Source organism: Bacillus sp. FSL W7-1360, assembly GCF_038592975.1.
GTDB lineage: Bacteria > Bacillota > Bacilli > Bacillales > Bacillaceae_D > Shouchella > Shouchella lonarensis.
Genome location: NZ_CP151950.1, coordinates 2,472,053 through 2,529,723, shown reverse-complemented (window position 1 = coordinate 2,529,723; position 57,671 = coordinate 2,472,053). Strand labels below are relative to the sequence as shown.

General features: G+C 43.4%; 61 protein-coding genes (2 of these 61 running past the window's edge). 9 read left to right on the top strand and 52 right to left on the bottom strand.

What is annotated here, in order from left to right; all coding sequences use genetic code 11:
* The 4 genes from essC to NSQ26_RS13060 form a co-directional block, all read right to left on the bottom strand.
* A protein-coding gene (gene essC, locus NSQ26_RS13075) for a type VII secretion protein EssC (RefSeq protein WP_499718466.1) crosses the window boundary here: on the bottom strand, positions 1-3,233 show its 5' portion. 1,237 nt of this gene lie to the left of the window's left edge; 3,233 of the gene's 4,470 nt are visible here — the first part of the coding sequence; the start codon lies at positions 3,231-3,233; its stop codon lies beyond the left edge, outside the window.
* Positions 3,233-4,552 (bottom strand): type VII secretion protein EssB, encoded by a 1,320-nt coding sequence (essB, locus tag NSQ26_RS13070; protein WP_499718465.1) that lies wholly within the window; start codon positions 4,550-4,552, stop codon positions 3,233-3,235. Before essB ends, essC begins: the two co-directional genes overlap by 1 nt.
* Positions 4,553-4,581: 29 nt before the next feature.
* Positions 4,582-4,821 (bottom strand): ESX secretion system protein YukD, encoded by a 240-nt coding sequence (gene yukD, locus NSQ26_RS13065; protein WP_090774729.1) that lies wholly within the window; start codon positions 4,819-4,821, stop codon positions 4,582-4,584.
* Positions 4,822-4,902: 81 nt separating this feature from the next.
* Positions 4,903-5,193: a WXG100 family type VII secretion target gene (locus NSQ26_RS13060; protein ID WP_090774728.1), complete on the bottom strand. Its 291-nt coding sequence runs from the start codon at positions 5,191-5,193 to the stop codon at positions 4,903-4,905.
* Between the two features lie 362 nt (positions 5,194-5,555).
* Here NSQ26_RS13060 and esaA point away from each other — a divergent pair, with 362 nt between their 5' ends.
* Both esaA and NSQ26_RS13050 read left to right on the top strand, forming a co-directional pair.
* Positions 5,556-8,537, top strand: coding sequence for a type VII secretion protein EsaA (esaA, locus tag NSQ26_RS13055; RefSeq protein ID WP_499718464.1), 2,982 nt, complete (start codon positions 5,556-5,558; stop codon positions 8,535-8,537).
* Positions 8,527-8,997, top strand: a complete 471-nt coding sequence (locus NSQ26_RS13050) for a type VII secretion EssA family protein (protein ID WP_499718463.1) — start codon at positions 8,527-8,529, stop codon at positions 8,995-8,997. Before esaA ends, NSQ26_RS13050 begins: the two co-directional genes overlap by 11 nt.
* A 117-nt stretch (positions 8,998-9,114) precedes the next feature.
* Here NSQ26_RS13050 and NSQ26_RS13045 read toward each other — a convergent pair whose 3' ends face one another.
* On the bottom strand, positions 9,115-10,539 hold the full coding sequence (locus NSQ26_RS13045; RefSeq protein WP_499718462.1) for a hypothetical protein: 1,425 nt from the start codon (positions 10,537-10,539) through the stop codon (positions 9,115-9,117).
* Positions 10,540-10,727: 188 nt separating this feature from the next.
* Between NSQ26_RS13045 and NSQ26_RS13040 the strand changes: the two genes are divergently transcribed.
* From NSQ26_RS13040 to galE, 3 genes are read left to right on the top strand one after another with little or no spacing between them, the layout of a single operon-like run.
* The gene (locus NSQ26_RS13040; RefSeq protein WP_499718461.1) at positions 10,728-11,648 is read left to right on the top strand and encodes an LCP family glycopolymer transferase; all 921 of its coding nucleotides are present in this window, start codon (positions 10,728-10,730) and stop codon (positions 11,646-11,648) included.
* Between the two features lie 11 nt (positions 11,649-11,659).
* Positions 11,660-12,148: a tetratricopeptide repeat protein gene (locus NSQ26_RS13035; protein WP_499718460.1), complete on the top strand. Its 489-nt coding sequence runs from the start codon at positions 11,660-11,662 to the stop codon at positions 12,146-12,148.
* Positions 12,149-12,203: 55 nt separating this feature from the next.
* Positions 12,204-13,208, top strand: coding sequence for a UDP-glucose 4-epimerase GalE (gene galE, locus NSQ26_RS13030; protein ID WP_499718459.1), 1,005 nt, complete (start codon positions 12,204-12,206; stop codon positions 13,206-13,208).
* Between the two features lie 52 nt (positions 13,209-13,260).
* Here galE and NSQ26_RS13025 read toward each other — a convergent pair whose 3' ends face one another.
* Positions 13,261-15,717, bottom strand: coding sequence for an alpha-amylase family glycosyl hydrolase (locus NSQ26_RS13025; protein ID WP_499718458.1), 2,457 nt, complete (start codon positions 15,715-15,717; stop codon positions 13,261-13,263).
* 162 nt (positions 15,718-15,879) lie between these two features.
* Positions 15,880-16,317 (bottom strand): 3-hydroxyacyl-ACP dehydratase FabZ, encoded by a 438-nt coding sequence (gene fabZ / locus NSQ26_RS13020; RefSeq protein WP_090774720.1) that lies wholly within the window; start codon positions 16,315-16,317, stop codon positions 15,880-15,882.
* A 102-nt stretch (positions 16,318-16,419) separates the two neighbouring features.
* On the opposite strand from fabZ, the gene NSQ26_RS13015 reads away from it, so the two are divergent.
* On the top strand, positions 16,420-17,187 hold the full coding sequence (locus NSQ26_RS13015) for an alpha/beta hydrolase (RefSeq protein ID WP_499718457.1): 768 nt from the start codon (positions 16,420-16,422) through the stop codon (positions 17,185-17,187).
* A 27-nt stretch (positions 17,188-17,214) separates the two neighbouring features.
* Here NSQ26_RS13015 and NSQ26_RS13010 read toward each other — a convergent pair whose 3' ends face one another.
* The 29 genes from NSQ26_RS13010 to NSQ26_RS12870 all read right to left on the bottom strand — a co-directional run bounded on the left by NSQ26_RS13010 (position 17,215) and on the right by NSQ26_RS12870 (position 43,200).
* A complete protein-coding gene (locus tag NSQ26_RS13010) occupies positions 17,215-18,297 on the bottom strand; it encodes a Ger(x)C family spore germination protein (protein ID WP_499718456.1) in 1,083 nt (360 codons plus the stop codon).
* Positions 18,287-19,396 (bottom strand): GerAB/ArcD/ProY family transporter, encoded by a 1,110-nt coding sequence (locus NSQ26_RS13005; RefSeq protein WP_499718455.1) that lies wholly within the window; start codon positions 19,394-19,396, stop codon positions 18,287-18,289. Before NSQ26_RS13005 ends, NSQ26_RS13010 begins: the two co-directional genes overlap by 11 nt.
* 39 nt (positions 19,397-19,435) lie before the next feature.
* Positions 19,436-20,875: a spore germination protein gene (locus NSQ26_RS13000; protein WP_499718454.1), complete on the bottom strand. Its 1,440-nt coding sequence runs from the start codon at positions 20,873-20,875 to the stop codon at positions 19,436-19,438.
* Positions 20,876-21,083: 208 nt separating this feature from the next.
* Positions 21,084-21,416 (bottom strand): DNA-directed RNA polymerase subunit beta, encoded by a 333-nt coding sequence (locus tag NSQ26_RS12995; RefSeq protein WP_499718453.1) that lies wholly within the window; start codon positions 21,414-21,416, stop codon positions 21,084-21,086.
* 53 nt (positions 21,417-21,469) lie between these two features.
* Positions 21,470-22,474 (bottom strand): rod shape-determining protein, encoded by a 1,005-nt coding sequence (locus NSQ26_RS12990; protein ID WP_499718452.1) that lies wholly within the window; start codon positions 22,472-22,474, stop codon positions 21,470-21,472.
* A 164-nt stretch (positions 22,475-22,638) separates the two neighbouring features.
* Positions 22,639-22,926, bottom strand: a complete 288-nt coding sequence (gene spoIIID / locus NSQ26_RS12985; RefSeq protein WP_090774714.1) for a sporulation transcriptional regulator SpoIIID — start codon at positions 22,924-22,926, stop codon at positions 22,639-22,641.
* 180 nt (positions 22,927-23,106) lie between these two features.
* A complete protein-coding gene (gene spoIIQ / locus NSQ26_RS12980) occupies positions 23,107-23,919 on the bottom strand; it encodes a stage II sporulation protein SpoIIQ (protein WP_499718451.1) in 813 nt (270 codons plus the stop codon).
* A gap of 142 nt (positions 23,920-24,061) precedes the next feature.
* Complete coding sequence (gene spoIID, locus NSQ26_RS12975; RefSeq protein WP_499718450.1) at positions 24,062-25,105, bottom strand: stage II sporulation protein D; 1,044 nt, start codon at positions 25,103-25,105, stop codon at positions 24,062-24,064.
* Positions 25,106-25,256: 151 nt separating this feature from the next.
* On the bottom strand, positions 25,257-26,555 hold the full coding sequence (murA, locus tag NSQ26_RS12970; protein ID WP_499718449.1) for a UDP-N-acetylglucosamine 1-carboxyvinyltransferase: 1,299 nt from the start codon (positions 26,553-26,555) through the stop codon (positions 25,257-25,259).
* A gap of 42 nt (positions 26,556-26,597) precedes the next feature.
* The gene (locus NSQ26_RS12965) at positions 26,598-27,359 is read right to left on the bottom strand and encodes a YwmB family TATA-box binding protein (protein ID WP_499718448.1); all 762 of its coding nucleotides are present in this window, start codon (positions 27,357-27,359) and stop codon (positions 26,598-26,600) included.
* Between the two features lie 79 nt (positions 27,360-27,438).
* The gene (locus NSQ26_RS12960; protein ID WP_090774709.1) at positions 27,439-27,675 is read right to left on the bottom strand and encodes a DUF1146 family protein; all 237 of its coding nucleotides are present in this window, start codon (positions 27,673-27,675) and stop codon (positions 27,439-27,441) included.
* A gap of 236 nt (positions 27,676-27,911) precedes the next feature.
* Positions 27,912-28,316, bottom strand: a complete 405-nt coding sequence (locus NSQ26_RS12955) for a F0F1 ATP synthase subunit epsilon (protein ID WP_090774708.1) — start codon at positions 28,314-28,316, stop codon at positions 27,912-27,914.
* Positions 28,317-28,365: 49 nt separating this feature from the next.
* The gene (gene atpD, locus NSQ26_RS12950; protein ID WP_499718447.1) at positions 28,366-29,778 is read right to left on the bottom strand and encodes a F0F1 ATP synthase subunit beta; all 1,413 of its coding nucleotides are present in this window, start codon (positions 29,776-29,778) and stop codon (positions 28,366-28,368) included.
* A gap of 34 nt (positions 29,779-29,812) precedes the next feature.
* Positions 29,813-30,679, bottom strand: a complete 867-nt coding sequence (gene atpG, locus NSQ26_RS12945) for an ATP synthase F1 subunit gamma (RefSeq protein ID WP_090774706.1) — start codon at positions 30,677-30,679, stop codon at positions 29,813-29,815.
* An 84-nt stretch (positions 30,680-30,763) separates the two neighbouring features.
* Complete coding sequence (gene atpA / locus NSQ26_RS12940) at positions 30,764-32,278, bottom strand: F0F1 ATP synthase subunit alpha (protein WP_090774705.1); 1,515 nt, start codon at positions 32,276-32,278, stop codon at positions 30,764-30,766.
* A 31-nt stretch (positions 32,279-32,309) separates the two neighbouring features.
* Entirely contained in the window at positions 32,310-32,855 is a 546-nt protein-coding gene (locus NSQ26_RS12935) for a F0F1 ATP synthase subunit delta (RefSeq protein ID WP_499718446.1), read from the bottom strand.
* Positions 32,852-33,343, bottom strand: coding sequence for a F0F1 ATP synthase subunit B (gene atpF, locus NSQ26_RS12930; RefSeq protein ID WP_499718445.1), 492 nt, complete (start codon positions 33,341-33,343; stop codon positions 32,852-32,854). Before atpF ends, NSQ26_RS12935 begins: the two co-directional genes overlap by 4 nt.
* A gap of 112 nt (positions 33,344-33,455) precedes the next feature.
* Complete coding sequence (gene atpE, locus NSQ26_RS12925; protein ID WP_499718444.1) at positions 33,456-33,671, bottom strand: F0F1 ATP synthase subunit C; 216 nt, start codon at positions 33,669-33,671, stop codon at positions 33,456-33,458.
* A gap of 87 nt (positions 33,672-33,758) precedes the next feature.
* Positions 33,759-34,472: a F0F1 ATP synthase subunit A gene (gene atpB, locus NSQ26_RS12920; RefSeq protein WP_499718443.1), complete on the bottom strand. Its 714-nt coding sequence runs from the start codon at positions 34,470-34,472 to the stop codon at positions 33,759-33,761.
* Positions 34,473-34,476: 4 nt separating this feature from the next.
* Positions 34,477-34,881, bottom strand: coding sequence for an ATP synthase subunit I (locus NSQ26_RS12915; RefSeq protein ID WP_499718442.1), 405 nt, complete (start codon positions 34,879-34,881; stop codon positions 34,477-34,479).
* 1 nt (position 34,882) lies between these two features.
* Positions 34,883-35,080: an AtpZ/AtpI family protein gene (locus NSQ26_RS12910; RefSeq protein ID WP_499718441.1), complete on the bottom strand. Its 198-nt coding sequence runs from the start codon at positions 35,078-35,080 to the stop codon at positions 34,883-34,885.
* Positions 35,081-35,311: 231 nt separating this feature from the next.
* Positions 35,312-37,597, bottom strand: coding sequence for a S8 family serine peptidase (locus NSQ26_RS12905; RefSeq protein ID WP_499718440.1), 2,286 nt, complete (start codon positions 37,595-37,597; stop codon positions 35,312-35,314).
* Between the two features lie 274 nt (positions 37,598-37,871).
* Positions 37,872-38,501: a uracil phosphoribosyltransferase gene (upp, locus tag NSQ26_RS12900; protein ID WP_499718439.1), complete on the bottom strand. Its 630-nt coding sequence runs from the start codon at positions 38,499-38,501 to the stop codon at positions 37,872-37,874.
* Positions 38,502-38,621: 120 nt separating this feature from the next.
* Positions 38,622-39,878: a serine hydroxymethyltransferase gene (gene glyA, locus NSQ26_RS12895; protein WP_499718438.1), complete on the bottom strand. Its 1,257-nt coding sequence runs from the start codon at positions 39,876-39,878 to the stop codon at positions 38,622-38,624.
* Between the two features lie 82 nt (positions 39,879-39,960).
* Complete coding sequence (locus tag NSQ26_RS12890) at positions 39,961-40,500, bottom strand: TIGR01440 family protein (RefSeq protein WP_499718437.1); 540 nt, start codon at positions 40,498-40,500, stop codon at positions 39,961-39,963.
* Positions 40,497-40,946 (bottom strand): ribose 5-phosphate isomerase B, encoded by a 450-nt coding sequence (gene rpiB, locus NSQ26_RS12885; RefSeq protein WP_499718436.1) that lies wholly within the window; start codon positions 40,944-40,946, stop codon positions 40,497-40,499. The genes NSQ26_RS12890 and rpiB overlap by 4 nt, the downstream gene beginning before the upstream one ends.
* Before the next feature lie 123 nt (positions 40,947-41,069).
* Positions 41,070-41,438 carry a hypothetical protein gene (locus NSQ26_RS12880; protein WP_499718435.1) on the bottom strand — a complete coding sequence of 123 codons (369 nt, stop codon included), beginning with the start codon at positions 41,436-41,438 and terminating at the stop codon, positions 41,070-41,072.
* Between the two features lie 20 nt (positions 41,439-41,458).
* Positions 41,459-42,745 carry a helix-turn-helix domain-containing protein gene (locus tag NSQ26_RS12875; protein WP_499718434.1) on the bottom strand — a complete coding sequence of 429 codons (1,287 nt, stop codon included), beginning with the start codon at positions 42,743-42,745 and terminating at the stop codon, positions 41,459-41,461.
* Positions 42,746-42,957: 212 nt separating this feature from the next.
* Entirely contained in the window at positions 42,958-43,200 is a 243-nt protein-coding gene (locus NSQ26_RS12870; protein ID WP_090774693.1) for a LuxR C-terminal-related transcriptional regulator, read from the bottom strand.
* Between the two features lie 364 nt (positions 43,201-43,564).
* On the opposite strand from NSQ26_RS12870, the gene NSQ26_RS12865 reads away from it, so the two are divergent.
* Positions 43,565-44,353 (top strand): potassium channel family protein, encoded by a 789-nt coding sequence (locus tag NSQ26_RS12865; protein ID WP_499718433.1) that lies wholly within the window; start codon positions 43,565-43,567, stop codon positions 44,351-44,353.
* A gap of 16 nt (positions 44,354-44,369) precedes the next feature.
* On the opposite strand, the gene NSQ26_RS12860 is transcribed toward NSQ26_RS12865, so the two are convergent.
* The gene (locus NSQ26_RS12860; protein WP_499718432.1) at positions 44,370-45,248 is read right to left on the bottom strand and encodes a DUF421 domain-containing protein; all 879 of its coding nucleotides are present in this window, start codon (positions 45,246-45,248) and stop codon (positions 44,370-44,372) included.
* 93 nt (positions 45,249-45,341) lie between these two features.
* Between NSQ26_RS12860 and NSQ26_RS12855 the strand changes: the two genes are divergently transcribed.
* The gene (locus tag NSQ26_RS12855; RefSeq protein ID WP_176763758.1) at positions 45,342-45,701 is read left to right on the top strand and encodes a DUF4363 family protein; all 360 of its coding nucleotides are present in this window, start codon (positions 45,342-45,344) and stop codon (positions 45,699-45,701) included.
* A gap of 37 nt (positions 45,702-45,738) precedes the next feature.
* On the opposite strand, the gene NSQ26_RS12850 is transcribed toward NSQ26_RS12855, so the two are convergent.
* From NSQ26_RS12850 to prfA, 7 genes are all read right to left on the bottom strand, one after another.
* Entirely contained in the window at positions 45,739-46,182 is a 444-nt protein-coding gene (locus NSQ26_RS12850; protein ID WP_499718431.1) for a low molecular weight protein arginine phosphatase, read from the bottom strand.
* A 63-nt stretch (positions 46,183-46,245) separates the two neighbouring features.
* A complete protein-coding gene (locus tag NSQ26_RS12845) occupies positions 46,246-46,776 on the bottom strand; it encodes a manganese efflux pump MntP (protein WP_499720073.1) in 531 nt (176 codons plus the stop codon).
* Positions 46,777-46,851: 75 nt separating this feature from the next.
* Complete coding sequence (locus tag NSQ26_RS12840) at positions 46,852-47,889, bottom strand: L-threonylcarbamoyladenylate synthase (RefSeq protein WP_499718430.1); 1,038 nt, start codon at positions 47,887-47,889, stop codon at positions 46,852-46,854.
* Positions 47,890-48,134: 245 nt separating this feature from the next.
* A complete protein-coding gene (locus NSQ26_RS12835; RefSeq protein ID WP_090774688.1) occupies positions 48,135-48,584 on the bottom strand; it encodes a hypothetical protein in 450 nt (149 codons plus the stop codon).
* 60 nt (positions 48,585-48,644) lie between these two features.
* Positions 48,645-49,271 carry a stage II sporulation protein R gene (gene spoIIR, locus NSQ26_RS12830; RefSeq protein WP_499718429.1) on the bottom strand — a complete coding sequence of 209 codons (627 nt, stop codon included), beginning with the start codon at positions 49,269-49,271 and terminating at the stop codon, positions 48,645-48,647.
* 73 nt (positions 49,272-49,344) lie between these two features.
* On the bottom strand, positions 49,345-50,193 hold the full coding sequence (gene prmC / locus NSQ26_RS12825; RefSeq protein WP_499718428.1) for a peptide chain release factor N(5)-glutamine methyltransferase: 849 nt from the start codon (positions 50,191-50,193) through the stop codon (positions 49,345-49,347).
* The gene (gene prfA, locus NSQ26_RS12820) at positions 50,190-51,263 is read right to left on the bottom strand and encodes a peptide chain release factor 1 (protein ID WP_090774685.1); all 1,074 of its coding nucleotides are present in this window, start codon (positions 51,261-51,263) and stop codon (positions 50,190-50,192) included. The genes prmC and prfA overlap by 4 nt, the downstream gene beginning before the upstream one ends.
* A 140-nt stretch (positions 51,264-51,403) precedes the next feature.
* Here prfA and NSQ26_RS12815 point away from each other — a divergent pair, with 140 nt between their 5' ends.
* The gene (locus NSQ26_RS12815) at positions 51,404-52,723 is read left to right on the top strand and encodes an FAD-dependent oxidoreductase (RefSeq protein ID WP_499718427.1); all 1,320 of its coding nucleotides are present in this window, start codon (positions 51,404-51,406) and stop codon (positions 52,721-52,723) included.
* A 48-nt stretch (positions 52,724-52,771) separates the two neighbouring features.
* On the opposite strand, the gene NSQ26_RS12810 is transcribed toward NSQ26_RS12815, so the two are convergent.
* The 8 genes from NSQ26_RS12810 to murA (NSQ26_RS12775) all read right to left on the bottom strand — a co-directional run.
* A complete protein-coding gene (locus NSQ26_RS12810) occupies positions 52,772-52,894 on the bottom strand; it encodes a hypothetical protein (protein ID WP_499718426.1) in 123 nt (40 codons plus the stop codon).
* Positions 52,895-52,905: 11 nt separating this feature from the next.
* On the bottom strand, positions 52,906-53,112 hold the full coding sequence (locus NSQ26_RS12805) for a hypothetical protein (RefSeq protein ID WP_499718425.1): 207 nt from the start codon (positions 53,110-53,112) through the stop codon (positions 52,906-52,908).
* A gap of 65 nt (positions 53,113-53,177) precedes the next feature.
* Positions 53,178-53,762, bottom strand: a complete 585-nt coding sequence (locus NSQ26_RS12800) for a thymidine kinase (RefSeq protein ID WP_090774682.1) — start codon at positions 53,760-53,762, stop codon at positions 53,178-53,180.
* An 86-nt stretch (positions 53,763-53,848) separates the two neighbouring features.
* Positions 53,849-54,091, bottom strand: a complete 243-nt coding sequence (locus NSQ26_RS12795) for a type B 50S ribosomal protein L31 (protein ID WP_090774681.1) — start codon at positions 54,089-54,091, stop codon at positions 53,849-53,851.
* Between the two features lie 61 nt (positions 54,092-54,152).
* A complete protein-coding gene (locus tag NSQ26_RS12790) occupies positions 54,153-54,644 on the bottom strand; it encodes a PH domain-containing protein (protein ID WP_499718424.1) in 492 nt (163 codons plus the stop codon).
* Positions 54,645-54,646: 2 nt separating this feature from the next.
* A complete protein-coding gene (gene rho / locus NSQ26_RS12785) occupies positions 54,647-55,924 on the bottom strand; it encodes a transcription termination factor Rho (RefSeq protein ID WP_499718423.1) in 1,278 nt (425 codons plus the stop codon).
* A gap of 278 nt (positions 55,925-56,202) precedes the next feature.
* Positions 56,203-57,171 (bottom strand): class II fructose-bisphosphatase, encoded by a 969-nt coding sequence (gene glpX / locus NSQ26_RS12780; protein WP_090774678.1) that lies wholly within the window; start codon positions 57,169-57,171, stop codon positions 56,203-56,205.
* Between the two features lie 31 nt (positions 57,172-57,202).
* Positions 57,203-57,671, bottom strand: partial view of a UDP-N-acetylglucosamine 1-carboxyvinyltransferase gene (gene murA / locus NSQ26_RS12775; protein WP_499718422.1) — the 3' end only. It continues 821 nt past the right edge of the window; the window shows 469 of its 1,290 coding nt (coding positions 822-1,290); its start codon lies beyond the right edge, outside the window; the stop codon is at positions 57,203-57,205.

Sequence of the window (57,671 nt, the reverse complement as noted above, 5' to 3'; positions counted from 1 at the left end):
CGTTCCATTTCTTGGCCAATGTAGTCAATGAGCTTTTCTAGCTTACGTCCTTCGTCTACTTTGATGTAATCACCCGTATGACGGAGTTGGCGTAATGGCAAGAGAGCGCCGTTCCCAAAGTCGAGTACATAATAGTTCGCTTGCTCGGGTGAGCGTTTCTCGGCAAAGGCGAGTAGGAGCGTCAGGAGCGTCATCGACTTGCCATAACCGCTCGCGCCGAAGATCATTAAGTTGCCACTTTTCCCCCAGTCGTAACAGATCGGGAATTGGCGTTGATTCTCAGGGTCATCCGCGAGGGCAAACGGGAAGGCGTCCATCTCTTCTGTTGCGCTTGTCCAATCATAGACAAGTCGCTCTTCTAGTGGATCGAGCCACGGACTTTTCGCTGGCGTAATCGCCAGTTGTTCGGTTGTTGTCGCAATTTCTTCGACAACGGCTTCAATTTCACTCTTATTTTCTTGGTCGTGTTCTTCTTCTACCCCTATGCGCGAGGCCAGTTGGAGGCCAAGGTCTGTCACATAAGCGACCTCTTCTTCGCCGTCATGGGCAGAGCGTAAGTATTGGGCCCCGCTCCATGCGCTTTGGAACAAGTCGTATTGCTCGTTACTACCAATTTGTAAGTAACCGCGACCGGTTTCTTTAATCGACGCAGCGTCGTCGTTTTTCAAGATTTCTCTTGAATCACCTGGTGTTTGGACTTTCAAGGCGATCTTGAAACGGGAGTTACTCCAAATTTGTCCGTCAACGACGCCACTTGGTTTTTGTGTCGCAAGAAGAAGGTGCACGCCAAGAGAACGCCCGATACGCGCTGCCGAGACGAGTTCTTTAATGAATTCTGGTTCCTCATTTTTTAGCTCAGCAAACTCATCGGAAATGATGAACAGGTGTGGCATCGGCTCTTTGGCCGTGCCGTCTTTATACAGTTTCGTATACGCGTTAATGTGGTTGACGGTATATTCGTCAAACAAGCGTTGGCGCTTTTTCAATTCTGACCGAATCGAGGCCAGGGCACGCAAGCTAAAGTTTTCGCTTTCGGCAATGTTTGTAATGACACCGAGTAAGTGCGGCATGCCTTTAAATGGTTGCGCCATTCCGCCCCCTTTGTAGTCGATGAGAAGGAAGGCAACTTCATGCGGGTGATAATTGACCGCTAAAGATAAAATGTACGTTTGTAAAAACTCCGATTTACCTGACCCTGTCGTCCCGGCGAGCAATCCGTGTGGCCCGTGCATTTTTTCGTGGGCATCGAGTTCAATCAGTTCGTCTTTTGCTTTAAAGCCAATCGGTGCGGCAAGCGTCTTTGTGCTGTCATTTGTTTGCCAGCGGTTTTTGATCGCCAAATCTTTCGCTTGGACCGCGCCTGGGAACATTTCCATAAAGGAGACCATGTTCGGAATCGAGCGCGTCATCCCTTGTTGGTGATGTAAAGACGCAAGCATCCGCGCATAATTTTCATTTGACGTTGGTTCGTAAGCGTCAAACTGGAAGCGTTTGTGAATCGAGATGTTCCGTAGGAGGACGATCTCACCTTCGTTACGGTTGACAGCTTTCACAATCGTATGCACATGCTCACTTAAGTTTTGCGCGACATCGGTCAGGAAAATGACGGTGCAGCCAAGCTGCTTATCTTTTCCTTCCAAATACTCCATAATGCCGTGTTCGGCGATCAATGAACGGTTGGCGACAAAGAACACAAGATGCGGAAGAAACCTTTTTCCATCTTGTTTCCGCTCGCGTGCTTCTTTTTGTTCTAAATCTCGTTCACGAAGCACATGATACAGCGGATTTAAGATGTGGTCGCATGCCTTCTCGTCGTAAATGAAGCCTTTTGCTTCTGAACCAGGCAATTGGAAGTGCGGTAACCACCGCATCCACGCCCATTTCTCGCGTTGGTCTTCATTCAATATCGCTACAAAACGTAAGTCATGATAACTGTGGGCAAAAGCAAGTTGGCCAATGAGTTGTGAGACTTCACGCTCGACGATCGACGGTTTCCCGACGAATCCAAGTGCACCACGGGCAATGCTAAGACGGAGCGGAGCGTCCTCGACGTTTGAATACTTCTCACGTAGTTTGTCAAAGTCATCCATGAGGGCATCTCGATCGCGATTCGAGAGCTCATCGCTCGGTTGGTTTAACTCGAAGCTAGCGGGGACAGACGAGCGCCCGACGCGAATGTCGAGAAAGTCATCATTGTCAATCGTTCGCTCCCAAATACGGCTACTCACCCGCCGCGTTTTGTTCTTCATTTGTTCAAATGTTGGCAAGTGATACAACAGCGCGTGCTTTTGTTCATCAACCAATGATTGCAGCTCATCGCGTTTCACTTCTAAATAGCGGGTGTACACGCGCTGGCGCTTTTCTTCTTTTTTCTTCCGTTTTTTCTTCTCGCGGAAAAACATTGTTGTTGCAACAAAAGCCATGACCGTCATAATTGGAACAGACATGAACAACATCCATGTCCGTTGGAGCGTCACCGCAAGCGTCACCATAATCGCGATAATCGCCACAGGTGGCAATAAAATCATCCATAGCGGTCTTCCTGGATCATCCACTTCCTCCGATGGCATCGAGAATTCCACTTTATCGGTTGGTTGTTCGTAAACCATCCGAGGCGTCCGGCGATATGTTGGGTATTGTTGTTGCATGAGCGACGTTGGTGTTTCTACTTGTGCCAACGTCGTTTCATACGCCTCATAACTTTCAATCACTAAAATGTCGCCATCGATTATTTTTAAAAGGGTGTTTCCAAAAAGCAATTCATCGCCGTCTACAATTGGGACCGACGTAGACACTTTTGCCCCATTCACATATGGGGCTTCGGTGCCTGCTTTCGGATAAAGCGTCCACTCCTTTTTCTCCCGCAGCAATGTAACATCCATTTGCAGGTGTGCCGGTAACACAACATTCGCCGTAGCGTCATTTGAGATCGTTACGACATTCGTATGCCCAGTGTCATATTTTTTCTTACTGAGTGCTTCCCCTATATATAGGAAGGAACACGGTTGATTGTCTATGTCTAATTCGTATGATTCCCCTGAAGAGAGGGTGTGCAACACCGCTCCCTCGCATACGATCACACAACGTCCTTCCTCGATTTGTGCACGTATTTCTTTTTTCAAGAAAGAGACTCTGACATTTGCCTGTTCGCCAGGACCGATAGAAGTGGGCAGTCCATCCACCGTGGTTCTTTGCACATACTGGTCATAAAAGACCCACAACGTCGCGGACATTATTCGTCACCTCCATCCTTTTCCTTGTCTTTCTCTTTGTCATCTTCACCTTCTTGTTTATCCTGTTCTTCTTGATCTTTTTCTTCTACTTTTGTTTCTTCCACTTCCTCAGAAGCAGCAGGTTCTGCCCGCGGTTGGCGCTTTTCCTCTTCTTCTGCCAATTCCTTCATTTTGTCCATATAATCGTCAATGTCAGCTTCGACTTCTTTAATTAAGTCTTCGCGTTCTTTTCCTGACAGGTTTTTATCATTTTTAATTTCTTCACGACGCTTAATTTGGGCATACGCAATCAAGACTTCATCCCCAAGCCCACGGGCAATATCAACAGCCTCTTCATTTTCGCCACGACCAACGGCAATCCAGTAATCAAAATAAGGCTCCGCTGCCTGCAAAACAAGGACATTTGTAAGGGTTTCTCTCTGTTTGTCTTTTAGCTGTTCTGTCGCCACATAAGACTGTGCGAGCTGAAATTTTACGACACGCGGCATTTTACTTGGGGCATACGGTTCAAGGATATCAATGACTTCACTAAAATTATCATTTAAATAAGCAGTATGACTAGCCGTAAAGGCTTCTTGACGTGGCTGTAAAAAGGCGAGGACGTAAACAATATAGACGATTGCTGGCACAAGCGCAACACCAAGTCCGATACCCGTCCATTTTTGTATTGTCCATTTTGTTTTCGGCACTTTATGTAGTAGCTTTTCTTGTTGTTCGTGCTCCTGAATCCAGCGACTAACAAGCTCACGTAAACCTTCTAACGTTGTTTGTTCGAGTAAAGATGTTGCTTTCGTTGGTAATTTTAGTGTGTCATGGTGATTCATATATTCCTTAAAGCGATGATTCCCATCTAAAAGCACGAGCAGTGTTGTACGTAGTTCAAGCAATACTCTCTCGTTGTCTTTTTCATAAGGGGGGATACTATCTTTCACACCATAATGGATAAATGTCACGTCTAGTCCATCACTAACAAGCAAGTTTTCGGGGCAGACAATGAGCTGTAGTTTGTCATGATCGTGTTCGATCACTTTTTGGATTAAGGCGTGAGCAATGAAGAGTTTCGCACTTTCTTCTTTATTTTTAAGAGCACCAAACGATTTTAATGGGATGACTGGCTTTATTTTAATGACAAAATCGTCTTCACTTTGTTTGATTTCTCTTGTAGTGAGTAGGTCACATCCATCTAATACTTTCGCTTCAAGCGTATCATTTAACTTTATCTCTTCATTTTGAAATGTAATGGTATAATGATTGTTTTCGTCTTTCTCTAACTGCATCCCGACTTGTTCTTCTAAATAAAGCTGTTTTTTCTCGCTCATTTCCTCATCTCCTCTCTCTAAACAATGATTTATAGTATCACTAAGCGATCACCATTTGTAACGCCATGTGCTGCCAAGATTTGATCTCCCCCAAGCATGTTTGCTTTGTTTTCAATACGGATAAAGTCACCTTCTCGACGCGGCTGTTTGATTTTTTCAATCTCCCATACAATGTCAATAAACTTACGCGCGGTGTATTGATCCGATAAACGTAAATCAATTTCCTTTTCTATATAATGACGCAAATCTACCGTTACTTTTATGTACATCAAAAAACCCCTTTCCAAAAGAAAGAGCGCAAATCACAATCCACAATAATATGAATCGCGATTGCGCTCCGTTGACATTACTTAGTATCCAATGCGGCTACGGATTTCTTGGTCTGTTGTTTCTACAACATTGGCAATATCATCTGTTTGTGCGCTGAGCTCTTCATATAATTGGATGAGCTCTTCTACGTGCTTACGCTTATCTTGCCATTGCGCTGCAAAACCTTGAAATGCTTCACCTTCCCACGTAGAACCTAACTTGTCGATACGCGCATCGCCTCTTTGTAGTAGATCTTGATAAGATGATGCGTCTGTACGTGTTTCATTTGCCTCTGTACGTAGTTCTTCTGGAGTCATACGAATTTGTGCCATGAGAGAATTTCCTCCTAAAAATCATATTTTTTTATCTTACACACTACTATTCTAAATGTGAAATTACAGCGCTGTCAATAGTTTTTTGAAGAAACTTGGGAAATTGGGGTAAATAATGCCAATCACCATCATTTTTTATGGATTAAGAGACATTATTTCTCATTCCTATCCATTATTCTACACGATTTTCTGTGATGTTGAAACTAAAAAGGACACATATTTTTTCACCTGTTCACACGTTCCTACAAAATTAATGATTCTCACCAGTCATTTTTTCTGTTATTATTGTGATAAAATCGGTTACATAGAGTCGAATACGATCGACACATATGTAAACTTGTCAAAAGGAGGCTACATAAACTGTGAAAAACAAGAAAGGCTTGATTACGTTACTCATTGCCATTGCGGTCATCGCTGCAACACCGCTCGTCTTTTTTAACTACATCGGTTCTGAGCCCATGTTCCAACCGAAAAACACGACTGATCAAATCGCGATTGTCAATGAAGATGACGGTTACCAAAAGGCGCTTGGTGACGATATTATTACGTTAGGTCAAGACTTAGTCCAAACGATTCAAGATAAGGAATCTGGGTATGAGTGGCCTGTCGTCAGTCGACTTGCCGCACAATCGGGAATCGACAACAAGGAATACGATGCAGTCATTTTCATCCCGTCCTCATTCTCGCGTGACATTATGTCATTTAAAGAGGCAATACCAAGTATCACAAATGTTCGTTACGAAATGTCGCCTCACTTAAATGCGAAAAACCAAGAACGTGTGCAGAAAGAATTAGAAGCCGCGCAACAAACGTTAAACGGTCAAGTCACCGCGATGTATTGGCGCTATGTGAGCGAAGAAATACACGGGGTTCAAACGAATTTTGATGAAGTGCTAGATAAAGAGGTTAATTTCTTAAATGAAATGCACGCCTTTTATGCCCCGAGCTCTAAAGAACTTGGACAAGAAATCGACCGCCAACGCGAGAGACTTGGACAACTATTTTCTTACTCTAAAGACGCAACCGGGATTGCGGGAAATTCCCATAGCACATTGTCAGAAGGTGAAAAAGCGTTTGAAACACTTACTAAAAATATTGACACTTACCTCACTTACCAACAAGATTTGACGACTTCCTTACTCGCTACTGATCAAGCAAATGAACAGTTAATCAGTGATTCGTCTACTACGTTCCAAACATTATTGCAAGATGGCGAGAGACGTGTGAGAGAAGGACAAACCCCTTTCCAACCGCAATTAGAGAATAAGGGGGAGAATGTTTATGCCTTCTTAAATCAGTTTCATAATGGAATGGGTACATTAAATCAACAAATGTATGGCTTTGACAGGAATATGAACACATCTTTCCACACATTAAATAATGAGATTGAGCGCCTGCCAAACACATATGAGCAAGTAATCCAATCTTATAATAAAGGAAATAATTGGGGCGTATTTATTTCTACACTCAAGTCCACCTTGGCGATGCGTAACGAGGTATTGAGCCAACACACGCTCCCATATGATCCTGGCCATTTGACGATGCCTTTACACCCTTTAGAACCTCTAGAGCCAGACATGCTTAAAGATGTACTCGAACATGTACAGTACATTAGAGCGTCCCTTGTGGAACTTGAACCAGAAAAGGGTGATGTGAATCCCGATCCAACGCCTGACCCACCGGAGGAGTCAGACGATCATAACGCAGACAAACAGGAAACACCTGAAGAAGCATCCAGTAAAGATGATCAAGAAAATGTCCCTAGTCACACCGACAATTCCGCATACGATACTTGGAAGCTGACAATTGAACGTACAGATCAATTAAAAAAGGAATTGGAAGAAGACGTACAAAAAGATATCAACGACAATCGTGAGCTCGTCTCACAATACATGGGGTACCTTGAGGATTTGCATGAGTTGGTAGAATCACTACAAGGTAAAACAAAGGAACTTCCTGAGACATTCCTTAAGAAAGTCCAACAACGTGAAGAAAGAATCCTATCATCTCCACCAGCAAGTGACTTCCAATTTTCATTTGTTGATCCGATTGAAAACCGTGATCCAAATGCACTCATGGATTACTACAATCTTTTAGGACAACTAGAATTAGCCAGTCAGTTACATCGCGCTAGTGGAACGGTTGATCAAGACATACGCGATAAGGCACTGAAAGATTTTGCTCGTACAGCGCAATTAAAAGCAGGCCTGCAAGACTCCGAAAACAACGTGAAGTCGTTCATGTCCTTAACTGAGGATATTAACAACTTCCAGACATTTTCCGTAGATGCACGTGGCGAAATGGACACACTTCTTCAAGACACGAATACCATTCTCACCAACCTTAGTGCAGAAATAAAAGAAGAACAACAACTTGTTTTATCATTAGCAAATGAAACACGGGAATCTGCCAACAATACGTTAGAGCAGATGAGAAGCAGCCGTCAGCCAATTGAAATTGAACCGGGTCCAGTAGAAGGACTGGATGGCAGTCTTGTGCAAATTAGTCATCAAACCTCTCTCAGTGAAATTGAGCAACTCGGTCAAGCGGTCTCCTCTCTAAGCGAACACCAAGATAACTTAATCGGGTCAACTGAAGACATGTTTACACAAGTGGCAACCGTGCAAAACAAATCAGATGACTTAAATGACCGCTGGAAAAATAGCGTGGGTACGACACAGCTTGTTCATGATGATATGAATAATATTCTTCAAAACGCCATTAACGATGGGTATTACAATGATAATATATACAGCTACTTGTCCAACCCCGTTAACGTTGCTGGTGAGCAAGTTGAAGGACCAGCTGAACCGTTTACCCCACCAGTTGTAATGCTTGTCATTATCTTGCTTGTCAGCTTAATGATTGGTTACTTGGCTCATCACTATAGGGAATTGCCTATTCCAGTGCATCTTTCACTATATGGCATTCTATCCATAGCTCTTGGATTAATCATTAGCATTTACGGGTTAAATATTTATAAGATGACTGACGCACAAGCAATTCAGTGGACAATCATTACCGTATTGCTTATACTAGCAACTGCAGGTGTGATTCGACTACTGCTCATGATCGGACCGTGGATGGGTACGCTTGGAAGTGTACTAATCATCTTCTTGTTTACAATCCCATTGCTTGACATGGCGATGCCAAACTTCCATTCCGATAACCCAATAGCAGCATTATTTATGTCAATCCAACATAAAGAACAGCAGTTATTTTTCCCTGGTGCTGTGATATTAGCAGCGATCACATGTCTTTCAATTGCAATACCTGTAGCTAAACACATTCGCGAAAAACATAAGCTACGCAATGAGGCGGAGGATGAGGAGTATGAGGTTTAAGCATTTGGTTGGTTGTTGCAGTGCAATAGCGATACTAATGACAGTATCCGCCCCCCTCTCTTTTGGGGCTGAAGACGCAACACCTACTAACCCAGCTGAATACCAAGAACGTACAATACGACCAGAACTACGCAAAGATGATACAGAAAAAGATAGTCAAGAACCGACACGTGTACCTGAAGAAGTCAATCAACTTCAGTTTGATCAACCTTTAGAGCAAGAATACAATGAAATGGTTAGCGCACTCTCTTTTACTGGAGAAGACAAATCGACCACAGCAGCCGTTGCTAGTCACATTGGATTATTTCATGTGGCAGACCCTTTACCTCAAGAAGCGCCGCATAACGAAAATGATTCCGTTGCCTGGCTCCCTTGGGTGTTAGGTACTGTTGTGGCAGGGCTCCTCGTGACATTGTTTGTATATATCTTGCCTAAAGGGTTTAGCATGACTGAACAATAATACGATGTTGACACGGCTTTAAACTCCCCAAACGCCACTTAAAAAGTGGGCGGTTTGGGGAGTTTTATTTAAAAGAAAAAGCCACAATATCACGCGACATTGTGGCAGCTTCTATACTTATTCATACATATATAATTCGACAGTACCCTCTCTAACAAACCCGGCATACTCTAGTTCTAAAACAAAGTAATACATTTCTTCTTCTGTTAGATCGAGGTCCGAGCCAACCACTTCATTTGCTTCTAACGCCGCAATAAACGCCTGAAACTCTTCATCTGTCATATTTTCCTTGAATGCCGCTTCTATTTCTGCGGCATTTGTTTCAGCCTTTTCCTTCATAAATTCAGTGAGTACCGCTTCCATACGTCCCTCAATCTCGTTTTCAGCTTCTTCAAATGTTGCTTCCATGTCGCTCTGGTTTAACGCTTCCCGTTCCTCACTATGGAACTGGAAGTTTACATCTCCATAAGTATAAACACTTTCTACAGACATTGTTCCCGTTGTTTCGTGTCCATCTTTCTCAGATGAGAATACCGCGCTATATTTGGTTTCCGCTATCTTGCTGTCAACGAGTTTGAACGCCAATTCATGCTCAATTTCCACTTCGTCATCAGACTCAAACAATATTTCTTCTAAATTCTCGATGGCTTCATCAAGCGTAATAGACATATCATCTTCAAAGTGCGCTTTTGCTTCTTTGTCTTCTTTCATTTCTTTGAGGGCGTGCATATAGGCACGGACGAGCATATCATTTTTTACACTCAAATTAATCCAATCATTTTCTGAAGAAATATATTTCCCTTCTGTTTTCTCCTGTAAATATTTCATTACTTCTTTCCCAACAAAAGTTCCCCATATGTGATGCTCTCCAAAATAAGTTTTTCCCTCTCCTAAATCAAGATCAGCATCTTCAAAGTTAGAGACATACTTTGCACCTTGAATCGCTTCTTCTATTACAGGAATGATCGCATCCTTCATTCCTCCTACAAAGCCGTCAACAGCCATTCCTTCTTCTTCCATCACACGCGTTAATTCTTCTCCTTCAGGTGTGTTCAGGTATACATGATTTAAAAGAATATCGGTAAGGTCTTGCAGTAGTTTAGGATATACATCTAAGTCAATCGCTACTTCTTCTGCCTTTTCATCTAAATACATTCGGAACGGCAGTTTCACACCGACGTTTTCTCCATTCATATCGCCATTGATATGAAACATTGCATCTAGTTCCATTACTTTTTGTTTACGATCATAGAGCGTTGATACATCCCCTTCAATGTTTTTCAACATATCTAACATCGCATCAACATACACTTGCTGCTCCTCTTCCACATCAAATGTTTCTCTTGAAGTTTGATCGAAAGACAAGGTCATATTAAAATCAGAATCAATTTTTACCTTCTCTTCCTTTTGAAGCGCTTCAAATGCTTTTAATAGCTTCACTTCTGGTGATGCCATTTTGGCGTAAACAAAATATCCGCCTCCGCCAAGTCCCGCTATTACTAACAATACGGCCATGACTGTTAAAACTCTTTTCATTGTCATATCAAACCTCTCTATTAGATTTTTACTACGTATGGCAAAAGCGCTAGAAACATTTCTTCACACATTTTCTCACGTTCTACCTTTTGCATCTTATCATTTATCTCATCTCACATGCAATACATTCATTGCCCATTCTACCTTTCCTCGTTATAATTAACCTAAACTTAAACAGGAAAGGTGCAGATCCGATGAAAAAGATTTTCAAAATCACAGCAATTGTGCTCAGTATCTTGTTTATTAGCGCGACTGCTTACGGCATTTATGTATGGACCGACATTAAAAACACGGCGAATGACATGTATGAACCATTGTCAGAAAGAGAAGGAGGGAAATCAAAACTTCTCCCTACCGCAGTGAGCGAAGGAGAGCCGCTATCTGTGCTAGTCGCTGGGGTAGACCACACAGCTGGACGTGAAGACGAAGTGGTCGGACGATCTGACACCATTATTTTAATGACACTTAACCCTAAAAAAGGCTCAACAAAAATGTTAAGCATTCCCCGCGACACACGCACCTTAATGGTCGGCAAAGGTACAACAGAAAAAATCAATCATGCGCACGCCTACGGTGGCGCAGAAATGTTAATTGACACCGTTGAACAAACGTTTGATATTCCAATTCATTATTACGTAAGCATCAATATGAAAGGTTTTGAGACATTAATTGACGCATTTGACGGAGTGAATGTCACAAATGATTTGGCCTTTTCAATGGATGGCACCACTTTCGAGAAAGGCCCGCTTCTTTTGAATGGACAAGACGCCTTAAAGTATACCCGCATGCGCTATGACGACCCTCGCGGAGATGCTGGCCGAGCTGCTCGCCAAAGAGAAGTGGTCACCGCACTCATGCATGAAGCGGCGTCACTTGGATCGATTACAAAAGTGGGAAAGATTTTAGACGTGCTCGGTGAAACCGTTCGCACCGATTTAGCCCCTGATAAAATATGGGACTATCAATCTATTTATCGGCCTGCACTAGGAAACATTGAAGAATCAGAAGTTGCTTATACCGGAGAAACAATTGATGGCGTATGGTATGCCATTGTGTCTGAAGAAGAAAAAGCACGCATTCGAGATGAGTTTCGCCGGCATTTAGAGCTCAATTAGGAGGTATTCAGATGACAAAAGTTTCGATCCAACAAGCAGCGGCACTGCGTCAGGAAGGCAAATTACACGAATCTAATCGGATGTTTTGTATATTAGCGGAGGAAAATCCCAACAATGCCGTCATTCAATCCGAATGTGGGGGCAGCTTTGATTTGCTTGGGGATGAACGGGCAGCGATTCCATACTACGAAAGAGCCATTTCATTGGGGCTAACGGGTGAAGCACTTCTTGATGTGTATGTTAGTCTCGGTAGCTCTTACCGTGTGTTAGGTGCGTATGACAAGGCGGCAGCCGTCCTGCAAAAAGGACTCACCATTTTCCCCGATGATCCTGCCCTCCATGCATTTTACGCAATCACGTTGTATAATCTAGGTAAGCATAAGGAAGCACTAACACGCATGCTCACCTGTTTAACAGATACAAGCACTGATCCACGCATTACTGCTTACAGCCGAGCACTATCTTTTTATGCCAAAGATCTTGACAAAGTTTGGTCGTAATCAGTTGTCTTACTAAACAAACGTTTGTTTAACCCAATAAGGAGGCTTTTCAACTATGTCCATTCTTGTTACGGGCGGGGCTGGTTACATTGGTAGCCATACATCTGTCCTACTTTTAAATGCCGGATATGACATTGTCATTGCGGATAATTTTTCTAATAGCTCAGAGGAGACCATCGCACGTATCACTGAACTAGGTGGACGAGCACCGGCGGTTGAGCACGTCGACTTATGTGACATGGCAGCGCTAGATGCTGTGTTTGCGCGTTATCCGATTGATGCGGTCATTCACTTTGCTGGCTTAAAAGCAGTTGGAGAATCGGTTGCACAGCCGTTGTTTTATTATGGCAACAACATTGTCAGTACGATTAACTTATGTAAGTGTATGGAAAAGTACGATGTGCATCAATTAGTGTTTAGTTCATCAGCGACGGTATACGGGATGCCTGAAACTGTCCCACTACGCGAAGACGCGCCGCTTCATACACTAAATCCGTACGGAGCGACGAAACTTATCATTGAAAACATGTTGCGCGATGTGAGCGCATCAAATGCTGATTGGCGTATTGCTTTATTACGCTATTTTAACCCAATCGGCGCGCACGAAAGTGGTTTGATCGGTGAGGCTCCAAACGGTATTCCTAACAACTTGATGCCATACATTACCCAGGTTGCTGCTGGCGTCCGCGCAGAATTGTCCGTGTTTGGCAATGACTATCCAACAGCAGACGGGACATGCATTCGCGACTACATCCATGTGATGGATCTTGCCCAAGGACATTTACAAGCGTTGAAAAAACTACCCACAATTAACGGCATTGATGCGTACAATTTAGGGACAGGCACTGGCTATAGTGTCCTCGATGTCATTCACACGTTTGAAGAAGCAACTGGTGTGACCATCCCTTACCGCATTGCCCCACGCCGACCAGGTGATGCCCCTGTCTCTTATGCTGATCCAACAAAAGCACATACCGAGCTTGACTGGAAGGCAGAACGTGGCTTACACGACATGTGCAAAGACGCATGGCGTTTCCAATCGCAAAAAACAGATCATTAACAAAAAGCGCCTCGCCCCCTGAACAAAGGGAGCGAGGCGCTTTCTATCTAACCTACTTTGAAACGAGCAACATCGTTCCACCATCATGACGAGATGGCAATGCCACTGTCAGTTCACCATTTGCAGTTGCCTCATACGTCGTACCACTGTACAAGTCAACAATCGCTTCATGTGCCTTAAATCCAGTAAATGTATGCGTCTTTTCATGGTCGCCCACATTTAGCGCGACAAGGATAGACGTGTCTTCATACGTGCGTGTAAATGCAAGGAATGCTTCACGATCAGATCCGGCAACATATGCGCGATCTCCCTTGGCAAACACTTGTGGATACGTCGAACGCGCTTGGAGTAATGCACGGTAGTGAGCGTGCATGTCGTTTCCGGCTACTTTCTCCCACGGGAAAACGTAACGGTTTTCGTTATACGGATAGTTTGCACGTCCACCCATACCAATTTCTTCACCATAGTATATAACAGGCTGACCTTTTGCAGTGATTTGTAGCGCTGCCGCCAGCTTCAACTTACTTTTGTCACCACCGACTTGAGTTAAAAATGTGTCTTCATCATGAGAACCTAAAAACTGCCCAAGTGTGGCATCATTTGTAAGCTGCTCATTGCGCCACTCAAGCAAAGCATTGACCGATTCTACGCTGCCGCCAACAAAATCACGGGCATAGCGCTTAAAGTCAAAGTCAAGCAGCGCATCCATCATCCCTGACTGTAAATAGTCGTAATCATCGTGGACACTCGCTCCCCACGCCTCACCAATTAACTTGAAATCCGGCTTTTGTTTCGTCAACTCATTTTTAAAGTGCATCCAAGTCGTCGGTTCAACATGTTTCACTGTATCCACACGGAAATAATCAATTGTATTTCCTTTTGCTGTTGTTGAACGTTCAATCCAGTCCGTCTGCCACTTGACAATCTGCTCCCGCACATGTGCTTCTTCCGTTTTAAAATCTGGTAACCCAGCTAACTCCCCACGCACCATGTCATCACCGACATGATGCCCTTGCCGTAAAAGCGTTGAAAAACGCGCACGCTCATCATCCGTCGGATAGCCAAATGGACGAGATGATTCAGGCAATGCGTCTACTTCCCTCAGACCATAACCAGTATGATTTAACACAACATCGGCCATAATTTTTATGCCGCGTTCATTCGCTTCATCAATTAACTCATGAAACTCTGCCATCGTACCAAGATGTGGATTCAACTTTTCGAAGTTAATTGCCCAATAACCATGATAGCCATAATCAGGGATTGTGTCGCCATCCGCTTCTTGATGACGAACGTTAAAACGAATATTTTCCACAATCGGTGTCAGCCAAATCGTATTGATCCCTAAGTCCTGTAAGTAGTCAAGTTTTTTCGTTACACCTTTAAAATCCCCGCCTTGATACGCGTTATGATGACGTGGATCATATCCAATACCATACGGATCATTGTTTGCTCGGTTTCCATCAAAGAAGCGATCCGTCAACATAAAGTAAATAACTGCTTCATCCCAGTCAAAGTCGCCTTTTCCAGCAAATGTCCGCGGCGAGACTATCAATGTCGCACTCCCAGTGTAACGATTCCCATCCACATCAATTGCTGTAATTGGCAACAATTTCTCACCAGCGGCGGTGTCTTTCCGGACATTGACTGTCACTGCTTGTAATTCAGGGTCAATGAAAGTCTCTTCCTTCCCACCTAGTGCACGTAAATCAACGGATATTGTTTCCCACGCAACATCTTCATCTAAATGAGACTCGATTGTAAGTACCGCGTTTTCATTATAAGTTACCATCTGCGGTGCAAACTCACCTGTTATTACCTCTTCATATGTCACTTGTGACACCCCATCCACTGTATGGTATGGATCATTTACTTCCCGCTCAACACCACCTGATTCAACCAAAAATGTATATGGATAAGTGCCCGGATCAAGCTGGTCAACAGTGACGGTAAACCATTCATTTTCTGTTTCATATGTCATCGGCACCTGTCTCCCGTCAATAGACAAGGTCACCCCATCAATCGTATCCATCTCATCGCGGTCATATAAATTAGGATCACGATAGAAAAATGTCACTGCTCCTGCTCCAATAAGTGGCTCACGCACTTCAGGAACAACATGAAACACTGCTTCACCTGATTTGACAAACACTTTTGTTAATCGGTCGCGCTCGTTCACACGAATAAACCGGTCGTGTCCAATATCCTTTTTTGCGTCACCCCAGTCAGTCCCATGTCGTACGATAAAACCAACGTTGTTTGCTTCTCCGCCTAGCGAAATCGTAGCAATGGCTTTACGGTCCTGGAATGTATGAAAATCAACTTGTCCATGATGATCGTCTGTATCCCATACCCATAAATTCCAACCATCATAAATTGCTTCGTCGCGCTCATAAGTAAATCGAATCTCCTTTTTCGTAGCCGCCTGACTATGTGTATTTGTCACACTACATGTGAACACAATAAGTAGCATTGTGAACCATATGATTCTCAAAACCGTTTTTCTCATCATTCTTCTCTCCTTCTAACAACACCTAGCGCAAACGTTTGCACTAATAGGTGTGCGATATGTAAGCACTTTACAAAGAAGCATAGCACCGCTCCTTCTATTTAGCAATATCATTCCTGAAATAGGAAGACCAGGATGGATTCGCCGGTCTCCTATTCAGCCTTACGAGCGATCACTTTGCTTAAAGGCAAACGTCATCTCAGCTTGCGCCGCAACCTCGCCGTCGACATAAGCCACCCCGCGTGCTTTGGCGACAGGACCTTTCATCCGCGTCATCTCTACCTCGAGACGAAGCTGATCGCCAGGTCGTACAGGTCGTTTAAATTTGCATTGGTCAATTCCGGCAAATAGTCCGATTTTCCCTGCATGCTCTTCCTGTGTCATGACCATACACCCGCATACTTGTGCCAATGCTTCAACAATCAACACACCCGGCATCACCGCGTATTGCGGGAAATGACCATTAAAAAATTCTTCATTCGCACTCACGTTTTTGATGCCAACTGCCATCTTCCCCGCCTCTAACTCGACAATACGATCCACAAGTAAAAACGGATAACGATGCGGAATGAGCGCTTTAATCTCTTCAATATGTAACATGAAAACCTCCTCAAAAAAGTAATGTTCTCTCACATTTCATTGTACCACAGAATGTTTTTTCCGTTATACTGTACAGAGACACAAAAGGAGGTACTTTCAACGATGGCACTTGCGACAATCCAATACAAATCTACAGCACTCGGTAAACAAACCCGTGTGCATGTCATTTTACCTGAACAAGCAACGCCGCCATACCGCACCTTATATTTACTACACGGATGGGGCGATGACGACAGCTCTTGGTCACGTCAAACGTCGATCGAACGCTACGCGAATGCATACGATCTTGCTGTTGTCATGCCGAGCGTTGATTTAAGCTACTACACAGATATGGACTTTGGCGGATCTTATTTTACCTTTTTATCGAAAGAATTACCTGAACGGCTCACCCGCTACTTCCCACTTTCCGAAAATCGTGAAGACCAATTTGTCGCTGGATTGTCGATGGGTGGGTTCGGTGCTTTTAAGTGGGCATTACACCATCCTGAACGCTTTGCAGCCGCGGCCAGCTTCTCTGGTGCACTTGATGTCAACATGATTTTTGATCTGTTCATTGGCATGGGTCACATTGAATTTAAACCACTCGCGCAAGCAATCTTTGGCATGGACCTTGATATTGACGGACATGGTGCTAATTTAATTGCATTAATGAAACAACATATCGAGCAGCAAACAAACATACCAACTCTTTACCAATATTGTGGCACTGAAGACTTTGTTTATCCAATTAACGTATCGTTCCGTGACCGCGTTTTACAATTAGCCGTGCCTTTTAACTATGACGAAAGCACTGGTGGACATACATGGGATTACTGGGACTCCTGTATTCAAAAATGGCTTACTACCTTAAAAAAAGAAGGATACTTATAACTACACGCTCGCCTTCCAGCGAGCGTGTTACTGGCTGACCCCTGATTCAATAATTTTCACACTCACCGTCGCGTTTAAAGCCATTTGTGGGTAAATTTCTTCCCATTCCTTGATATCCATTGGTCCGCGATGAATCACCTGATCCCCAAAACCAATGGGATCAAGCTTCTTCTTCTGTAAGTCATCTAATAACTTTTGTAACCTCTTTGTCATCTCTTTTTCACTATAAGCGGTAATCTCTTTTAGTCTCTCTTCCGTTAAATTTTTCCCACTGTATTCACTTAGGCGCGCCTTCACCCGTACATGAATGTCTATGGACGGATATTGTTCCTTTATATTGAAAGTAAACGATTTACCTGACCTGAGCTCTTTTAAAACCGCTTGTTCCCCGTTCTCATCAATTGGTAATTCAATAAATCCTCCCGTTTCATAGTCATCTGTCAACAATTTAAAGAAGAATGCTTGCTCCAAATTAAGTTGATCGACCCACTTGTCCCCTTTAAATAAAGCCAAACCTTGTATGCGAATATACTCATCCGTGTAAACAAGTAATGGTAAGAAAGGATCTTTGCCTTTTCCATAAAATGCCCGCATAAACAAATGCATATTTGTTCTTGGTAAGTTCCCTCGATTAATATTATGGTTAATTAACCGATTTAAATAACCAATCTCTTCTTGTTGAAAAGGATAATTGTTCTCTAATAATTCTTTTGCTTCTCCATCGACAACCGCCAAATAGGCACGTGCAGCGACTTTTGGGTCACGATAATACGTATCGAGTGTATCAAAAATCCCTCTCTCTGATAAATCCGCACCGAATAAGATGCCTGTTAGTTTCCCAGCATGAAGTGGATGCGACGTCATACTATCCATCCTAATTCGATGGTGCCGAGCAGAATCAGAAGGTGCAGATAACGTTGTTGTTTGATAATTTTTATCTGCCGAATAAGAAATAATGCCTACTGTGCCAATGATGTCATCATCATCCCCAGCATCAAAACCAATCGTCTGCATCAGTTGCAATTCATCCAACACATTCGTTGTGTTTGGCGCCAAAAGTGCCACACAGATAATTACAAGTATCACAAGCACACGCCACTTACTGTTCACGCGTAGCCCCTCCTTTCTTCCAGAACAAACTTAATAACCAAAGAAACGGGATGAGTCCTAGACTAAACAGTGGCCCAGCACGATTAACAACTGTATTTAGTAAGTCAATGGATTCCCTCGAATTAAACTGGATTGTTAAGAAAAACACAATGATGATTCCCCATTTTGCAGTTGTCCGGTGTTGAACGGAAAACTGTCGCTTCCATAAACGACTTGCAGCCCAAATAAACAATAACACATTTGGAAAAATGGTGATTAACCAGATGGCAATCCCAACATATTCAATCCGTTCAATTACAGGCAACATTAAAATTTTCCATATACTTAACGTAGGCCAAATCACATGTACAAGCTGCTCATGGCTGTAATAAATAAACGTAAATACTGCAATCCCCAAGTAAACAATCGTCGTCCATGCTGAACCAAGATGCGCAGCTAGACGCACTTGTTTTTTCTTTCCTTTGCTTTGAATAAAGGGGTAATACACAAGTAACACCTCAGCCCCAGCAAAACTTAACGTCATTAACATGACTGCGTCGAATTGCTCGCGTAATGTTGTATGAAATAACGGGAACAAATGATGCCATTCACCGTATTCAAGCGTCGCAAAAAACGTTGGCCACAACAACGATGAGAGAAAAACAAAGAAAAATGTCACCCCAGTGATCACACGAAATCCTTTTCTTATTGTGTAATACGAGACAAGTAAAACCAATACCGCCAAACGCCATGAAGTAAGGTCTGGGTAAACCCATACTTGAACGACTTCGATATATGTGCGCAATACCACTACGGCTAGGAAAACAAAATATACAGAGAAAAGCAACGTGACAAGCCAACCCATCCATTTTCCTAGTCCCTTACACGTAATATCATGAAGATCGCCCCCACCCACTTTGTTAATGGACGAAAACATCATTGCAATGATAAGTTGATTCACGATCCCTGCTAAAAGAATGGCAATCCAACTTTGATAACCAGCAGCATCAGCAATGTAACGAGCAAAACCTAACACCCCTACACCGACTTGTATGCTATGAACAAGAAAAAAGACCATATACGGTGGTACTTGAAGATGCTTAGGTAGTTCTTTTTCCATCACCAAACGCTCCTTTTTCCAACCGTTCTTTCCCCTGTCTTAATACCCATCGTCAATATCTCTTTGACTACGCACTGTCTTCGTTTGAAACTTCCTTGGTTTTTTCGTTTGCAAAAATGCTTGACGATGCGTTTGCATCTCCAGCGGTAAACGAACGAACGTGTCCTTTAAGTCACGCCAAGAAAATGGATAAATCGGTGCCATATAAGGACGACCAAGTGAAGTGAGAGACAAAAGGTGACATACAATAAAAATAAACATTAAACCAATCGAAACAAGTCCCCAAACTTGCGCTGCAATGATAAACGGAAATCGAACAATTCGAATCGTTGTACCCATCCGGTAAATCGGTACTGTAAACGACGTTAACGCGGCTAAGGCGACAATAATAAGCAAAACATTGCTTGTCAATCCTGCTTCGACAGCTGCCGTACCAATGACAATCCCGCCAACAATCCCGATCGTCTGCCCGATCTTCGTTGGTAAACGCGCGCCTGCCTCACGTAATAACTCAATCGTCGTTTCTAAAAATAACGCTTCTACAATTGGAGGAAATGGCACAATACGTCGTGACATCATTAATGTACTAAATAAGTCTTGTGGAATGATTTCCGGATGGTATGTCAAAACCGCTACATAAAGAGGGGTCGCAAAAATTGAAAAAAACAACGCTGCCAACCGTAACAATCGTAAAAACGTTGCCGCCGGCCATGATAAAAAAGCATCTTCAAACGACGAAATAAACTCCACAGCCGTCACAGGGGCAAGCAATGCTTGAGAAGAACCATCTGTCAATATGGCAATTCTTCCTCCCGCCACACTTGCTGCGGTTCGATCGGGTCGTTCGGTATCGATGAATTGTGGAAAAACTGAGGAACTATTGTCTTCCATTATCTGCAAGACGACAGAAGAATCTTGTACTTGATCAATCTTTACATTTCCCAAACGTTGTAATACGGTTTGTACATTTGTTTCATTGGCAACAGATTGTAAATAAGCTACGTATAACGTTGTTTTTGATACTTCACCAATTGTAAGCTTTTTCAAACGCAAATCACTTGTAGGCAAACGCTTCCGCAGTAAGTTAATGTTCACATCAATTGTTTCCACAAAAGACTCTTTTGATCCAAACACACTAAACTCTACTTCCGGAATAGACACTTGGCGCCCCTCTGTCTTCTTCAGAGGGACCAACCAATCAGCGTGCATCCACTGTTGTGCCGCCCGTATGAGCACATAACCAGTTAACAAATCACGCTCAAGCTCATCAGCAGTAGCAAGGGGTTTCATTTGCAAAGAATTCATGTGCTCAACCATGTCTTTTTCATCTAACTTTTCTAACTGTTGCAACGGACGAACAACCTCATCTATTAACTGTGTTTCATCCACTAGGGAAGAAAAATAATAAAAAGACATCATTTGATTGTTGATCTTCTTTTTTAGCTGCGTGAAGTCACACGAATCGTTTGCTGCCTTCAATACGTCGTCAACTGATTGAAAAGAAGACCTGGTTTGTTTTGGTGTGCCCGACTTTGAGTGCTTTTTCTTAAAGAAGAATGGCATATCTTTTTGAAACGTCCTTTCTTTTTTTATGTACCTAGTATGTGGTGTGAATAAATAAACCATGCACGAAAAAAAGAACTGAGCCCTCTCAGTTCTTTTCAGCCATTTATCATATCCGAACCGATCAATGACCACGAATGGCATCAATCATGCTATACCATAGTTGTGGACTTAAGACCTCCCACGCATTTTCACTGTTACCAACTACACCATACCCAATAACAAGACCCGCGAGCAAGCAAATACTCGTAAGCAAACCAACAATGACAAGACGTAACCAAATAGGGAGCAAGCGCACACGCTGACGTCTCAAACGCCAGACAGCATCTAAATTCCCTTCCTGTGCTCGGCGTTCTCTACGCGCGCTTCTCGTTTGTAGCGGCTCTATTTGATGATTTTGTGTTTCCGCCAACATATTTGCTGCTTGTCCCTTTTCATGATGTCTCTTTGTTGCCATGCCTACGCTCACCCCTGTACTCCTGTTATCTCACTCACGAATTTTCCGCGCTATTAAATACGGACTTTTTTACTCGACATTTTATCGAGGTTTTCTAAAATGATGCCTGTTCCCGTCGCAACGCAATGCATTGGCTCTGTTGCGACGAGCACCGGCACTTTGAGTCGTTCTGCTAGCAGTTGGTCCATCCCATGTAGTAAAGCGCCTCCACCAGTCAAAATAATGCCACGATCAATAATATCTGCCGACAGTTCTGGAGGCGTTCGCTCCAGCACTTGTTTTGCTGCTTGCACAATATCATCGACTGCTTCCACAAGCGCTTTTTCAATCTCATCTGTTCTGATCGTGATATTTCGTGGCAAACCCGTCACCATATCTCGACCACGAATATCCATTTCTTCTCGACGGGCGCTTGGAAATACTGTCGCAATTTGCTTTTTAATTTCTTCAGACGTACGTTCACCAATTAATAGCTTATATTGTTTTTTAATGTACGTCAAAATATCCGCATCAAACCTGTCACCGGCTACTTTAATGGATGTAGAAGTGACAACATCGCCCATGGATAGAACTGCTACATCCGTTGTGCCACCACCTATGTCAACAACCATATTACCGCTTGGTTGAAAAATATCCATGCCTGCTCCAATAGCGGCTACTTTTGGCTCTTCTTCCAAGTACACATCTTTTCCACCACTTTTTTCTGCTGCCTGGCGAATGGCTTTTTGTTCAACAGATGTAATATTCGTTGGACAACAAATTAAAATACGCGGCTTCGAGAATACACCTTTTACTTTAATCTTATTTAAGAAATGTTTCAACATCGACTCTGTCATATCAAAATCAGCAATGACACCATCTTTCATAGGACGGATTGCTACAATGTTTCCAGGTGTCCGTCCAACCATTCGAAACGCTTCTTCTCCAACAGCTAATACGCGATTCGTTGTCGTATCAAGCGCAACAACGGATGGTTCGTTTAAAACAATGCCACTACCTTTTACATAAATAAGTACATTTGCTGTCCCTAAATCAATGCCAATATCTCGACCAAACATGATTGATGTTCCTCCCTATTTTCATTCAACATTTATGCTAAGTGATTGTGCGCAAGAAATCACCTTTTATGTACACTTGTACATTGGAGGAGACGTCTAATACGCACTCGTACCTAGTATAAATATTAACATATAAATAGGCAAAATAAAGCGCTAGATCATATTTATTGATGTGTTTTTGCAGTTTGTTTTGTTGCGGCTGCTGCACTTTTCTTATATTTCACTTTTGTCGCTTCACCACCTCGCAAATGGCGAATAGATTTGTGGTACTCAAGGATCTTTTTTACATCGTTTGCTAGCTCTGGATTAATTTCAGGAAGTCTTTCTGTTAAATCCTTGTGTACAGTACTTTTTGAGACACCAAATTCCTTTGCAATCGTTCTCACAGTTTTCTTCGTCTCAATAATGTACTTGCCAATCTTGATGGTTCGCTCTTTGATGTAATCGTGCACACGACTCGCCTCCCTAGATGTATATAGGTGATTGGTAAAGTGTATTAACAAGGTCGACGGCTTAGACCATAAATTCACAGTCGTGCGTCAACTTCTTACACATTTACGCGCCCAAGTCATGTTTCTCATTAAAAAATGCCCAACTTGCTCTCTGAGCAAATTGGACATTTTTGCTTGTCCTTAAGAATCTGATGGTAACTCCATTTCAGGCTGTTCCGACGAAGGATCTTCCTTCGTCTCCTCATCTTTGCCTTCAACATTCGCTTCGTCATCATCTGTCTCTTTTTTATCTGAAGGAGACAGATCCGCCATGCGCGCAAGCGACTTTCCAAAAGCATCGTTTGGATTCAGCGCTGTACCCTCTTTGCGAATCTCAAAGTGTACATGTACACCTGCATCCATGTTATACTCGTTACTCCCTGACATGCCAAGGACTTGTCCTTGTTTAACTTGGTCACCCTTAGACACATCAACATTGTTCAAACTGGAATAATGCGTGACAATATCATCACCATGATCGATCTCCACCACATACCCAAGGATAGAGTCTTTCGTCGCTTTAATGACTTTCCCACTCATCGCAGCGGTCACTGAAAAGCGTTCTCCATTGTTACGTTGCAAATCAATGCCTTGGTTTTGTCGATAGACATTGCTATAAAAGACAAGCGCTTTCTGTTGTTCTTCCACGTCGGCATCGGCATCGTAGAAATATCCGACTTGTTTATACTCTGCCTCATCCTCAACAGGCATATGTAATGTCTCATCGCCTGTAACGACCGGTACAGATGGGTCTTCACTTCCATTTGGATCCATCGTGACTTCATTCGGTGTGTTGTCTGGGTCCGCACTTTCCTCTCCATTTTGCGTGAAGAATACAGCACTTAAAAGACCAGCAGCAACGAGTAAATAAACAGCAGGTAACAACCAACGCTTACGCATCAACATTTGTAGATTAACTTTTTTAGAAGAATGTTTGTTTTCTTCTTTTTTCATTTCTCATCACCTCTGCCCACCATTCTGAACAAATTGCTAGTGATCTATACATCTCGTTGCAATTTTTATCATTTTTAAAGAAAAGATTTTAAAAAGTAGGTCGTTGCTCAACAAAAGAAAAAACGACCTTTTAAATAGGTCGCTATTGTGATGACAGTGACTGTAAAAACGGTTTTGCCTCCGTTACTTCCACACCGGTATAATAATGCTTTACAATTTCTTCATAAGTCTTACCTTCTAACGCCATCGCATTTGCTCCGAATTGGCTTAAGCCAATTCCATGCCCCCAGCCTTTCGTTTGTATGACAACTTCTTTTCCGTGAATGTACCAATTAAAATCAGTGGAATCAAGGGAGAGCATTTCTCTAAGTTCTCTACCTGTGAAAATGTGGTCGTTTACCTCCACTTTCTCTACGCGGCCACTATCTGTGCGGGAAACAATCGTTCCAACCGAGCCATCCTGAGGTAAAGATACGCCAAGCAATTCCTCAAATTTCTTTATCGGAATTGTCACTTCTTTTGTATAACGCGGAGAAGACTGATCCCAAGCGCTTTCTACACTACGTAAATAAGGCAAGTCACTTTCCCAATAGTCTTTTGCGTTTTCAGTGTAACCGTTACTCGTTGAGAAGAATGCTGCCATGATTGGCTTCCCTTCATATGTCAACAGTTGATTTTCTGTCGCCTTCACCGCATCCGTCACCTTTTGCCAATAAGCGGAAAAGTCTTGTCCCCACTGTTCTTGTAATTCTTCTTGATTTTTATATACTTGGTGGGAAACCGTATCAGTGACATCAGCTCCTTCAGGCAGCTTTTGGTCATCTTTTTTATTTAAAAGCCGATCAATGATGATTGTACGTGCACTTAAAGCTTGTGCTTTTAATGCCTCTGGCGCGTAACTTGCCGGCATTTCTGACGCAACGACACCTGCTACATAAGATTCTAGCGACACGGTTTCAATCTTTTCTAAATTACTGCGATAGACATGAATATTAATCGCTGTTTCCTCCTCTTTTGGTGGTTCTTCCTTTTTCTCATATGCTGCATATGCTTTTTCCGTTTGTGAAACCACCACCTCTTGGACACTTGAAGCGTCCTCATTATGGTTCATAAAAACAACAAACAAACTCGGCACAACAAGAATCATAGAAATAAGGCTTGCCGCTATGAATACCATCCTTCTCATTACAATCCCCCATTTTCTTCTCGTCCATTAGTCTATGTATTTATAGAAAAAAATAGACGTTTGAGAGAATGCGGACGTTGATGAAAAAAGCACAAAAAGACTGCCCGTTTATTGACAACGAACAATCTTTTTACCATGCGCCTTTTTATTACTATATGGATTCAGCTACTTCAAGAGAGTCTTTTGCTTGATGCTCTTCCACTCGTTCAATATCAGCCCCAAGTGCCTTTAACTTCTCAGTTAAACGGTTATACCCTCTGTCAATATGCTTTAGTTCTGTTACACGTGTATAACCATCGGCAGCCAATCCTGCCACGACGAGCGCAGCACCCGAACGTAAATCAGTGGAACCAACTTCAGCCCCTTGCAAGCCATTCGGACCGGTCACAATGGCCGAGCGCCCTTCAATTTTAATATTACCATTCATGCGACGAAATTCTTCAACGTGCATAAACCGATTTTCAAATATGGTTTCTGTCACCACACTTGTTCCTTCTGCCTTTAATAATAATGCCATCATTTGCGCTTGCATATCCGTTGGGAATCCCGGATGCGGCATTGTTTTAATATCGACAGCTTTTAATTTCTCTGGTCCGATCACACGTAAACCCGAGCCTTCTTCTGAAATCTCCACACCCATCTCACGCATTTTAGCAATAAGTGGCCGCATATGTTCTCCAATTGCACCTTCCACAAACACATTGCCGCCAGTGATTGCAGCTGCAATCATAAACGTCCCTGCCTCAATACGATCCGGTATTACTGAATGAACCGTACCTGTCAACGCATCAACACCTTCGATACGAATCACACCAGTACCTGCACCACGGACACGTGCCCCCATCGCATTTAAGTAATTGGCAAGATCGACAATCTCCGGCTCTTCAGCAACATTTTCAATTGTCGTTGTGCCTTCTGCGAGCACAGCGGCCATCATAATATTTTGCGTTGCCCCAACACTTGGGAAATCCAAATAAATTTTTGTACCTTGCAAGCGACCATCAATACGGGCTTCAATAAAACCGTTACCGATCTCCACCGTTGCACCAAGCGCTTCAAACCCTTTTAAATGTTGGTCAACTGGACGTGACCCAATGGCGCAACCACCCGGTAAAGCGATTCTCGCCTTCCCCACACGGGCTAAAAGTGGACCCATTACAGTAAAGGAAGCACGCATTTTTCTCACATATTCAAACGGCGCCTCCGTTTTTAAAGGTCTTGTTGCATCAACATGAAAGCGACCATTTTCATACGTGACAGCCACATTCAAATTACTTAAAACTTCTTTCATTGTATACACATCAGTTAAAGGCGGTACATCCTCAATTGTACTCTCACCGTATTCAGCCAAAATGGATGCAGCTACCACAGGTAGAACAGCATTCTTAGCACCTTCCACCTTCACGGAGCCGTGTAGCCGCTTGCCACCACGGACAATGATTTTTTCCAACGTATTTCCCCTCCGCGTCTCATTATAGTCTCTTCTATATCATCAATATTCAGTCGTAATGATAGGCGTGCCTAAAGTTACCTTCGTTGCCCCGCCCAAGTACGGACTTTGCCTAAGTGCAACTTGTACATTCATCTCTTCGTCTGTAGAAAGAGGGACACCATTTTGCCATGCATCATTGTATCCGGACAAAGATACAAATGCTTCCTCTGACAATGATTCTTTTTCAGTGGCGCCAAGTTGACGCACCCATTTCTGAGCCGTTTCATATGCTGAAAAAGTGAGTGGATCCAGTGTTTCAGCCGAAACTTGCACATATAGCGTGGCATCAGCAAAGTTTAAATCCTCTAACTGCTGCACCACTTTTTTGTCATCCATTGTTTGTTCCGATGATGCATCAGCAACATATTCATACACTTTTGTTAAAGTAAATTGTCCTTGTTCAGGTACGGCCACAAACGACACCTGCACTTCTTTCGCGCTGATGTGATCTTTCTGTAGGAAAACTGCCTTTAAATGCTCATGTGATGTCTCTTCTATTGAAGAAAGTTCAAAAGTTGGCTGCGTACGAGCAAATAAATGAACTTGCTCAAAAAACATTTCCTTGTTACTAATAAGTGCTTTTTCTTTTTTCGCCCTTACATGCCACTGCTTAGGCACAAGCGATGCTGAATCCATCAGTTGTGTAAAAGCAGTCATTTGTTCTTGAAGTGTCTCTACAGCAGTTTCTTTTGATTTTGGAGTGTAAATAACCGCACACACGCACAATATTAACACAAATACAACGTTCATCACCTTTTGCATCTATACCCTCTCCTCACAGGACATAAAGGATCCATTAGTCCCATTTTTACCTGTTGGAGACAAAGCATACATGCAAATTTTAGTTTAATAAGTACGGAAGCATCCGGGCAGACTGTACATAATCAAGGATAAACTGCGCAACAACATATCCGAGTGCAAGCGCCATAAACAAGCGTAGTAAAAGCGCTTGTTTACTCTTTATGTCTTTTACAAACAATTCCAGCCTAAAGGATGTAAGCGCCCACCATGCGAGTCCAAAGCAGAGCAAACTCACCATAATATGTATGAATGCTTCTACGCCTAGTCCTTGCGTCAATATCAAAACCTCATTTCTTGCTAAAACAAATGACAATTTCAGTACAATCAAAACGACGTGAAACTGTAGACAAGACAATTCATTAACCATCATACCGGATTTTGGCTCAAAAATCTAGGCAGATCTATTGGTTATTTTAGGATGACCAACATTTTTTGTGAACAATTTAGCACGATTTTGTGACGATCAATAGATAAAAAGACCCTCCACAGTGGAAAGGTCTTTTTTACATTGATTTATCGGTGTTTCGCGACATTCATCCGAGTAATTGCTCGTTGTAAAGCAATTTCTGCTCGTTTCTTATCAATTCCTTCTTGCTGCTTGTGCAATCGCTCCTCTGCGCGCTGCCGTGCTTTTTCAGCCCGGCTAAGATCGATTTGCTCAGGACGTTCAGCTGCTTCTGCAAGAATGGTCACTTGATCAGGACGGACTTCAACAAAGCCACCGATCACTGACACTTGCGCCTCCTTGCCGCCTTTTAAGAATCGCGCTGGACCAATCGCAAGGGGCGCGAGTAAAGGAATATGTTTGGCTTTGACACCAATTTCTCCTTCAACCGTCTTTAATACAGCAAGTTCAACGCCTTCATCTTCATATACAGCGCCATCCGGTGTCACAACACTTACACGAACTGTTTCCATTATAACCCCCTCCTTCCTGCCGCATCTTATAAAAATCGCTTACAAAGCGTTACATCATTTGCTTTGCTTTTTCCACGACTTCTTCAATACGACCGACAAGACGGAAGGCATCTTCCGGTAAATCATCGTATTTTCCAGCTAAAATATCTTTAAAACCTTGAACTGTTTCTTTTACAGGTACATAAGAACCTGGTTGTCCTGTAAATTGTTCGGCAACATGGAAGTTTTGTGATAAGAAAAACTGAATACGACGTGCACGCGCAACTGTCAACTTATCTTCTTCCGATAACTCGTCCATACCAAGGATCGCAATAATATCTTGGAGTTCCTTGTATTTTTGCAATGTCTGCTGCACGCCACGGGCAACGTTATAATGATCTTCACCAACAACTTCAGGTGCAAGGGCACGTGATGTAGACGCAAGTGGATCTACAGCAGGGTAAATCCCTTGTTCCGTTAACTTACGCTCTAAGTTCGTTGTTGCATCTAAGTGTGCGAACGCTGTTGCTGGTGCTGGGTCTGTGTAGTCATCAGCTGGCACATAAATCGCCTGAATCGACGTAACAGAACCTTTTTTTGTTGACGTAATCCGTTCTTGCAATTGTCCCATCTCTGTTGCAAGTGTTGGCTGGTAACCAACTGCTGATGGCATCCGACCAAGTAAAGCAGATACTTCAGAACCAGCTTGTGTGAATCGGAAAATATTATCCACAAACAAAAGTACATCGGCGCCTTGTTCATCACGGAAGTATTCGGCCATTGTGAGTCCAGTTAACGCAACACGCATCCGTGCACCTGGTGGCTCATTCATTTGTCCGAAGACCATCGCTGTTTTCTTAATAACGCCCGCTTCTGTCATTTCGTGATACAAGTCATTTCCTTCACGCGTCCGTTCACCAACGCCAGCGAAGACAGAAATCCCACCATGTTCAAGGGCAACGTTATTAATGAGCTCTTGAATTAAAACAGTCTTCCCAACACCGGCACCACCAAACAAACCGACTTTACCACCTTTTGTATAAGGGGCTAGTAAGTCAACGACTTTAATACCTGTTTCAAGAATTTCTGTTTTCGTTGTTAACTCCTCAAAGCTAGGGGCTTCGCGGTGGATTGGATCACGACGAACATCTGCAGGGACGGGATCTTTTAAATCAATCTCTTCCCCTAACACATTAAATACACGCCCAAGTGTTGCTTCACCGACAGGAACAGAAATGGCTGCACCTGTGTCCGTAACGTCTGTACCGCGCATTAATCCATCTGTAGAACTCATTGCAACAGTACGTACGGTATCATTACCAAGATGAAGCGCGACTTCTAATGTAACATTTACTTCTACAGCGCCTTTTTCGCCACCCTTTTGGGCCACTTTTAAGGCATTATTAATTTCTGGTAGTTGCCCACTTGGGAACTTAACGTCTACGACGGGTCCCGTAATTTGTAAAATACGGCCTGTTGACATCGTTTTCCCCTCCTACTTTTTCCTGTATTCAACCTTATTCGAGGGCGGCTGCACCGCCAACAATTTCAGTAATTTCTTGTGTAATCGCCGCTTGACGCGCCCGGTTGTAAGAAAGCGTCAAATCATCAATCAATGAAGAGGCATTATCCGACGCCGCGCTCATCGCCGTCATACGTGCACCAAACTCACTCGCTTTTGCATCGAGTAGCGCACCATAAATGAGGCTCTCAGCGTAGCGAGGCAATACACGTTTAACCATTTCTTCTTCTGATGGCTCATACTCATATAAGCTCGTTGACTCACGAAGTTCTGCATCCTCTACAGAAGTGAGTGGCAACAATTTTTGCTCTGTCACGCGTTGTGTCATCGGGCTAATAAAGTGGTTGTACCAGACATACAACTCATCGAATAAACCGTCTGCAAACATATCAACAGACGTCTTCGCTAAACTTTTCACGTCTTCAAATGTTGGTTGATCAGGTAATTCAACCATTTCTTGAATGATCGGTTGTTTACGTGACTTTAATAAATCGCGACCTATGCGACCAAGCACAATAATGGCGTATTCATCCATAGATGCATGTCGTGACTCAATTTGTTTCATCATATCACGCAACAAGCTCGCGTTATAGCCACCAGCTAACCCTTTATCTGAGGAAATCAAAATGTAGCCCGTCTTCTTCACTGGTCGTGCTTCTAACATTGGATGGCTCACTTGACTACCAGACTGGGCAATATGATGTACGACTTCGCGCATTTTCTTTGCATATACTTCATACGATTGTGCCGCCAGTTGCGCTCGATTTAACTTCGAAGCTGACACCATTTGCATCGCTTTTGTAATTTGACGTGTTTTTTTCGTCGAATTAATTCGTGTTCTTATATCACGCAATGAAGCCATATGTTCACCACCTTCCATACCAGAAATCAGCATTCAGTCGCCGGAAGTCGGTAGACCCCTGATTTCTTTTCCTGTACGCTGCTTTTATTCGTTTGAAGTGACAAAGTTTGATTTAAATGCTTGCAGTGCTGCTTTTAGCTCACTTTCCTCTGGCAAGTTTCCTGTCGTCCGAATGTGCGCAAGCAGTTCAGGCTGACTGTTGTCAAGGTACGTAAATAATTCTGATTCAAATCGAAGGCAGTCTTCTACCGGTACATCATCTAAATACCCTTTTGTCAGTGCATAAATAATGGCTACTTGCTTCTCCACTGGCAGTGGTTGATGCAAGTCTTGTTTTAACAACTCGACCGTCCGCATTCCACGATTCAAGCGTGCTTGGGTTGCTGCATCTAAGTCTGAGCCAAACTGGGCGAACGCTTCTAATTCACGGTACGCAGCTAAATCAAGACGCAGTGTTCCAGCTACTTTTTTCATCGCTTTAATTTGTGCACTCCCCCCAACACGGGAAACGGAAATCCCTGGGTTCACAGCCGGGCGAACGCCTGAATGGAATAAGTCAGACTGTAGGAACACTTGTCCGTCAGTAATTGAAATCACGTTCGTTGGAATATATGCAGATACGTCGCCTGCTTGTGTTTCAATAAACGGTAGCGCCGTAATGGAACCTCCGCCTAGATCATCATTCAACTTCGCTGCGCGCTCTAGCAAGCGAGAGTGTAAGTAAAAGACGTCTCCTGGGAAAGCTTCTCGACCTGGTGGACGACGAAGTAACAATGACATTTCACGATAAGCCGCTGCTTGCTTAGACAAATCATCATAAATGACAAGAACGTGCTTTCCGTTATACATAAACTCTTCTGCCATCGACACACCTGTATATGGCGCTAAAAATAACATCGGTGCTGGGTCTGATGCGCCAGCTGAAACAACAATCGTATAATCAAGCGCACCGTGTGTGCGAAGCGTTTCAACAACGCCTGAAACCGTTGATTCTTTTTGACCGATCGCCACGTACACACAAAGCATATCTTGGTCTTTTTGGTTTAAAATTGTATCAATGGCAATTGCCGTCTTACCTGTTTGACGATCACCGATAATGAGCTCACGTTGTCCTCGTCCAATTGGGATCATTGAATCAATCGATTTAATGCCCGTTTGTAATGGCTCATGAACAGACTTCCGCGCCATAACACCTGGTGCTTGGCTCTCGACCGGGCGTGTTTTCGTTGTGTGAACAGGGCCGAGACCATCAATAGGCTGACCAAGTGGGTTCACAACCCGTCCAAGCAGCTCTTCACCGACCGGTACTTCCATAATCCGACCTGTTCGCTTCACTTCGTCTCCTTCACGAATGTCACGGTATGGACCGAGAATAATAATCCCAATGCTATCTTCTTCTAAGTTTTGCGCCATCCCCATGACACCTGTAGAAAATTCCAGCAGCTCTCCAGCCATGACGTTTTCGAGTCCATAAGCAAAAGCAATTCCGTCACCAACACGAACAACCGTGCCGACGTCTTGCACATCCACCGTCGCTTCAAATTCACCAATCTGCTTTTTAATGAGCGAGCTAATTTCCGTCGCTTTCATACTAGCCATTCGTTTTCACCCCTAACTTCCGAATCCAGATTCAATTTGCTTCTAATAGTTGCTTTTCAAGCCTTGTCAATTGCCCTTGAATGCTGCCATCAAATACACGGTCACCAATTCTAACCTTTATACCTCCGAGTACTGTCGCGTCTACTACATTCTCCACACACAATTCACGCTTACCAACTTTAGGAGCAAATGTCGTACTTATTTGGCGCGCTTCCTCATCATTTAATGGTTTTGCCGAAAAAACCGTTGCAGACGCAATCCCTTTTTTCTCGTCGTTTAACTTTTTGTAGCTGTCAGCAAGTGCTGCGATCATCCGAACGCGCCCCCGTGAAAACAATAATAAAACTGTATTGAACACTGGCTCGCTCACCTGGTTCTTAAATGCTTGAACAAGGAGATCTTCTTTTTTGTCTAAAGAAATTCCCGGCTGTATTAACACTTGTGTTAACTGAGGCGTTTCTGCAAAAACGGCTTCAATCAATGACAGTTCTGCTTCATATTTATCGACTTGTCCTGTTTCTTCTGCTAACTCAAAAAGAGCAACAGCGTAACGACCTGCTACTGCGCTCTTGCTCATAGCTCTTCGCCCACTTGTTTGAGATACGTTTGCACAAGCTTGTCTTGTTCTTTTGCATCAAGCTCTTTTTCAATCACCTTACTTGCTATCAGCACTGAAAGTGAGGAGACTTGCGCACGTAATGCTGCGACTGCTTGTTCTTTTTCGTTTTGAATTTCTGCTAGTGCTTGTGCATGAATACGCGCTGCTTCTGCACGTGCTTCTTCAACCATTTGCTTGCCTTGTTGCTCACCAGCTTTTTTCGCATTTTCAATGAGTTCACGTGCTTCTACACGTGCTTTCTTTAGTTCTTCTTGTTGCGCAGCCACAAGCTTTTCTGATTCTTCTTGATTACGCTTGGCAGCGTCTATCTGGTCATTGATCATATTTTGACGGTTCTGCATCACACCAAGTAACGGCTTCAATGCGAATTTACTTAGCAGCGCTAATAGTATCATGAAGCCAACAAGACTATAAATGACAGAACCCCATTCGATATCGAAGTCCAAAACGTACACCCCTTTTACAGATGTGATTCTTGTACCTTACATAAGGAAAGGCGAGAGGTCCTTATGAGAACGCTGTCGCCCCTCGAAAAATCTATTCTGCATTCTCTTTTCTTTAAAGCTTACCAAAAAGCATGAACGCAATAACGATTGAGATGATTGGAAGTCCCTCTGCTAAAGGTACCCCGATAAACATCAATGTTTGCAATGTTCCTCGTTGTTCTGGTTGACGAGCCACCCCGTCTAGTACACCTTTTACGATTAGAGCAGCTCCAATAGCCGCTCCAACTGCGCCAAGTCCTGCAGCAAGTCCAATTCCGATTGAAATCATTTGACATTTCCTCCTTCAATGTGAATAACAAAATATTATTATAGAGCATAGAGTCCCTGTTAAGAGATATCAACAAAGATTAAAACGTTAATGCGCTTCGACTTTATGAGACATATACACCATTGTCAGCATAGCAAAAATATATGCCTGCAGCGAACCGATAAACATCCCAAACGCTTGCCACACGATCAGGGGTACAAAACCAATCCCCCACATGTACCATGCAGTCGTACCCATACCCACGATAAGCAACATTAAAACCTCTTTGGCATAAATGTTCCCAAATAATCGCATCCCGAGTGTGAGCGTGTTTGATACTTCTTCAATAAGTTTAAACGGCAGTAACCACCAAGAAGGGTTGCCATACCCTTTCAAATATTGCTTTGTCCCACGCACCTTGATACCATAAATGTGGGTCAACACAACCACAAAGACAGCAAGCGATAATGTTAATGTCACATTCGCTGTCGGCGAATGCCACAAGATATAGTGATCCGTCTTAGTCGAAATCTCGAATGGAATCCCCATCATATTCGAAACAAACACATAAAAAAGCAACGTGTACGCTAGGACGATAAAACGACCACCAACGTTCCAATCCATGTTCGCTTTAATGATGCCACGGTTAAAGTCAATGACCCATTCAATGAAGTTTTGTAGACCGGTTGGGCGCATGGCCAGTTTACGACAGCCAATGTACGTGATGACAAACACAATGATCATTGCAATGGTTGTTGTAATCATCAAGGTACCATCGAATTTCAAACCGAGCCATTCAAATGTTAAATGTTTTTGATCCATTTTTTCACCCCTTTCGTCTCAAAACTTTACTCACCATTTCGACCATCACGATCCCATACATTAAACTAAGACCCATAATGACCGCAAATGTATTGAACCGTGTTGGATACTGTAAGGCAAGGATCAGCGCAGCAAGAGCAAGCGAGACACGGATGACAAAACCTAAACCAGCAATAAACATCGCAAACAAGGTTGATGAAGAATTGACATGACCAACGATATGTACATGCCGATAATTTGTCCACAAAATGATGTATCCTGTGAAAAAACCTAGCATCAAACTGCGAAAAATCACTTGCGAGGACGTAAAGAAATAACCGCCTACACAGACGACCATCACCGCAGCAGCTACCCATGTATAGCGCTTCATTTGCCCTTGGAAAGAGAGGTTATTTGCTTGTACTGCCATTTCAATCGTCTCCTAAAAAGGGTTGAATAGCCTTGTAAATGGCATATGAACTTACACACATACCAAGCAATAAACAACTGATCAAAAAGATCGGTTCTACCCCAAAAACTTGATCGAGCCACCGTCCGAGAAACAGACCGCCAAACGTTCCGCCAATGACGTACGAAGTAATGATTGAGACAAGCACATACGCACGCACATTCGTCCTCCTTATCCATGAACAAAAAGCTACACAAACCACATATGTAAGCCTTACCACAGTAACCCATTTGTAATCTTACAATAGGAGCCCTCCTGTGTCAACGGTTTTCTCTATATAAACACATTTCTTTCGTAAAAGTGTTTTCGTTTGTTCACAGGTTTGGTAAATGTATGTAAGGTAATGGGGAGTTTTGACGACCAAAGTGTCCCTACTCCCCATTTTTTGCATTCATTCTTCTCTTATATGTTTATCTGCTTGACCAATCTCAATATACGTCTCAATCGTATCTTGCACCCCGCTTTGTTCTGCATAGACCAATGCTTTGTAGCGCCCCGGTGGCACAGTCACATCACTCAACTCACCACTGATCATACCACGATGAGTTTGTTCGTTCTCAACTAAATTTGTCACAAACGTAAATGTGTCAGGGTCATACAAAGCAATGCCAGATTTTTCGGCCCCACCCGGCAAGTAATACTCATAGTAATAGTGATTCTTTTTATCAGCATGAGCAAATTGAAATGCCATTACACGAGGATAATTTGGCTCTTCCATAAAAAGTACATACGGTACCTCAATGGGTAAACGATCACCTTTAATTGTAATTATGCCCGCGTGTAGTCCCTCCTGTAACGCAGCTGGGAAAATGTCTGCAGATAATTGGACAACCTTTTTCTCACCTGGCACAACGCGAACAGCATACGGGGTTTGCCATCCAATGCCGTCTAAAGAACCGATCGGCGGGTCAATATAATATGTTTTCGCGCGTAAACCTGTGTTTTCAATCGTCAGCGAGAGCGTTCGCTTCGTTCGCGCAGCGTTCTTTGACCATGTCCCAAAAGTTAACGTTCCCGGATAAACAAGCGTTTCTGCTCGTAACGCTTGATCCACTTGCAAACGCCCCGTTCCTTGCTCGTGTGGCTTATAAGGTTGCCCGCGCTCACTTGTTAATGTTTTCGTTGTATTCATGAGGGCTGCTTTCACTTGTTCAGGTGTCCACTCGGGATGAAGTTGCAATAATAAAGCCGCTGCTCCTGCAACATGTGGACTTGACATACTCGTTCCGTTCAACCCTAAGTATCCTTTTGGTACCGTACTTTGAATGGCAACGCCCGGTGCCACGAGGTCAGGTTTTACTTGCCATGTTTCGGTTACCGGTCCACGCGAACTAAACGAAGCAATTAAATCTTGTTTGCGCTCAAATTTCGTACGAATGTATGCTGTTTTTTTCTTCTCATTCATGTGAGTAAGTAACCACTCACCGTCTTCTTTCGATAAACTCGCCGCCGGAATATCAATTGGTTCTAACACACCTCCAGCAAACGCGCCATCTAAATGATTGTAAAGGAGCACACCAATCGCTCCAGCCCGCTTTGCAGTCATCAACTTCTCTGCAAAGGTCGCGCGTCCACGTTTGACTAATACGACTTTTCCTTTCACGGACAAATCACGGTAATCTGCAACAAGCCCATGTCCGACATCCACTAACGCCACATCCCGTTTAAATGTCCATGGCTTTGCACCAGCGATTGGTGCCAAAGGGATATGATGTGCTTGGTCCGTGAATAGTGTAATATAGGGTACATCAATTGGTGGCAACGAGGCACCTACAGAAATCGCCTTCGTTGATGTTCCAGGTGAACCGACACTCCACATATTCGGACCACTGTTTCCACTTGATGTGACGGCAACAACCCCTTTATCAACGACACGGTCAAGTGCCAAACTTGTTGGCCAATCGGGTCCATTTATGGTGTTTCCTAATGACAAATTTAACACATCAACACCGTCTCCAACGGCTCTCTCAATCGCTGTCAATACTTGTTCAGTTGTTCCTTGTCCTCCTGGTCCTAAAGCACGATATGCATAAATGTCAGCCTCTGGTGCGACGCCTTGAATGCGTCCATTCGCAGCGATAATACCTGCTACATGCGTGCCATGTAATGTCGGTTCTCCCTGCGGACTTTTTGTCTCCATCGGTTGGTCGTCATCATCAATGACATCATAACCACCTTTATAATTTCGCCGTAAATCAGGATGCTCATAGTCTATCCCGGTGTCAATGACGCCCACTTTCACCCCTGCACCAGTAATGCGGCGACCTTTTGCATCAAAGTAGCGACTTGCTTCTCTCCCACCACCAACAAAATCAATGCTTCCTTCAATACTTGGTTGATAAATGGCAATATCATCGACACGCGCAATAACAGATAATTTCTCTAACGTCGGGATGTCACGCTCTAAAACTTCTAACGAAAATCCTCTATACACTTCTTTGTATACTTGCCTGATCTTTGCCGAAGGAATACGGGTTTTCACTGTCTCAACCGCATTTTCAACATCACCTGATGCAGAGACAATGACAACACGCCGTTCTTCTTCATCGCCATCTACCTCAACATCATTTTCAATGTTCATTTTCTCTTCTGCATGTACTGCTATTGGTGAGAATGCTTGGCTCATTATAAGTAAAACGAGCAACAGTACATGTATATAACAACCTCTTCGCGTCATCAGTACAATCTCCCCCACACATTGTCGTAAAAATTAGTATGTGCAGCAAGAAATGTTGTATGCGCCAAAATACATGCTGCCACTTGTGGACATATTCGTGCATAAAACTGTGGATATGTGCATTTTCCTGTGCATAACCTCATAAATTCGTGGACAATTCACCTTTTCATATCATGTAGATACTGATTATCCATAAAAATGTGGATAAGGTTGTGCATATAAAAAAGCAACTGACACACGTTAGCATCAGTTACTTCATTCTTCTCATCTATTTTTATTTCGTCCCGAATAACCGGTCACCCGCATCGCCTAAGCCGGGTACAATATAGCCTTTTTCATTTAATTTTTCATCTAGCGCTGCTAAATAAATGTCGACATCCGGATGCGCCTCTTGTACGTAGCGCACGCCCTCTGGTGCCGCGACAAGGCAAATAAGGCGCATACTCTTTGCCCCACGCTTTTTCAAGCTATTGATCGCTTCAACGACTGAACCTCCTGTCGCTAGCATCGGGTCAATGACAAGCAGCTCTCGCTCCTCGACATCATTTGGGAGTTTCACGTAGTACTCATGAGGCTGTAACGTCTCTGGATCGCGATACAAGCCTACATGTCCCACACGCGCTGCTGGAATCATACGTAATATCCCTTCAGACATGCCAATACCCGCACGTAAAATAGGGATGAGACCTAATTTTTTCCCCGATAATTTCTTCACTGTCGCTGGCCCAACCGGCGTTTCCACCTCTACTTCTTCCACAGGTAAATCACGGGTTACTTCAAACGCCATTAACGCTGCCACTTCATCAACCAGTGCACGAAAATCTTTCGTGCCTGTCCGTTTATCACGGATATACGAAAGTTTATGCTGAATTAATGGGTGATCCAATACATGAACTGTACTCATCTCATGTCACGCTCCTTCAACCATATCTTATCTTTTAGAGTGTACCGGAAAAACAAGTATTCGCCAAGCTTTTCATAGAAAAAGAAACGGACGTATACGACGCCGTTCCTTTCTGTGTACTTATATCATCCCTGGATAAAGAGGGAATTGTTTTGTTAAGGCTGCTACGCGTCCGCGTACGTTCTCAAGCTCCGCCTCATCTGTATGATTTTTTAACGTTAACGCAATCAAATCAGCAATCTCATCCATGTCCGTTTCTTTCAATCCACGTGATGTCACCGCTGCGGTACCAATTCGAATGCCGCTTGTTACAAATGGGGTTTCTGGATCATACGGAATCGTATTTTTATTCGTTGTCATGCCGACAGCGTCCAATACTTTTTCTACTACTTTTCCGGTTAGACCAAGACCGCGAAGATCTAGCAACAACAAATGATTGTCCGTTCCCCCAGACACGATGTCAATTCCGTTTTTTTGCAATCGCTCCCCTAACCGCTGTGCATTTGCAATCACAGCCGCACCGTACGCTTTGAAAGAAGGCGACAACGCTTCGCCAAAAGCAACCGCTTTAGCCGCAATGACATGCATGAGTGGTCCACCTTGAATGCCCGGAAAAATCGCTTTATCCAATTTCTTCCCGTACGCCTCAGCTGTTTTTTCATTCCCTAAAATCATCCCACCACGTGGTCCGCGCAACGTTTTATGCGTGGTTGTTGTCACAAAGTCAGCATATGGCACAGGGTTTTGGTGCAGCCCTGCCGCTACCAAACCAGCAATATGCGCCATGTCAACCATGAGCAGTGCACCCACTTCATCAGCGATCTCACGGAAAACTTTAAAGTCAATTGCACGTGGATACGCGCTCGCCCCAGCAACAATTAGCTTTGGTTGATGTTTATGCGCAAGTGTGCGCACAACATCATAGTCAATACGTTGATTATCTTCGCGTACACCATACTCCACAAAGTTGTACTGCATCCCACTAAAGTTCACAGGACTACCATGCGTCAAATGACCGCCATGTGACAAGTTCATCCCAAGCACTGTATCCCCTTGCTGTAAAACTGTAAAGTATACCCCCATATTCGCCTGTGCGCCTGAATGGGGTTGGACATTCACATAAGATGCACCAAACAAAGCTTTCGCCCGGTCACGCGCCAAGTCTTCAGCAATATCAACATATTCACAACCACCGTAATAACGACGTCGTGGATAACCTTCCGCATATTTATTTGTTAATATTGAGCCTTGCGCTTCCATAACGGCATCACTAACAAAATTCTCCGAAGCGATTAATTCAAGATGATCACGCTGTCTCCCTAATTCTGATGCGATTGCTGCAAAAACTTCTGGATCATGCCGTTTCACTTGCTCCATCCTGTTTGCCCCTCTCTATTCCAGAATACAAAACTTCGCCAGAGATCAGATGCCCTCTTCTGAACGTTGATCCATGACTCCTTTACTCATAACACGCGCGTGCGCCACCAATGAACTTTGGACGCGTATACGCTAATGTCACGTGTGCTTGTCCGACCATCTTTTGTTGTACACGAACGGGTACAGCTACTGGCTTTAAATGCATGCCAATGAGCGTATCACCGATATCAATGCCCGCATCGGCTTGAATCGCTTCCACTAACACGGGTGCATCCATGTGCGTATACGCATACGTCGCTAGCGCGCCACCCGCATCTCGTGCTGGCACTGCAGAAACCTCTGGCCACGAGCGGGTCTGCGCAACTACGCGCTCCAGCACAAGTGCGCGGTTTAAATGCTCACAACATTGAAACGCCAGCGCGACCTCTTGTTCCGCCGCAAAAGAAGTCAGCGTCTCATACAATTCTGCCGCAATCTCCAGTGATCCTTGCTTGCCAATGTGAGCGCCGGCAACTTCACTTGTGCTCGCGCCAACAACAACTATACGCCCTTTTAATAACACAGGACACGCTTTCATAAACGCCGTAAGTACTGTTCGCAAGTCCTCTTGAATCTTGGTCATTGCTCTTCCTGGACCTCATAAGCGGTAATTTTCCCAACTCGCGTAGCATGACGACCACCTTCGTATGCTTCTTCTAACCAAATTTTTACGATGTCACGTGCCAGACCCGGCCCAATGACACGCTCGCCTAGTGCTAACATATTTGTATCATTGTGCTGACGGGTCGCCTTGGCGCTAAATGTATCATGAACAAGCGCACAGCGAATGCCTTTCACTTTGTTTGCCGCAATCGACATTCCAATGCCTGTCCCACATACTAAAATGCCACGATCAAATACGCCCGCCGCCACTTTTTCAGCGACCGGTAATGCATAATCCGGATAATCAACGGATGTCTCACACGAACAGCCAAAATCCTCATATGCAATGTGTAACTCGTCCAGTAAACTGAGCAACTCGTCTTTTAAACGTTTGCCGCCATGGTCTGAGGCAATCGCTACTTTCACGTCTGCACCACTCCTTTTTGAGAAATCCATCATTCACATTGATTATAGCATAGACGAGAGATCGGGGAGAACGCATTGTTTTGTTTTATGAAAAGCTTTAGCCAATCTCCCTTATTCTTTTACCTAAACTTTTCGTCTACTGCTTAATAGCCGTATAACCTTGAAAATACCTATCCCAATAATTACAGATGATAAAATTGTCAAGACAAACAATAACGGATTGTCATCTATCGTGACAAGTGGTTTATTTAGCGAACCCCCAATGTGCTGCAAAGCAAACGTTACAGCCCCTAAAAAGAAGATAATACTCCTAAAATATATTGCTAAAAATGCAAGCACAGCAATGAAAACATAGGGAAGCAACATAGCAAATGTACCGCTCACATTCCCACTTTTCACACCCCAGAGTATAGCTCCACCTATTGCTGTTATAAAGAGAGTCACTATTCCGATCAGTATACAGCGATTGTTTTTCTCATTTTTTACGGTCATTTTGTTCCTCCTCTATCGTATCAATACCGATAATCGCATGCACACACCAAATATCTTGCTGCTTTTTTATACGCGCGTTTCTCTTGATAATATCTGCCTAGTTGCTCTGCGAATCTACAAACCAATTTATACTGCTTTTTACTTATCGCATGATCAAGAATTCTTTCCATATCTCTTTCATAAGTGACAGCGTCCCCTTGATATAACAAACGCTTTGCTTTTATTGCTTGAACTTCTATATCCATGTAATTTAATACTTCTTGATTTTGATCAATAATGGCTGACACCTTTAACAAATAATCATCAACTTGTTCCCAATCTTTTTCTTCCATTGCAATCACCAATAGTTCTTTTAACACATAGGCGCGTTCCTTTTCTGCCACTTCCGTTTCTTGTTGTAACAATAAACTTTTCAACATATACGCTTTGGCCTCTTTCCACTCTTCCTTCGCTTTATGAAGTAAACCTAAGTGATAGTAAACAAAGGAAAGTGTATACGCATCATTTAAGCGCGCTGCACAATCATAGGCCTCTCTGTAAAATTTTTCAGCGTATTCAAAGTACCTTGATAATCGATGTTGCGCCCCCACTTTTAAGGCCGCATGAACAAAACGAACCTTGTCATCCGACCGAGACAAAATGTCATAGAGACGATAAGAATATTGTAACGGTATCGACATGTCATTATGAATGCGTTGTTTCACAGCACTCAAATCAAATAATAAACGCAAGGTCGCTGTCGATTCATCATGACACTGTAAATACTGCGCTGCTTTTGTCATATACACATCTGCTTGAACGAAGTCTTGCTTCGAGAAGAACAATTGTCCACAAGCATGGTAATAGACCATACACGCAAATTGGTCTCCCAACTCTTTCAGATCTGCTGGTAAAAGCGTTTGCGCTTGAACATGTAAACGTTCTGCATCTCCAATCAAGCCTCGAATGACGTAATCCCGTAACAACACCCCATAAACCCTCACTAAAACAACAGGTCGATGACTTTCACATGCGTGTAGTTGCAAAAATGCACGCTCTGTTTCAGTCAACGACAGATGTTCCCAAAATTGAGCAGCGATTGTCTCAATCTCTTCTTCACATACTTGAAGATCCTTATCAAGCAAATCATCAAGCGATACGTTTAAGCGTTTGCAAATATGGATGAGAAACTTCTCCGACGGTTCCTTCTGATTATTTTCAACTTGACTGACATACGTAGACGAAAAATAGCAATCAGCTAAAGCCTTTTGCGTCATCTTTTGCTGCTTTCGCAATTGTGAAATCCGTTGACCAATACTTACAGACATAGATGACCCCCCTGACATGAATGACTATTATTCTACATATTTAGCATTTTCTCTTTTAGATTACCATAAAAGCAAGCCTAAGTCCAAAAGGAAAAGTGTATAATTAGCTATATACTTCAGGAAAATACGAAAAATAACCCGAATAAGTCACTTTCAGTGCACTCATTCGAGGTATCATGGAAATCAATACATCTTAAAATCAAACTATTTTTTCAATAAATTATCCGCTTAGGTGAAGGCAAATCCAGTCGATCAAGTGTATATAACCCAAAATGATAAGCAAGTACACCAATCTCTACGCGTGATTCCACACACCATTTAAGCTTAATATTTGCAATGATTGCATTCACACGCCGTCGAGACACATGTATTTCTTCGACAATATCTTCATTTTTATAGCCTTTTGCTACAAAAATTGCCACTTCCATTTCCTTTGCTGTCAATTTTTCCATCATACACACACACCTCCGACTCAACTCATGAAATACATCGACTATTTCATTTTAATTTAAGTTGTTGGTTAATTGGTAGAGGTAAAATCGGATGAAAAATTTTAGGGTTTGTTGATGATTTTTGGGGAGAGGGTTTACTAAAGAAATATAACAGCGGTTTGCTAGGGGCAAATATATGTTTTATAAATCTTTTTATTTGTGTTAAAACAATAATTAAATACATAGTGCTACATATTATGTAAGATCATTTTGACCTAACTTGTCTCCTCGTATAGCAGCCCTATCAACAATCTCTATGCATACTCCCCTCCCTAGAAACAAACACTACCCAAAAAACTATCTACCCACAAGGAGGATCGAACCACCTATGATCATCAGCCTCGTCAAACGCGTGCTCCGGCGCGCCATTGATGTCTCTCATTGGAAAGTCATTCTCCTTGGCATTGTTTTTCTGATCGTTAGTGCATTTATTCTCTTGTATCTAGATCCGAAACAGTTTAAAGATCCGTTTAATAGCTTTTGGTTTGTCATGACAACTGTCTCGCAAATTGGCTATGGCGATCACGCGCCAGAAACGGTTGGCGCGAAACTGTACACGATGGTCATTTACCTTGTCGGTGTCGGTTTATTTGCTGTCATGATTGCAAAATGGATTGATTTCATTACAACATATGAGAAGAAGAAAGGAGGCCATCATGTGGGCGCCCATGTCAAAGATCACATCGTTATGATTACGTGGTCACAAAAAACCGCGGTAACGTTGGAGACATTATTAGCACAAGACGAGTCATTACATATTGTCGTCATAGATCAACTCAAACAATTGCCTTATCAACATCCACACGTGCATCACATCCAGGGGCGCGCTACCGATGAAGAGACCTTAAAGAAAGCACGTGTTTGTCAGGCACGATCTGTTTCAATTTTTGCGCCTGACCACCCTGTTGATTTCGAGGCGATCGACGGGAAAGCGGTGCTCATTGCGACGACGATCAGGCAGTTTTGTAAACGGACAAGCGCTACACCGTATATCGTCAGCGAATTACTGCACGAAGATCACATCCAAAACAGTGCGGTTGATTGTTTCGACGAATGGTTGCTCTCGCACCGGCCCTTCTCGCACTGCATGGCAAAAAGTGTCCTTAAACAGCATTAGAAAAGCCACCTATTTCTTATCCGGGTGGCTCAACAATATGTGGGGACAACTCCTTGATCCACTTATCTATTTGTGTCGCTTGCTTTTGAAATACCTCTTTTGCGGCGGTTTGTTTTGTTTGCATCGCGAATTGACGTAAATCTGCCTGTAGCTGTTTCATTTGCGCCACAACAAGCAATTTCTTTGTTACTTTTGGTGCGTCTACATGTTGTTTGTCATTGTATAAATCTACATACACTGCGCCAGTCGAATCTATTTGCGCTAAAAAAACGTCAGAGAAATCATTTGCGCCTTGCTTTGCCACTTCTGCACGTAGCCATTCTTTCGTATACCCATATTGTTGCAAGCTTTTTTCCATCACATTACCATCAACAATGACAACTTGTGGTTGGTGCTCCTGCGCAACAACAATTCCTGCATCTTTCGGTGTTAACGGCGCAACATCACTCTTCTTCATCACACTGACGAGGCCACTCTTTTCCATGACAGCCGATTCAACATCAGCCAATTTAAATACACCATTTTGCCGTAAATGGATCATCAGCTCATCCACAGTCAGTTCTTCTTTCCGTAAGTTCGCCTCGTTAATCTTGCCGTTTTCAATTAATACCGTTGGTTTTCCCTCTGCGATTGTCCGAAATAGGAACGATTTCAGCTCCAATTTCGATGTAATCATCGGAAATAATGCCCAAATAAACATACCGAAAACAAAGTTCGACATACGCACATGGGGACTAAACGTCATCTCCGCCGCAAGACTACCGATTGCAATCCCAACGATGTATTCATAATACGTCATATCGGTAATATGCTTTTTGCCCATTAACCGTGCTAACAAAAACAACAATAAGAAACCTATCGCACCTCGGATAAACACGTGGCCTAAGTCCGTCATACAATCCTCCTCGTCTCTAAAAAACGAATGATTTTCGCTTATTATTGGGCAAACTAACAGAAAGCATGCACACAGAAAATGAGGGGGATGATTTTGAAAAAAACTCGCTACTTACTTGGCGCGCTTTTCCTCATCTTATTCTTATCTGGCTGCAATGTCGGCGATCTATTTAAAACAGACAGAGACGAAGCACTGTTTACAGCAGTCACCGAGATGAAACAGCACGTAGAGAAAGAAGAATGGATGACAGTCCGCGCGAAGATGGATACATTTCAAACAAACTACGACAATCAAAAGTGGAAAATGCAATTATTAGGGGAGTTAGAGGATTATCATGATATAGAACTTGAAATCAAACATTTCTATATTAGCGCTGAGGAAGAAGATGCATTTGAATGCCTCATTGGCTTGGAACAAATTGCTTATCGCCTTCACACCATTTACACGCTGTAATATGTACGCAGGTCTCCACTTTACTCATCCGGAGACCTTACGTATTTTCCCCGTTATCTTTTTCAATAAATTGCTTTAATGCTTCTTCAATTTCTAAAGCCGTTTCTTCATAAACAGACGCAGCTTGTCCAAACGGATCAGCAATATCCAACTGGTCAGCACCAATGAATTCTTTTAACGTGAAAATATCATTGACATCTATATACTGACTCTGCAAGTAAACCTTATGGTTATGTGACATCGTTAAAATAAGGTCAGCCCAGTCCACAAGTGCCGTGGTCACTAATTGCGCTTCGTGATCACACGTGATCCCGCGTTTTTGGAGGACATGTTGTGAGCCGTCTGACATCGGGCTGCCGTCTTGCGCAAACACCCCTGCCGATTGGACTTCGTATGCATCTGATAGTTTCTGTAAAAAAGCCGCTGCCAACGGTGAACGGCATGTATTTCCTGTGCAAACAAATAAAATGCGTTTTTTCATTGTTTCCACCTTCCATCCTATACTCATGCTTTTAGTGTAACATAAATCACCACGTCCGCTAAATCACAGCGGCAACATCATTTGCAGACCGAATCCAAGTAAAATGCAGCCACCTAGCCGCTCACTGTAAACACCTATATAACGATGAAATCGATTGCCTAGCATGAGACCTCCCCAAGAAAGGATCATACTCATGAAACCGATTAACGCTACGGTCACCAAAGTTTTTGCGCCTAAAATGCCAAGCGATAAACCGATCGAGAAACTATCGATGCTCACACCAAGCGCAAGTAAAAAGAGTCCAAAACCAAATGGATGTAACTGATTCACACCACTTTTTGAAAAGGACGCTAAAATCATTTGTAAACCCATGACAACTAACAATCCACCACCTACATACAAGGCGATCATGTCAAAGCGGGACGTGACCCACTTCCCAATAAATATTCCCGCAAGCGGCATCGCAACATGAAACCCACCAATTGCGGCCCCAATCCGAATAACTTGTCCAGCCTTTAAGCCTAGCATGCCCATTCCGAGCGTTAATGAGAAAGCATCCATCCCTAACGCTGCAGCCATCAGTCCGATTGTCATCAACTCATCCACGTCATCACACCCTTTTGAAAGAACGTGCTCACCTGAGTATATGACGGTACCTGAAGGACGAGACTACTTTTTCAAAATCATCCGTCCGCCAGCTGCTTTTTCGAGGCGATTCATGATGGCAAGGCCAATACCTATTTCCGGAACGGTCTCCACATAAATAACCGTGACGTTTTCCTCGTCAAAGCGCCGTAATGATGCGTATAACATTTGGGCTACGTGCGCCAAACTTTTTCCTTTGATAATGACGTCGGCCTCATAGTCTATTTCTCCACGTGTCGCAAAGATTCCAACACGTTCGCCACGCGCCCGCGCCGCTTTTACTTCACATTTCAGCACGCTTGCTTCATCCACTAACACCACTTTTGCTTTCGGTGCATAATGGGTATATTTCATGCCCGGAGACTTTGGCACAACGACCTGCCCCTTTAAAGATGGATCAACATCAATCTTTCCGACAACCGCTTCAATTTCTTCTCGCGACACACCACCTGGGCGATACAATACCGGTTGCGTGCCCGTCACATCAAGTACGGTCGATTCTACACCGATCCCTGTTATACCCGCATCAACGATGCCATCAATCGCCCCGCTTAAATCCGCTAACACATGCGCAGCGTTTGTCGGCGATGGTCGGCCCGATAAATTTGCGCTTGGCGCTGCTACTGGCACATCAGACGTTTGTAGTAGCGCCAATGCGACAGGATGATCTGGCATGCGTACGGCAATTGTATTTAATCCAGCAGACACATTTTTAGCGACAATCTCTTTTGAATGTAAGATCAGTGTTAACGCTCCTGGCCAAAATGCTTCCATAAGTTGTGTGGCATGCGATGGCACTTTAGTCACCAAATTCGTTAATTGTTTCTTATCACCAATGTGTACAATAAGGGGGTTATCACTTGGACGACCTTTTGCCATAAAAATGTTTGCGACTGCGACCTCGGACAAAGCATTCGCTCCGAGGCCATACACTGTTTCTGTCGGGAACGCAACCGTCTTTCCTTCTCTTATCCACAAAGCAGCTTCCTTTATTGCTGCGCTTTGTGCGATATGCTTTTGACTTATATCCACAGTCCATACTTTCGTTTGTTTATAACTCACAACTGTTCGCCTCTTCTTTTTCATGTTTACCGCTTGCATCCATATGATTAAATCCCTTATGTATCAGTCGTTTTAACGTTAGACGGCAATGGTATAAGTAAAGATATACCGGAGAAAAAAGATTACCCACAGACTGTGGATAACCTGTTCATAAGTTGATATACTCAGCTTTTCCTCATATATGAGTCCACGATGCTAGTTTTTTATCCACACATCCACACATTCTCACAAACTGTTCGTGTTTCTTACTCTGGTGAACAACTGTAACACCACGTCGTGGCATCTTCCGTCTGTGTTACTTGTTGATAATGATCTAATTGTGCAATCTCTGTTGGCAACATTTCTCGTGTCACCTTTGTAAAACCAAGTGCCGAAAGTAATGCCATTTCTCCCGCGCTCACCGCAAACAAGGTTTCTACTCCTTCAGCTTGTGCGTAAGCAATACATACTTGCAAAAACTCAATCATCATTGCCGGATATGTTTTTTCTGCATCAAGAACGAGCGTACGTAACAAACCGTATGTTCCCGTTTTCTCTAAACCGACTGTACCAACCAGTGTGCCTTCTTCATTTTCAATGACAACAAATTGATCGCAAGCCTTTTGCTCAATTTTTGTTTCTACACGCGCACGTGCCAGCATTGCTTGTACAGCTAGCAAGTCTGTCTCTTCCATTTTCCTCACAGCCATCCCCATCATACGTCCTCCTTTTCACTACACTATTGATAACGTATGATCACAGTTACGCAAATAGCACTATCCAAATAGTTGCTCCCAAAGTGACGTGAAGAAATCGACAAAGAAAAATGACGTTTCCACCTCTTCTTGTTGCACTTCTTCTTGTAGCTCTTCTGTCTCCTCCGTATCTTCCGCTTGTTCCACCGCTTCACCATGTTCCATATCTACAAAACATAGTGGTGGAAATAGTACACACCACCAATTCTCACCTTGTCCTTCACCTAATGTGATGAGCAATGCTTTATATATTCCAGCAGGGTAAACCATATTACCATACAGCTTCGTTGGGAATTGCGTTTCCTCAAGGGAGACGGTATATGTTTGCTCAAGGTCCCGACGTGCTAACACTGCTGCTACAATCTCTTCAATTTCATCTAGACGACTCTCCATGATTGCTTCCGCTTCTTTCATATCTGTTAAGTCATCTACCCATTTCGTCACTTCTACATTGACTTCATCACGAATCTCCCGTTTCACTGCTTGATCCGCAATCGAATCACTGTCCGCTAAAATGCGTAAACGGATCGCTTCTTCCGCTGATACTTCTTCATGAAAAGCTCTCTCTGCCTGGGCATTTTGTGCTTCCCAGCTCATTAATGTCACACATAAAGAAATGAATAAATAAATGATTGCTCTTGGTTTCATCGTTTGCACCGTCCTCTCATCCATCAGTCTGAACAGTGAGGACGGTGTTTAAACGAGAAATCGTTCGACAGTTTTATTGATTGATTGCACCGTTAATCAACACAATCCGATCTTTGCCATTAATATCATACACAATATCAATGGCAGCTGCTTGAAACGTGGCGGCAAACAATCGTTTCACTTGCTCTCCTTGGTTTGCACCAATTTCTAATGCAATGAGAAATGAAGGCTTTGTCACTGCTTGAAGCTCACTCGCAAGGCGACGATAAACGTCAAGACCATCTTGACCGGCAAATAATGCTGTCTCTGGCTCAAAATCTTTTACTTGGGTGGCTAGGTATTCTTTTTCTCCTGTTGCAATGTAAGGTGGATTAGAAACGATCACATCAAATTGTTGGCCAATCACCGGCGCGACTAAATCACCACTGAGAAACCGGACATCTGCGCCAAGGTTCTTTGCATTCTCCTTCGCTACGTGTAAAGCGCTGTCTGATATATCAATTGCGGTGATTTCACAATCAGGCCGTTCCAACTTTAATGTTGTCGCAATCACACCACTTCCTGTACCGACGTCGAGCACTTTGAGCGGACGGCTGGGCATTCGTTGCAACACATGCACAATTAACTCCTCGGTCTCTGGTCGCGGAATGAGTACATCTTGATTGACCGCAAAGGTTCGCCCATAAAATTGTTCATAACCAAGAATATATTGCACGGGTATCCCTGTTTGAAGCGTCTTAACATCCGCTTGGAACGCCTGCCAAGTTGTTTCTGGAAGTAGCTCATGCAAGCGCGACAACAACTGAGCGCGACTATATTTTGTATGATGCAGAAGCAGCCATTCCCCCGCCGGCTCCTCTAAAGTGTTCGACTTTAAAAAAGAAGAAGCCCAATTAAGAGCTTCGTAAATACGGACCGTCATCCTTGTTCCGCCTTATTCATCGCCTCAGCTTGATCAGCAACAACAAGGGCATCAATGACTTCATCAAGCTTCCCTTGCAAAATTTGTTCCAACTTTTGCAACGTTAACCCGATGCGATGATCCGTTACCCGACTTTGTGGGAAATTGTACGTACGAATTCGTTCGGAGCGGTCCCCCGTTCCAACAGCGAGTTTCCGGGTTGCTGCATATTCTGCTTCTGCTTCTTGTTGCACTTTATCAAAAATGCGCGCACGAAGCACTTTCATTGCTTTGTCTTTATTTTTAATTTGCGATTTCTCGTCTTGACAAGAAACGACTGTATTCGTTGGTAAATGCGTTAAACGAACAGCTGACATCGTAGTGTTTACACTTTGCCCACCCGGTCCACTTGAGGCAAACGTGTCTACCCGAATATCTTTTTCATGAATATCAATCTCCACTTCTTCTGCTTCAGGAAGAACAGCGACAGTTGCTGTAGATGTATGAATACGACCGCCGGACTCCGTTTGCGGCACGCGTTGTACACGATGAGCACCATTTTCATACTTTAATTTTGAATAGGCCCCTTTTCCATTAACCATAAAAATAATTTCTTTATAGCCACCAAGCTCCGTTGCATTCGCTTCAATGACTTCAATTTTCCATCCTTGCGCTTCCGCATAGCGATGGTACATTTTGTACAAGTCTCCGGCAAACAGTTGCGCTTCATCGCCACCGGCCGCACCACGAATCTCAATAATCACGTTCTTATCATCGTTCGGGTCTTTCGGCAAAAGTAATACTTTCAACTGCGCACTTAATGCTTCACGCTGTCCCCCGAGCTCACTCAGCTCTTCTTTCACCATCTCATGCATTTCCGCATCAAGTTTCTCTGCCAGCATCGCCTTGGCGTCTTCATACTGTTTGGTCACTTCTTTATACGTACGGTAGGCTTGAACGGTTTCTTCTATGTCAGCTTGCTCCTTAGAGTACTCACGTAACTTTTTCGCATCGCTAATGACAGCAGGATCACTTAACTGCTCGTTTAAATAGTCATAACGATCCTCTACTGCTTGTAATCGATCTAACACCACTTCACCTCATTATCAATCGCCATCTCTTTTCTGTTATTATAGTACACGATGCGTGACATGGTCAATGACAGGGGGCCTGCCACGTTTTTTGCTCACTGCTTTCGGGTATAATGGAACAGAGGGAGGAGGACATACACATGAAATATGTAATTATTGGTGGCGACGCAGCTGGCATGAGTGCGGCGATGCAAATTTTTAGACACCAGCAAGATGCCGAAATCACTGTGCTAGAACGTGGTGAGCATTACTCTTACGCGCAATGTGGCTTACCATACTGGCTTGGCGGAGCTATTTCATCTATAGACAAACTTGTAGCCCGCGACGCAAACACGTACCGGACAAAATACCGCATTGACGCGCGGACAAATCATGATGTGCAAGCAGTTGACACCGTCAATAAAACGGTTTCCGGGGAGAATTTCTCTATTGCCTTTGACCGTCTACTCATTGCTTCTGGTGCAAGCCCTATTATCCCTGATTGGGATAATACGACCCTCACAGGCATTCATACTTTAAAAACAATTGATGACGCACAAAAGATCGCCGGAGCGCTTAAACGAAAACAACAAACGATTACTGTCATTGGGGCCGGCGCGATTGGCCTTGAAGTGGCTGAAAACTTAAGAAAGAAGCAGCATGATGTCATCTTAATCCAACGATCCCACCAACTTGTCTCTGACCTGAGTAAAGATATGAATGAGCAACTTTATAATAAAGCTCGTTCAGAAGGGATTCGCGTCATTTTAAATGAGCAAGTAACTGGTTTTAGTGGCAATGAAGCTCGTCTCGTCACAACCGTTCATACAAATGCCCAACAGATCGAAACCGATCAAGTCATTATTGCGGTTGGTATCCGTCCGAACACCACATTTTTAAAAAACACCCGTGTTACCTTACATAAGAGTGGTGCTGTTCGTGTTGATCCATACATGCAAACGAATATCCCACACGTTTACGCCGCAGGAGATTGTGCTACCCAATTTCATCGCGTCAGTGAGCGTGCAACCTATTTTCCACTCGGTACGCACGCAAATAAGCAAGGACGTGTTGCTGGGTTAAATATGTGCGGGGTACACAAATCGTTTTCAGGTATTGTTGGTACCCAAATTTATCAGTTTTTTGACCTTGTGGTTGGGCGCAGCGGACTATCTACAAAAGAATTAGACGATAAAGCTTATGACTACCAAAGTGTTGAAGCCACCTTACCGCACATTGCCCCCTATTATCCAGGTCACAAACCAATTTCAATCCGTCTTCATTATGACGCGACAACGGAACGAATATTAGGCGGAGAATTCCTCGGAACCGCTGGTGTTGACAAACGCGTCGATGTCCTTGCGACCGCACTTCACCACGGTGCAACAATGGAAACAATAGAGACACTTGATCTCAGTTATGCCCCACCTTTTAACACGGTATGGGATCCGCTCCAACAAACGGCTAGAAGACGCAAGTAAAAGCAGGACCTCGGGCAAGATGAGTACGTTGCCTAGGTCCTACTTCTTTTACCGTCTTACGTGCACATCATAGCGTGGAACGACTTGCTTCAACGTACGATCCAGTTGTCGCATTTGTTGCTTTGTCTCTTGCTCATCCCAATCCGCTTTTGGATACACTTTGACATACACTTGGGCGCCATTTAAGTCGGTGTTTTATAGCTTGTGCCCGTGTTCGTCAAGCGTGGATCATGCCATTCATCTTTCATATGCTCAAAGTTGAGCGGGCCAGGCCCAAATGCCCCTTGGCCGGTCAACCGATCATGGTTGATCCGGTCGGCATCTGCTTGTGTGACACAGCCACTTAAACCAATCACTGCTGCTAATAAACATCCCACTATCTTCTTCATCGTGTCCCCCCTAGACATGCTCGCCGTAATTCGGCACTTATAGCATACCCAGAAATCAGGAAACGTTATGATTTTATACGGAGCGGTGGCGCCGCATGACATTTTCGACAGACAGGGTAATATAAATCATTGCCGCCAATTTTAATTTGCTCCCCTGTATAAACAGGCTGTCCATCGTCATCGACTCGCAGATTCATAATGGCTTTTTTATGACAAAACCAGCAGATCGTTTTCATCTCCTCAATTTTATCTGCATATGTCAACATATATTTACTGCCTTCAAACATCTCGTTTTGAAAGTCATTTTTTAACCCAAATCCCATTACCGGGATATCAAGTCTATCAACAATCGCTGCAAGCTGTAACACATGTTCTTTATGTAAAAATTGCACCTCATCAATGAGCACACAATAGGGCTTTTCATCACTGCTTTCAACCGCAGCAAAAATATCGGTATCGGGAAAAATCGGGATGACCTTTCGCCGTAAACCAATTCGACTCGAAACATATCCTACTTCATCCCGCGTGTCTATAGCTGACGTAAACAATAACACCCGTTTATGCTGCTCCTCATAATTATGAGCGACCTTTAAAATTTCAATCGACTTACCGCTATTCATTGCCCCATATTTAAAAAATAGTTGCGCCAATCTTCTCCCCCCAGCTAGCACTAGTATACATAAAAAAACAGGCAAAATGTTCTCTGCCTGTTCTCAATATGCAAAAGCAATCGCGCTTAAAGATTGTATTTCTTTTTGAAACGGTCTACACGCCCACCAGCATCAGCAAGCTTCTGTTTCCCAGTGTAGAATGGGTGTGAATCAGATGAAATCTCCACTTTAATCAATGGGTACGTATTACCGTCTTCCCACTCAATCGTTTCACTAGAACCACGTGTTGAACCTGTCAAAAACTTAAAGCCCGTACTTGTATCCATAAAAACGACCTTTTGATATGTTGGATGAATTTCTGTTTTCATGTTGTTTCAACTCCTTTTGCCCTGCATCTTGCGAAACAGAGTTTTCCTCACATAAGCGAAATTATATCAAGTTTCGCGGGCGATTGCAACCGTTTTTTATGACCACTTCATCAAGGAGTACAGCGGCTATTTCGACCGCAGGACTCTTTTCTTTTAACGCCATTAGAAACTGCTGTTGTTCCTTAGGACCAATCTTAACACTGTCCATGCGCCCATGTTGATAAAAAATCTCGATCCCCTCAAATGCTTGCAACACTTTAAACCCTGTCGTAGGATCTTTGATTGGGGTTACCGCGGTGATATGTGCATAAGGAATTTTCCAGCGAAAAGGCCAGCACTTCACAATGATAGCACTTTCTGTTAATACATAAGACATCCCTCTGACAAACCACCATGTCATCAAAATTAAGAAGAGCGCGAGTAGCAATAGTAGCATGGAAGATAGCTTAACAAATGACACCATCATGATGATAACCAATATCATTGGAAACACAGCACAGACCAATGCTGCGATAATCCCCCCACTCTTTTTAGCGCGATAAACATGCTTCATAACTATTTCAATACCCTCTCTGATTTCCCAGCCATCTCTTTTGCCATCGCTTCAAAAAACTCGGCATTTGTTTTTGTTTCACGAATACGACGAATGAACTGCTCTACAAAATCAGCCGACTCATTCATTGTTCGACGAATCGTCCACAGCTGCTCAAGCTGCTCTTTAGTCATGAGTAGTTCTTCTTTTCTCGTACCAGAACGGCGAATATCAATTGCAGGGAAAATACGGCGCTCCGCGAGACGGCGGTCTAGATGTAACTCCATATTGCCAGTCCCTTTAAATTCTTCATAAATGACATCATCCATCCGTGAACCCGTGTCTACAAGTGCTGTTGCGAGAACGGTCAAACTCCCACCTTCTTCAATGTTACGTGCCGCCCCAAAGAAACGTTTCGGACGATGAAAAGCAGCAGGATCAATTCCGCCTGAAAGCGTTCGTCCACTTGGGGGAATGACTAAGTTGTACGCACGCGCAAGGCGCGTAATGGAGTCCATCAAAATAACGACGTCTTTTTTATGCTCGACCAAGCGCATCGCCCGGTCTAACACGAGTTCAGCCACTTTAATATGATTTTCTGGTACTTCATCAAATGTGGAGCTAACTACTTCTCCTTTGATAGAACGTTCCATGTCGGTCACTTCCTCGGGACGCTCGTCAATTAAAAGCACAATTAACTCTACGTGAGGATGGTTTTCCGCAATACTATTAGCGACTTCTTTCATGAGTGATGTCTTCCCTGCTTTTGGTGGCGCAACAATTAAACCGCGCTGGCCAAATCCGACAGGCGAAACCATATCAATTACACGCGAAGACACACGGCTTGGTTCAGTTTCTAACTCAATTTTTTGATCTGGGTACAAAGGTGTAAGTGCTGGAAAGTGGGGACGTTCTCGGGATGTTTCTGGAGACTCACCGTTGACGGCTTCTACTTGTAACAACCCATGGTAACGTTCATTCTCTTTTGGTGGGCGCACCTTGCCCGAAACCTTATCACCGCTGCGCAAGTCAAAGCGCCGAATTTGCGAAACGGAAATGTAAATATCTTCTGTGCTAGGTAAATAATTAATTGGCCGTAAAAAGCCAAACCCTTCACCCGGAATGATGTCGAGTACGCCTTCCATGAACAATAGCCCGTCTTGCTCTGCTTGTGCCTTTAACATCGCAAAAATCAGTTCTCTTTTCGTCAACTTGCTGTAATTTAAAACTTTGTATCGTTTTGCTTGCTCGTAAAGTTCCTTTAAGGTCATGTTTTCTAAGTCAGCAATTTTTATGCTCATTGCAGCACCACTCTTCTCTTTTTATATTTGTCGCATCGTCATGTTTTCTACTCAATATTAGTATACAACGAGTACACTGTTATTTCCAGTATGTAAAATAAATGGCAGATTCATAGAAGAGAAACGTCAAAAGACTGCTACTAGGACATCGGTTGGAAAAGAAGTTATAATTATTTTACCCATAGCAGCTCAAAATAATCAATCTAAAAAATGAGTGGGGCACGATTGCCCCACTATGATAGACCTACAAGTAGACTCATTCACTTTTGACATAAAATTTATGGACGGATCACTAACTGAGGTTTCTTTTTCATACTATGTGTCCCATCGACAAATCGGACTGTGCCAGATTTCGCTCGCATAACAATGGATTGTGTCATTGCTTTTGTTCCTTTATAACGTACACCTGTCAAGAGCTCGCCATCCGTAACGCCTGTTGCTGCGAAAATACAGTCATCACCACCAACCAAGTCCTCCATTCGAAATAACTTGTTAACATCAGCAATACCCATGTTGGCGCAACGTCTTATTTCTTCATCAGACTGTGGAAGTAACCTTCCTTGTAGTTCGCCACCTAAACACTTTAATCCTGCTGCAGCAATGACCCCTTCTGGCGCGCCACCTGATCCCATTAACAAATCCACGCCTGTATCGTCAAAAGCCGTATTCACCGCTGCAGCCACATCCCCATCTTGTAACAGCTTAATACGTGCACCTGCTTGACGCACATCATGAATTAATTTCTCATGACGCTCGCGATTCAAAATGACCACGACCAAGTCTTCTACATCTTTGTTTTTCGCTCGCGCAACCGCCTTTAAATTGTCAATGACAGGCGCATCAATGTCAACGTTGCCAACCGCTTCAGGTCCAATGGCAAGTTTATTCATATACATGTCAGGTGCATGAAGAAATTGTCCATGATCAGCCACCGCAAGCACTGCTAACGCATTCCATTGTCCTGAGGCAACGATATTTGTTCCTTCAAGCGGGTCAACTGCTACATCCACACGCGGTCCATAACCATTTCCTAGTTTTTCACCAATATAAAGCATTGGCGCCTCATCCATTTCTCCTTCTCCAATGACAACAGTCCCTTTCATTGGGATCGTGTCAAATACATCTCGCATCGCTTCTGTTGCAGCACGGTCCGCCTCTTCTTTATTATCTCGTCCCATCCAACGTCCACAAGCTAGTGCAGCTGCCTCAGTGACACGTACAAGCTCCATTGATAAACTGCGTTCCATTCATTTCCCCTACTCTCCAATTAAAGTATGATCATGATTCTGCCGCTCGTTCTCGTTCATCCTCTGTTAAACGCTCGCGCTGTACTCGCGCACCAATGCTTGTTAACTTTTCTACCAACTGCTCGTAACCACGATCGATATGCTCGACACCAACGACTTCAGTTACACCTTCAGCCATGAGTCCTGCCGTAACCAGTGCTGCCCCCGCACGTAAATCACTTGCTCGCACACTGGCCCCCTGTAATCGCGTCTTCCCATGCACAATTGCAGAGCGCCCTTCCACTTTAATGTTGGCGCCCATTCTCCGTAATTCGTCAACATGCTTGAATCGTGCATCATAAATCGTATCTGTTACAATGCTTGTGCCTTGTACACTCGTTAACAAACTTGTCAGCGGCTGCTGTAAGTCTGTTGGGAAACCAGGATACACCAACGTTTTCACATCGGCACCTTTTTTTAATCGTCGTCCACCACCAATTGTCACGCTATCATTATCAATA

Bases quoted from the DNA above. Each gene is read 5' to 3' on its own strand.
- atpA (WP_090774705.1), bottom strand. From the start codon at position 32,278: ATGGCTAGTATGAAAGCGACGGAAATTAGCTCGCTCATTAAAAAGCAG.
- yukD (WP_090774729.1), bottom strand. From the start codon at position 4,821: ATGTACATAAAAGTAACGGTAGATTTGCGTCATTATATAGAAAAGGAA.
- NSQ26_RS12880 (WP_499718435.1), bottom strand. From the start codon at position 41,438: ATGACCGTAAAAAATGAGAAAAACAATCGCTGTATACTGATCGGAATA.
- NSQ26_RS12865 (WP_499718433.1), top strand. From the start codon at position 43,565: ATGATCATCAGCCTCGTCAAACGCGTGCTCCGGCGCGCCATTGATGTC.
- NSQ26_RS13025 (WP_499718458.1), bottom strand. From the start codon at position 15,717: ATGAGAAAAACGGTTTTGAGAATCATATGGTTCACAATGCTACTTATT.
- NSQ26_RS12875 (WP_499718434.1), bottom strand. From the start codon at position 42,745: ATGTCTGTAAGTATTGGTCAACGGATTTCACAATTGCGAAAGCAGCAA.
- glyA (WP_499718438.1), bottom strand. From the start codon at position 39,878: ATGGAGCAAGTGAAACGGCATGATCCAGAAGTTTTTGCAGCAATCGCA.
- prmC (WP_499718428.1), bottom strand. From the start codon at position 50,193: ATGACGGTCCGTATTTACGAAGCTCTTAATTGGGCTTCTTCTTTTTTA.
- spoIIQ (WP_499718451.1), bottom strand. From the start codon at position 23,919: ATGAAAAAAGAAGAAAACAAACATTCTTCTAAAAAAGTTAATCTACAA.
- NSQ26_RS12905 (WP_499718440.1), bottom strand. From the start codon at position 37,597: ATGACGCGAAGAGGTTGTTATATACATGTACTGTTGCTCGTTTTACTT.
- galE (WP_499718459.1), top strand. From the start codon at position 12,204: ATGTCCATTCTTGTTACGGGCGGGGCTGGTTACATTGGTAGCCATACA.
- NSQ26_RS12835 (WP_090774688.1), bottom strand. From the start codon at position 48,584: ATGGGGATGGCTGTGAGGAAAATGGAAGAGACAGACTTGCTAGCTGTA.
- NSQ26_RS12955 (WP_090774708.1), bottom strand. From the start codon at position 28,316: ATGGAAACAGTTCGTGTAAGTGTTGTGACACCGGATGGCGCTGTATAT.
- NSQ26_RS12890 (WP_499718437.1), bottom strand. From the start codon at position 40,500: ATGACCAAGATTCAAGAGGACTTGCGAACAGTACTTACGGCGTTTATG.
- NSQ26_RS13005 (WP_499718455.1), bottom strand. From the start codon at position 19,396: ATGGAAAAAGAACTACCTAAGCATCTTCAAGTACCACCGTATATGGTC.
- NSQ26_RS12795 (WP_090774681.1), bottom strand. From the start codon at position 54,091: ATGAAAACAGAAATTCATCCAACATATCAAAAGGTCGTTTTTATGGAT.
- essB (WP_499718465.1), bottom strand. From the start codon at position 4,552: ATGAGCGAGAAAAAACAGCTTTATTTAGAAGAACAAGTCGGGATGCAG.
- atpG (WP_090774706.1), bottom strand. From the start codon at position 30,679: ATGGCTTCATTGCGTGATATAAGAACACGAATTAATTCGACGAAAAAA.
- atpD (WP_499718447.1), bottom strand. From the start codon at position 29,778: ATGTCAACAGGCCGTATTTTACAAATTACGGGACCCGTCGTAGACGTT.
- NSQ26_RS12915 (WP_499718442.1), bottom strand. From the start codon at position 34,881: ATGGCAGTACAAGCAAATAACCTCTCTTTCCAAGGGCAAATGAAGCGC.
- NSQ26_RS13015 (WP_499718457.1), top strand. From the start codon at position 16,420: ATGGCACTTGCGACAATCCAATACAAATCTACAGCACTCGGTAAACAA.
- glpX (WP_090774678.1), bottom strand. From the start codon at position 57,171: ATGGAACGCAGTTTATCAATGGAGCTTGTACGTGTCACTGAGGCAGCT.
- NSQ26_RS13035 (WP_499718460.1), top strand. From the start codon at position 11,660: ATGACAAAAGTTTCGATCCAACAAGCAGCGGCACTGCGTCAGGAAGGC.
- fabZ (WP_090774720.1), bottom strand. From the start codon at position 16,317: ATGTTACATATTGAAGAGATTAAAGCGCTCATTCCGCATCGTTATCCG.
- NSQ26_RS12790 (WP_499718424.1), bottom strand. From the start codon at position 54,644: ATGAAGCATGTTTATCGCGCTAAAAAGAGTGGGGGGATTATCGCAGCA.
- NSQ26_RS12845 (WP_499720073.1), bottom strand. From the start codon at position 46,776: ATGACAATCGGACTGATGGCTGCAGCGTTAGGGATGGATGCTTTCTCA.
- NSQ26_RS12965 (WP_499718448.1), bottom strand. From the start codon at position 27,359: ATGCAAAAGGTGATGAACGTTGTATTTGTGTTAATATTGTGCGTGTGT.
- NSQ26_RS12850 (WP_499718431.1), bottom strand. From the start codon at position 46,182: ATGAAAAAACGCATTTTATTTGTTTGCACAGGAAATACATGCCGTTCA.
- atpB (WP_499718443.1), bottom strand. From the start codon at position 34,472: ATGGATCAAAAACATTTAACATTTGAATGGCTCGGTTTGAAATTCGAT.
- upp (WP_499718439.1), bottom strand. From the start codon at position 38,501: ATGAGTACAGTTCATGTATTGGATCACCCATTAATTCAGCATAAACTT.
- NSQ26_RS13060 (WP_090774728.1), bottom strand. From the start codon at position 5,193: ATGGCACAAATTCGTATGACTCCAGAAGAACTACGTACAGAGGCAAAT.
- NSQ26_RS12990 (WP_499718452.1), bottom strand. From the start codon at position 22,474: ATGTTTGGTCGAGATATTGGCATTGATTTAGGGACAGCAAATGTACTT.
- spoIID (WP_499718450.1), bottom strand. From the start codon at position 25,105: ATGAGAAGGATGGTATTCATAGCGGCAAGCCTTATTTCTATGATTCTT.
- NSQ26_RS13045 (WP_499718462.1), bottom strand. From the start codon at position 10,539: ATGACAATGAAAAGAGTTTTAACAGTCATGGCCGTATTGTTAGTAATA.
- NSQ26_RS12935 (WP_499718446.1), bottom strand. From the start codon at position 32,855: ATGAGCAAGAGCGCAGTAGCAGGTCGTTACGCTGTTGCTCTTTTTGAG.
- NSQ26_RS12860 (WP_499718432.1), bottom strand. From the start codon at position 45,248: ATGACGGACTTAGGCCACGTGTTTATCCGAGGTGCGATAGGTTTCTTA.
- NSQ26_RS13050 (WP_499718463.1), top strand. From the start codon at position 8,527: ATGAGGTTTAAGCATTTGGTTGGTTGTTGCAGTGCAATAGCGATACTA.
- NSQ26_RS12995 (WP_499718453.1), bottom strand. From the start codon at position 21,416: ATGGCAACAAAGAGACATCATGAAAAGGGACAAGCAGCAAATATGTTG.
- rho (WP_499718423.1), bottom strand. From the start codon at position 55,924: ATGAGCATAAAAATTGCTGACTTAGAAAACATGACCTTAAAGGAACTT.
- spoIIR (WP_499718429.1), bottom strand. From the start codon at position 49,271: ATGAAACCAAGAGCAATCATTTATTTATTCATTTCTTTATGTGTGACA.
- NSQ26_RS13040 (WP_499718461.1), top strand. From the start codon at position 10,728: ATGAAAAAGATTTTCAAAATCACAGCAATTGTGCTCAGTATCTTGTTT.
- atpE (WP_499718444.1), bottom strand. From the start codon at position 33,671: ATGATTTCAATCGGAATTGGACTTGCTGCAGGACTTGGCGCAGTTGGA.
- NSQ26_RS12805 (WP_499718425.1), bottom strand. From the start codon at position 53,112: ATGAAGAAGATAGTGGGATGTTTATTAGCAGCAGTGATTGGTTTAAGT.
- NSQ26_RS12870 (WP_090774693.1), bottom strand. From the start codon at position 43,200: ATGATGGAAAAATTGACAGCAAAGGAAATGGAAGTGGCAATTTTTGTA.
- NSQ26_RS12815 (WP_499718427.1), top strand. From the start codon at position 51,404: ATGAAATATGTAATTATTGGTGGCGACGCAGCTGGCATGAGTGCGGCG.